The sequence below is a fragment of the Rhodococcus sp. NPDC127527 genome (genome assembly GCF_042672245.1).
GTDB lineage: Bacteria > Actinomycetota > Actinomycetes > Mycobacteriales > Mycobacteriaceae > Rhodococcus_G.
Genome location: NZ_JBHXVP010000021.1, coordinates 1 through 44,229 on the forward strand (window position 1 = coordinate 1; position 44,229 = coordinate 44,229).

48 protein-coding genes are annotated in these 44,229 nt (G+C 70.9%); 28 read left to right on the top strand and 20 right to left on the bottom strand.

Annotated elements, in window-relative coordinates:
- Positions 1-296, bottom strand: a 296-nt coding sequence (locus ACFVH2_RS23510) for an MspA family porin (protein WP_378475730.1), incomplete at its 3' end; no start/stop codon positions are given.
- A gap of 314 nt (positions 297-610) precedes the next feature.
- Here ACFVH2_RS23510 and ACFVH2_RS23515 point away from each other — a divergent pair.
- From ACFVH2_RS23515 to galK, 7 genes are all read left to right on the top strand, one after another.
- Complete coding sequence (locus tag ACFVH2_RS23515) at positions 611-1,315, top strand: FadR/GntR family transcriptional regulator (RefSeq protein WP_378427716.1); 705 nt, start codon at positions 611-613, stop codon at positions 1,313-1,315.
- Positions 1,316-1,454: 139 nt separating this feature from the next.
- Entirely contained in the window at positions 1,455-2,492 is a 1,038-nt protein-coding gene (locus tag ACFVH2_RS23520) for a hypothetical protein (protein ID WP_378427714.1), read from the top strand.
- Between the two features lie 94 nt (positions 2,493-2,586).
- The gene (locus tag ACFVH2_RS23525; RefSeq protein WP_378427712.1) at positions 2,587-3,288 is read left to right on the top strand and encodes a hypothetical protein; all 702 of its coding nucleotides are present in this window, start codon (positions 2,587-2,589) and stop codon (positions 3,286-3,288) included.
- A 174-nt stretch (positions 3,289-3,462) separates the two neighbouring features.
- Positions 3,463-4,014: a LemA family protein gene (locus ACFVH2_RS23530; RefSeq protein WP_378475731.1), complete on the top strand. Its 552-nt coding sequence runs from the start codon at positions 3,463-3,465 to the stop codon at positions 4,012-4,014.
- 71 nt (positions 4,015-4,085) lie between these two features.
- Complete coding sequence (gene pyrE, locus ACFVH2_RS23535) at positions 4,086-4,616, top strand: orotate phosphoribosyltransferase (protein WP_378427708.1); 531 nt, start codon at positions 4,086-4,088, stop codon at positions 4,614-4,616.
- An 81-nt stretch (positions 4,617-4,697) separates the two neighbouring features.
- Entirely contained in the window at positions 4,698-5,816 is a 1,119-nt protein-coding gene (gene galT, locus ACFVH2_RS23540; protein ID WP_378427706.1) for a galactose-1-phosphate uridylyltransferase, read from the top strand.
- Positions 5,813-7,003: a galactokinase gene (galK, locus tag ACFVH2_RS23545; protein WP_378427704.1), complete on the top strand. Its 1,191-nt coding sequence runs from the start codon at positions 5,813-5,815 to the stop codon at positions 7,001-7,003. The genes galT and galK overlap by 4 nt, the downstream gene beginning before the upstream one ends.
- Positions 7,004-7,102: 99 nt before the next feature.
- On the opposite strand, the gene ACFVH2_RS23550 is transcribed toward galK, so the two are convergent.
- On the bottom strand, positions 7,103-8,356 hold the full coding sequence (locus ACFVH2_RS23550; RefSeq protein ID WP_378427702.1) for an MFS transporter: 1,254 nt from the start codon (positions 8,354-8,356) through the stop codon (positions 7,103-7,105).
- Positions 8,357-8,383: 27 nt separating this feature from the next.
- On the bottom strand, positions 8,384-8,848 hold the full coding sequence (locus tag ACFVH2_RS23555; RefSeq protein ID WP_378427699.1) for a MarR family winged helix-turn-helix transcriptional regulator: 465 nt from the start codon (positions 8,846-8,848) through the stop codon (positions 8,384-8,386).
- Between the two features lie 90 nt (positions 8,849-8,938).
- Between ACFVH2_RS23555 and ACFVH2_RS23560 the strand changes: the two genes are divergently transcribed.
- On the top strand, positions 8,939-10,510 hold the full coding sequence (locus ACFVH2_RS23560; RefSeq protein WP_378427697.1) for an alpha/beta hydrolase: 1,572 nt from the start codon (positions 8,939-8,941) through the stop codon (positions 10,508-10,510).
- Positions 10,511-10,521: 11 nt separating this feature from the next.
- Here the strand turns inward: ACFVH2_RS23560 and ACFVH2_RS23565 are convergent, their stop codons facing one another.
- The gene (locus tag ACFVH2_RS23565; protein WP_378427695.1) at positions 10,522-11,124 is read right to left on the bottom strand and encodes a phosphoribosylanthranilate isomerase; all 603 of its coding nucleotides are present in this window, start codon (positions 11,122-11,124) and stop codon (positions 10,522-10,524) included.
- Positions 11,121-12,059 (bottom strand): LLM class F420-dependent oxidoreductase, encoded by a 939-nt coding sequence (locus ACFVH2_RS23570; RefSeq protein WP_378427693.1) that lies wholly within the window; start codon positions 12,057-12,059, stop codon positions 11,121-11,123. The genes ACFVH2_RS23565 and ACFVH2_RS23570 overlap by 4 nt, the downstream gene beginning before the upstream one ends.
- 69 nt (positions 12,060-12,128) lie before the next feature.
- Between ACFVH2_RS23570 and ACFVH2_RS23575 the strand changes: the two genes are divergently transcribed.
- Positions 12,129-12,815 carry a lysoplasmalogenase family protein gene (locus ACFVH2_RS23575; RefSeq protein ID WP_378427691.1) on the top strand — a complete coding sequence of 229 codons (687 nt, stop codon included), beginning with the start codon at positions 12,129-12,131 and terminating at the stop codon, positions 12,813-12,815.
- On the opposite strand, the gene ACFVH2_RS23580 is transcribed toward ACFVH2_RS23575, so the two are convergent.
- Positions 12,812-13,258 carry a hypothetical protein gene (locus ACFVH2_RS23580; RefSeq protein WP_378427689.1) on the bottom strand — a complete coding sequence of 149 codons (447 nt, stop codon included), beginning with the start codon at positions 13,256-13,258 and terminating at the stop codon, positions 12,812-12,814. The two genes, ACFVH2_RS23575 and ACFVH2_RS23580, sit on opposite strands and share 4 nt — an antisense overlap.
- Positions 13,259-13,311: 53 nt before the next feature.
- Between ACFVH2_RS23580 and ACFVH2_RS23585 the strand changes: the two genes are divergently transcribed.
- The 5 genes from ACFVH2_RS23585 to ACFVH2_RS23605 all read left to right on the top strand — a co-directional run bounded on the left by ACFVH2_RS23585 (position 13,312) and on the right by ACFVH2_RS23605 (position 18,898).
- The gene (locus tag ACFVH2_RS23585; RefSeq protein ID WP_378427687.1) at positions 13,312-14,100 is read left to right on the top strand and encodes an SDR family oxidoreductase; all 789 of its coding nucleotides are present in this window, start codon (positions 13,312-13,314) and stop codon (positions 14,098-14,100) included.
- 112 nt (positions 14,101-14,212) lie between these two features.
- Entirely contained in the window at positions 14,213-14,788 is a 576-nt protein-coding gene (locus tag ACFVH2_RS23590; protein WP_378427685.1) for a DUF6636 domain-containing protein, read from the top strand.
- 14 nt (positions 14,789-14,802) lie between these two features.
- On the top strand, positions 14,803-15,492 hold the full coding sequence (locus tag ACFVH2_RS23595) for a TrmH family RNA methyltransferase (RefSeq protein WP_378427683.1): 690 nt from the start codon (positions 14,803-14,805) through the stop codon (positions 15,490-15,492).
- 34 nt (positions 15,493-15,526) lie between these two features.
- The gene (locus ACFVH2_RS23600) at positions 15,527-16,669 is read left to right on the top strand and encodes a glycoside hydrolase family 76 protein (protein WP_378427681.1); all 1,143 of its coding nucleotides are present in this window, start codon (positions 15,527-15,529) and stop codon (positions 16,667-16,669) included.
- An 84-nt stretch (positions 16,670-16,753) separates the two neighbouring features.
- Positions 16,754-18,898 (top strand): MMPL family transporter, encoded by a 2,145-nt coding sequence (locus tag ACFVH2_RS23605; RefSeq protein WP_378427679.1) that lies wholly within the window; start codon positions 16,754-16,756, stop codon positions 18,896-18,898.
- Here ACFVH2_RS23605 and ACFVH2_RS23610 read toward each other — a convergent pair.
- The 3 genes from ACFVH2_RS23610 to ACFVH2_RS23620 all read right to left on the bottom strand — a co-directional run bounded on the left by ACFVH2_RS23610 (position 18,858) and on the right by ACFVH2_RS23620 (position 22,158).
- Positions 18,858-20,708 carry a glycoside hydrolase family 15 protein gene (locus ACFVH2_RS23610; protein WP_378427677.1) on the bottom strand — a complete coding sequence of 617 codons (1,851 nt, stop codon included), beginning with the start codon at positions 20,706-20,708 and terminating at the stop codon, positions 18,858-18,860. The genes ACFVH2_RS23605 and ACFVH2_RS23610 overlap by 41 nt on opposite strands.
- Before the next feature lie 130 nt (positions 20,709-20,838).
- A complete protein-coding gene (locus tag ACFVH2_RS23615) occupies positions 20,839-21,486 on the bottom strand; it encodes a DedA family protein (protein WP_378427675.1) in 648 nt (215 codons plus the stop codon).
- 3 nt (positions 21,487-21,489) lie between these two features.
- A complete protein-coding gene (locus ACFVH2_RS23620) occupies positions 21,490-22,158 on the bottom strand; it encodes a VTT domain-containing protein (protein WP_378427727.1) in 669 nt (222 codons plus the stop codon).
- 235 nt (positions 22,159-22,393) lie between these two features.
- Between ACFVH2_RS23620 and fbaA the strand changes: the two genes are divergently transcribed.
- Both fbaA and ACFVH2_RS23630 read left to right on the top strand, forming a co-directional pair.
- Entirely contained in the window at positions 22,394-23,431 is a 1,038-nt protein-coding gene (fbaA, locus tag ACFVH2_RS23625; protein WP_378427673.1) for a class II fructose-bisphosphate aldolase, read from the top strand.
- Between the two features lie 103 nt (positions 23,432-23,534).
- Complete coding sequence (locus ACFVH2_RS23630; RefSeq protein ID WP_378427671.1) at positions 23,535-24,371, top strand: NAD(P)H-binding protein; 837 nt, start codon at positions 23,535-23,537, stop codon at positions 24,369-24,371.
- 13 nt (positions 24,372-24,384) lie between these two features.
- Here ACFVH2_RS23630 and ACFVH2_RS23635 read toward each other — a convergent pair whose 3' ends face one another.
- Positions 24,385-24,969 (bottom strand): hypothetical protein, encoded by a 585-nt coding sequence (locus ACFVH2_RS23635; protein ID WP_378427669.1) that lies wholly within the window; start codon positions 24,967-24,969, stop codon positions 24,385-24,387.
- 99 nt (positions 24,970-25,068) lie between these two features.
- On the opposite strand from ACFVH2_RS23635, the gene ACFVH2_RS23640 reads away from it, so the two are divergent.
- The 3 genes from ACFVH2_RS23640 to ACFVH2_RS23650 all read left to right on the top strand — a co-directional run bounded on the left by ACFVH2_RS23640 (position 25,069) and on the right by ACFVH2_RS23650 (position 27,622).
- Positions 25,069-25,485, top strand: coding sequence for a DUF3151 domain-containing protein (locus ACFVH2_RS23640; RefSeq protein WP_378427667.1), 417 nt, complete (start codon positions 25,069-25,071; stop codon positions 25,483-25,485).
- A gap of 58 nt (positions 25,486-25,543) precedes the next feature.
- Positions 25,544-26,617, top strand: a complete 1,074-nt coding sequence (locus ACFVH2_RS23645) for an aromatic acid exporter family protein (protein WP_378427725.1) — start codon at positions 25,544-25,546, stop codon at positions 26,615-26,617.
- Positions 26,618-26,704: 87 nt separating this feature from the next.
- Entirely contained in the window at positions 26,705-27,622 is a 918-nt protein-coding gene (locus ACFVH2_RS23650) for a cation diffusion facilitator family transporter (RefSeq protein WP_378427665.1), read from the top strand.
- Between the two features lie 7 nt (positions 27,623-27,629).
- Here ACFVH2_RS23650 and ACFVH2_RS23655 read toward each other — a convergent pair whose 3' ends face one another.
- Both ACFVH2_RS23655 and ACFVH2_RS23660 read right to left on the bottom strand, forming a co-directional pair.
- Positions 27,630-28,553, bottom strand: coding sequence for an SDR family oxidoreductase (locus tag ACFVH2_RS23655; protein WP_378427663.1), 924 nt, complete (start codon positions 28,551-28,553; stop codon positions 27,630-27,632).
- Positions 28,550-29,014, bottom strand: a complete 465-nt coding sequence (locus ACFVH2_RS23660; protein WP_378427661.1) for a pyridoxamine 5'-phosphate oxidase family protein — start codon at positions 29,012-29,014, stop codon at positions 28,550-28,552. Before ACFVH2_RS23660 ends, ACFVH2_RS23655 begins: the two co-directional genes overlap by 4 nt.
- 63 nt (positions 29,015-29,077) lie before the next feature.
- On the opposite strand from ACFVH2_RS23660, the gene ACFVH2_RS23665 reads away from it, so the two are divergent.
- Positions 29,078-30,049: a helix-turn-helix transcriptional regulator gene (locus ACFVH2_RS23665; protein ID WP_378427659.1), complete on the top strand. Its 972-nt coding sequence runs from the start codon at positions 29,078-29,080 to the stop codon at positions 30,047-30,049.
- A gap of 36 nt (positions 30,050-30,085) precedes the next feature.
- Here ACFVH2_RS23665 and ACFVH2_RS23670 read toward each other — a convergent pair whose 3' ends face one another.
- Positions 30,086-30,754, bottom strand: a complete 669-nt coding sequence (locus tag ACFVH2_RS23670) for a TetR/AcrR family transcriptional regulator (RefSeq protein ID WP_378427657.1) — start codon at positions 30,752-30,754, stop codon at positions 30,086-30,088.
- Positions 30,755-30,821: 67 nt separating this feature from the next.
- Here ACFVH2_RS23670 and ACFVH2_RS23675 point away from each other — a divergent pair, with 67 nt between their 5' ends.
- Entirely contained in the window at positions 30,822-32,312 is a 1,491-nt protein-coding gene (locus ACFVH2_RS23675; protein ID WP_378427655.1) for an MFS transporter, read from the top strand.
- A gap of 2 nt (positions 32,313-32,314) precedes the next feature.
- Positions 32,315-32,899 carry an NADPH-dependent FMN reductase gene (locus tag ACFVH2_RS23680; RefSeq protein WP_378427653.1) on the top strand — a complete coding sequence of 195 codons (585 nt, stop codon included), beginning with the start codon at positions 32,315-32,317 and terminating at the stop codon, positions 32,897-32,899.
- Between the two features lie 55 nt (positions 32,900-32,954).
- On the opposite strand, the gene ACFVH2_RS23685 is transcribed toward ACFVH2_RS23680, so the two are convergent.
- Positions 32,955-33,917: a DUF389 domain-containing protein gene (locus ACFVH2_RS23685; protein WP_378427651.1), complete on the bottom strand. Its 963-nt coding sequence runs from the start codon at positions 33,915-33,917 to the stop codon at positions 32,955-32,957.
- A 96-nt stretch (positions 33,918-34,013) separates the two neighbouring features.
- On the opposite strand from ACFVH2_RS23685, the gene ACFVH2_RS23690 reads away from it, so the two are divergent.
- Positions 34,014-34,928: an aminotransferase class IV gene (locus ACFVH2_RS23690; RefSeq protein ID WP_378427649.1), complete on the top strand. Its 915-nt coding sequence runs from the start codon at positions 34,014-34,016 to the stop codon at positions 34,926-34,928.
- Between the two features lie 75 nt (positions 34,929-35,003).
- On the opposite strand, the gene ACFVH2_RS23695 is transcribed toward ACFVH2_RS23690, so the two are convergent.
- From ACFVH2_RS23695 to ACFVH2_RS23705, 3 genes are all read right to left on the bottom strand, one after another.
- Entirely contained in the window at positions 35,004-35,432 is a 429-nt protein-coding gene (locus ACFVH2_RS23695) for an ester cyclase (RefSeq protein WP_378427647.1), read from the bottom strand.
- 98 nt (positions 35,433-35,530) lie between these two features.
- Complete coding sequence (locus ACFVH2_RS23700; protein ID WP_378427645.1) at positions 35,531-36,313, bottom strand: site-2 protease family protein; 783 nt, start codon at positions 36,311-36,313, stop codon at positions 35,531-35,533.
- A 37-nt stretch (positions 36,314-36,350) separates the two neighbouring features.
- Complete coding sequence (locus ACFVH2_RS23705; protein WP_378427723.1) at positions 36,351-37,013, bottom strand: hypothetical protein; 663 nt, start codon at positions 37,011-37,013, stop codon at positions 36,351-36,353.
- A gap of 221 nt (positions 37,014-37,234) precedes the next feature.
- Here ACFVH2_RS23705 and ACFVH2_RS23710 point away from each other — a divergent pair, with 221 nt between their 5' ends.
- The 3 genes from ACFVH2_RS23710 to ACFVH2_RS23720 all read left to right on the top strand — a co-directional run bounded on the left by ACFVH2_RS23710 (position 37,235) and on the right by ACFVH2_RS23720 (position 39,678).
- Entirely contained in the window at positions 37,235-37,669 is a 435-nt protein-coding gene (locus tag ACFVH2_RS23710) for a hypothetical protein (RefSeq protein WP_378427643.1), read from the top strand.
- Between the two features lie 250 nt (positions 37,670-37,919).
- Entirely contained in the window at positions 37,920-38,231 is a 312-nt protein-coding gene (locus ACFVH2_RS23715) for a hypothetical protein (RefSeq protein ID WP_378427641.1), read from the top strand.
- Positions 38,232-38,388: 157 nt separating this feature from the next.
- Entirely contained in the window at positions 38,389-39,678 is a 1,290-nt protein-coding gene (locus ACFVH2_RS23720; protein ID WP_378427639.1) for an adenylosuccinate synthase, read from the top strand.
- An 82-nt stretch (positions 39,679-39,760) separates the two neighbouring features.
- On the opposite strand, the gene ACFVH2_RS23725 is transcribed toward ACFVH2_RS23720, so the two are convergent.
- Both ACFVH2_RS23725 and ACFVH2_RS23730 read right to left on the bottom strand, forming a co-directional pair.
- Positions 39,761-40,300 carry a methylated-DNA--[protein]-cysteine S-methyltransferase gene (locus tag ACFVH2_RS23725; protein ID WP_378427637.1) on the bottom strand — a complete coding sequence of 180 codons (540 nt, stop codon included), beginning with the start codon at positions 40,298-40,300 and terminating at the stop codon, positions 39,761-39,763.
- A gap of 19 nt (positions 40,301-40,319) precedes the next feature.
- Positions 40,320-41,918 carry a Na+/H+ antiporter gene (locus ACFVH2_RS23730; protein ID WP_378427635.1) on the bottom strand — a complete coding sequence of 533 codons (1,599 nt, stop codon included), beginning with the start codon at positions 41,916-41,918 and terminating at the stop codon, positions 40,320-40,322.
- A gap of 65 nt (positions 41,919-41,983) precedes the next feature.
- Here ACFVH2_RS23730 and ACFVH2_RS23735 point away from each other — a divergent pair, with 65 nt between their 5' ends.
- Positions 41,984-42,313 (top strand): UBP-type zinc finger domain-containing protein, encoded by a 330-nt coding sequence (locus ACFVH2_RS23735; protein WP_378427633.1) that lies wholly within the window; start codon positions 41,984-41,986, stop codon positions 42,311-42,313.
- 61 nt (positions 42,314-42,374) lie between these two features.
- On the opposite strand, the gene ACFVH2_RS23740 is transcribed toward ACFVH2_RS23735, so the two are convergent.
- Positions 42,375-42,608, bottom strand: a complete 234-nt coding sequence (locus ACFVH2_RS23740) for a hypothetical protein (RefSeq protein WP_378427631.1) — start codon at positions 42,606-42,608, stop codon at positions 42,375-42,377.
- 61 nt (positions 42,609-42,669) lie between these two features.
- Here ACFVH2_RS23740 and ACFVH2_RS23745 point away from each other — a divergent pair, with 61 nt between their 5' ends.
- Positions 42,670-44,157, top strand: coding sequence for a PLP-dependent aminotransferase family protein (locus ACFVH2_RS23745; protein ID WP_378427629.1), 1,488 nt, complete (start codon positions 42,670-42,672; stop codon positions 44,155-44,157).
- The last annotated feature ends 72 nt before the right edge of the window (positions 44,158-44,229 follow it).

The window sequence follows — 44,229 nt, forward strand, 5'->3', positions numbered from 1 at the left end:
TTGTAGGGGCCGACCTCGCCGTCCTTGGTGATGGACGAGACGTCGGCGGTGACGGTGCCCGAGACCCAGGCGGTGCGTCCGGCGCCGTTGGCGGCCAGGGACGGGGAGATCAGGGCGCTCTCGCCGGTGCGGGACACGACGACGCCGGGGGTGGCCTTGGATCCGTCCGGCAGTGGCACGAAGGTGTCGGCGTTGGCCGCGCCCGTCGACATCAGGCCGATCGTGACGGCGGCTGCTGCGCCGAGGCCTGCGATGCGGGCGCCACGGTGCAGTCCGGACGTGCGGTTCTGGCTCATTCGTTCCCCTCGGGAGGTGGTCTGGTGAAGTCGATCGCCGGCGCAGCGCACCGGCAGGCGGTCGAGATCGTGACCCCGAGCCTCTCGACGCAGCCCAGAAACTATCCGCATCATTAGATTGAATGCAATGGACCACAGCGTCGCGGTGAAGTGACTCGCATCACACTCGAGGCGTGAAGGTCCAGAAGGTCCTGTTCACGCCGATGATCTAACGAATTGACCGGTATCCTCCCTACTGCTCAGTAGGGTGTCGGGGTGGCAACGCAGGGGGCAGCGCAATGGTGATCAGGTCGGATCGGCCGCAGAAGACGGCAATGATCATTGCGCGGCGAATAATCGCGGACATCGACCAACAGGGCCTCGGGCCGGGTGACCACCTGCCCTCCGAGAAGGTGATGCTCGAGCAGTACAAGGTCGGGCGCGGCACACTGCGCGAGTCGCTTCGATTCCTCGAGTTGTCGGGCGCCATCTCGCTCAAGCCGGGCCCGGGCGGCGGGCCGATCGTCGAGAAGCCCGAGGCCTCGCACCTCATGAACAGCCTCGGACTGCTGCTGCAGTTCGAGGGCGCCCGGTTCGCCACCATCGTGGAGGCCAGGGTCGGACTCGAGCCGGTGATGGCGAGGTTGGCGGCGGACCGGATCACCGACGAGCTGCGCGGGCGACTCGCCGCCGCGGTGGACACCATGCGTGAGCACACCGCCGACCTCGCGGTGTTCCTCGAGGCGAATCGGGAGTTCCACAACACGATCGCGTGGGCGTCGGGCAACCCGCTGTTCGGCTTTCTCATCGATGCGATGGACGGGGTCTTCGCGGGATCCTCGCTCGGCGTCGACTACCCGGAACAGCAGCGGATCAAGGTGCTCGAGGCCGACCAGGCGATCTTCGACGCCATCGTGGCGGGCGATCCGGCCGAGGCCGAGTCCGTCATGCGGCTGCACGTCTCGGAGTGGACGAGATACCTGCACGCAAAGTTCCCGGCCGCGCTCGCCAAGCCGATCACCTGGGACGGGGTCCAGTAGCCGACCTCGATCGCACTGCCTCAGAACCGTCTCAGGATTCCGCTCTACCCTGAAGGGTCGGTCCGAAGTCGCCGACTCGGTGCGTCGAGACTGGACAGGCGCGATGCGTCGAATCTGCACAGGAAAGCAGGCCCGAGACATGAGCAAGCCGGACGATCAGCGGACGCCCGAGAACACCCCGGACGGCACCGAGGCCCTGCCGGTCGGACCCGACCCCACCGCGGGATGGGGTCCGGGTCCGGGGCAGTCCGAGTACCCCTCCCCGGACCAGCCGACCGAGCAGTTCCCAGGCCCGCAGTACACCTCGGATCCGCGGCAGGCGTACGGCGACGCGACGCAGGCCTTCCCGACGTATCCGGGGTACGACGCGAACCAGCCGCCGGCGAACGCGACGCAGGCGTACCCGACGTATCCGGGGTACGACGCGAACCAGCCGCCGGCGAACGCGACGCAGGCGTACCCGACGTATCCGGGGTACGACCCGAACCAGCCGCCGCCGAACGCGACGCAGGCGTACCCGACGTATCCGGGGTACGACCCGAACCAGCCGCCGCCGAACGCGACGCAGGCGTACCCGACCTATCTCGACGGCAACCCGCCGCCGATCGGTCCCACGGCCGGTGGGCCCGAACCCACGGGCGACGGCGGGAAGAAGGGACCGGGCAAGGTCGTGCTCGTCGCCGCCGTCACGGTCGCGGTGCTGCTGCTGACCGCGGTCGTCGGATTCGGGGTGCTGCTCGTCAACTCCGGGGGCTCCGACAACACGACCGCCTCCGGCCCGGTCACCCGGTCGCAGGCCCCGACCTCGATCCCGACCCGTCCCACGACGACGCCGCGCAGCACCCCGACGCCCGGCACCACGCCGCCCGATCTCTCGAAGATTCCGGGCGGGCTCGGCGAGGCGATCGGCGCCGCCGGTGCGGCCGTCGGAACGGTCAAGACGAACGACGGCTCCACCCTGACCCTCGACGGCATCGGCGGCTCGGCGGTGACCGTCACCACGACCCCGTCGACCAGGGTGATCTCGTTGAACGGCACCAGGGTCGCGGATCTTCGGGTCGGTGACACCGTGCTCGTCCAGGGCGACAAGACCTCGGACGGCGCGGTGGCCGCCCGGCTCATCGTGAACACCGCCATCCCCGACTTCGGGGACCTCGGCAACGGCGGCGGCAACTGAGGAGTCCGGTGATGACGATATTTCCGGTGGAACTTTGCTCCGGGTGCGAGCCGAGTGCCACGAACGGGCCGTGCTGTCGATATTGTGACTGGCGATGACGCTTATCTGGTTCGGACTCTCCGCGATCGCGCTCGCCGGTGCGATCGTGCTGTTGTACGTCGATCGCAGCCGCCGCGAGCAGTTCGGCCGGGTTCGGCAGATCTGGGCGAAGGCGCAGGGCTACACGTACACCGAGTCCGACGACCAGTTGCCGTCGCGATGGCACCGGGCTGCGATGGCCCGCCAGGAGTACCTCGGAGCGGTCGACGTCGTGCACGGTGTCCGGCGCGGTGAGAACTTCGTGCTGTTCGACCTGCCGGAGGCTGCGACGATCGTCGCCGTCCAGCGCTCGGTGGGCTCCGACGTGGACGTCGATCTGCGGCTGAAGTCGACGCCGCCGCCGAAGGACAACGACCTGAACCTGCTCGGCGCGATCGGGCCCCGAGTCGTCTTCTCCACGGACCTCGAGATCGCCCGCCGCGTCTGCGACCAGCGGATGGTGCACTTCACCGAGTCGGTTCCGCCGCAGGTCCAGATGCTCTGGAGCGAGGGCGAGTGGACGCTGGGGTCGTTGCCGGTGACCAGCAACGGTCGGGACTGGGACGCGGCGATCGACGCGGTCGCTCGCCTGTCCGGGCTGTTGCACGTGCTGCCGCCGGTCTCCGAACCCGCTGAGTTGAGCGATCTCGGCCACGACCCGAGTCGGCCCTACCCGCACCCGCTCGACGTGCGTTCCGACGGCGACGTCTCGCGCTGACGCCGGTCGGCTCTCCCGGCGTCCGACGCCTTTCGAATCCCCCGTTTGCTCCCTTTGCCCGGTTGTCCCGTCCGGTGTGCGCGTGCCCGGGCGGTGTGAGTAGATTTCACTCCTGTGACTCTTGTGGCGGTAGTGGCTGTTGTTGCTGTTGTCCTTTTTGCCCGGGTGTACGCGGTGGTCCGGAAGTTGCGCCGAGCCGAGGCCAACCTCACCGCGAGCCGGCGCCTGCTCGAGGTGGAGCTGGGGCGACGCTACGAGCAGGTGAACGACCTCATCGTCGCGGCGCGGGCCGCGAATATGGACTCCGGCGTGCTGGCCCCGCTGGCCGGCGCCCGTTCGCTCGCGCTGGGGTTCCGAGAGCAGGGCATGACCCTCGGTGACCAGGCCGGATCGGAGAACGCCCTCTCGGTCGCGCTGCACCGGGTGGTTCTGGAGTCGGGCAACGATCCGAAGGTCCGGAACGACTGGGCGATTCAGCGTCCGGTGCTCGAGCTGCAACGGACCGAGCAGCGGCTGGTCGGTGCCGCGCGCGTCTACAACACCAGCGCAACCGCGATGAACTCGCTGGTCGGTGGGATCGGGACGGCCCCGGTGGTGCGGGTCCTCGGCGCCCGGAAGGCCCCGCTGTTCGAGGCCACTCTCGCCGAACTGCCGGCGGAGCTGCCCGCCGAACTCCGGGGCGGCGAACTGACCGGCGGCGAGGTCGCGGAGTCCGCGAGCGTCTGAGCCGCCTGCTTTCGGGTGACGCGTGGCCGACTAGGCTCGACCTCGACATGGCAGGCGAAAGGGAGCGGTCGATGACGGAGAAGGCGGAGCTCGCGGAGCTCGTGCGCGAGCTGGCGGTTGTGCACGGGAAGGTCACCCTGTCGTCCGGCAAGGAAGCCGACTACTACGTGGACCTGCGCCGCGCCACGCTGCATCATCGCGCCGGACCCCTGATCGGCAAGCTGCTGCGCGAGCTCGTCGCGGACTGGGACTTCGCCTCCGTCGGCGGCCTGACGATGGGCGCCGACCCGGTGGCGATGGCCGTCATGCACGCCGAGGGCAGGCCGATCGACGCGTTCGTGGTGCGCAAGGCCGCCAAGGCGCACGGCATGCAGCGGCAGATCGAGGGCCCCGACGTGGTCGGCAAGCGGGTCCTGGTCGTCGAGGACACGACGACCACCGGCAACTCCCCGCTGACGGCGGTCCGCGCGCTGCGTGAGGCGGGCGCCGTCGTGGTCGGCGTCGCGACGGTGGTGGACCGCGCCACGGGCGCGGATCAGGTCATCGCCGCCGAGGGGCTCGAGTACCGTTCCCTGCTCGGACTCGGTGATCTGGGCCTGTAGATGCGCTCGCGCGCAGTGGTGCGCTTCCGGAGTCATGGGACTCCGCAACCGCACCACTGCGCATAGCGCATGATCGTGGGCATGACGATCCGGAGGACGGCGACGACGCTCGCCGACGGCCGCGAACTGCTGTACTTCGACGACACCGAGCCCTACCTCAGCGGCGGCACCACGCGCGAACTCCGCGACGGCCGCGACCTTTCCGCGGTCGCCGCCCTGTCGACGATGCGCTACGACGTGCTCTCCGGCGAGTGGGTGACGCTGGCCTCGCACCGCAACAGCCGCACCTTCCTGCCCGCGGCGCACGAGTGTCCGCTGTGTCCGACCCGTCCCGGCCGGGCGGCCACCGAGATCCCCGCCGACGACTACGACGTCGCGGTGTTCGAGAACCGCTTCCCGTCGCTTGCACTGCAGGCGCCTGCGCCCGCGTCGAGCCTGGTCGACGGAGAAGCGCTGTGGCCCCAACGAGCGGCGGCGGGACGCTGCGAGGTCGTGTGCTTCACCAGCGAGCACGACCGCAGCTTCGCGCAGCTGCCGGTGTCGCGGGTGCGCACCGTGCTCGCCGCGCTGGTCGACCGGACCCGTGCGCTGTCCGCGCTGCCGGGCATCGAGCAGGTGTACTGCTTCGAGAACCGGGGTGAGGAGATCGGCGTCACCCTCGCGCACCCGCACGGCCAGATCTACGCGTACCCGATGCTGCCCGCACACACCGAGGCACTGCTGCGGCAGTCGGCGCGGCACCGTGCCGACACCGGACGGTCCCTGCTGCGGGAGGTCCTCGACGCCGAACGGCGATCGGGCACAAGGATTGTCGCGACCGCGGAGCACTGGACCGCATACGTCCCGGCGGCCGCGCGGTGGCCGGTGGAGGTGCACGTCGCGCCGCACCGGGACGTCGCGGACCTGACCGAGCTGACCGGCGCGGAACTCGACGAACTGGCGACGGTGTACCTCGACGTCCTGGCACGGCTGGACCGGTTCTTCGACGGGGTCGACAAGCTGCCCTACATCGCGGGCTGGCACCAGGCGCCGGTCGGGGAGGGGCGGGAGCTGGGAAGGCTGTACCTGCAGGTCTTCTCGCTGATGCGGGCACCGCACCGGATGAAGTTCCTGGCCGGATCCGAGTCGGGGATGGGGGCGTGGGTCAGCGACACCACGCCCGAGCGGATCGCCGCCAGGTTCCGGGAGGTCGCGCAGTGAGCTGGGTACCCGCGGTGGCCGACGCCGAGGCTGCCGCCGCGGCGACCGCACTGCTGCGTCACGAGTTCGGCGGCGAACCGGAGGGGGTGTGGGCGGCGCCGGGACGGGTCAACCTGATCGGTGAGCACGTCGACTACGCGCGGGGGCTGTCGCTGCCGATCGCGTTGCCGCACAGCACCGCCGTCGCCGTGCGTCGTCGTGCGGACGGGGTGCTGCGGTGCGTGTCGAGTCTCGGCGGGCCGCCGTGGACCGGGCGGCTCGACGACATCGGTCCGGGGAATCCGACGGGCTGGTCGTCGTACCTCGCCGGGGTCGTGTGGGCGATGCGCCGGAACGGTTTGCTCGGCAGTGACTTCGGGGGCGCCGAGGTGGCCGTCGAGTCGTGCGTGCCGGTCGGTGCCGGGCTGTCGAGTTCGGCCGCGCTCGAGTGCGCGCTCGCCCTGGCCCTGGCGGAGCTGGAGGGCCTGCCGACCGACGACCCCGGGCGCGCGGCGCTGGCGTCGTGCTGTGTCGCGGCGGAGAACGAGATTGCGCTCGCCCCGACCGGCGGCATGGACCAGGCGATCTCGCTGCGGGCGCAGGCCGGTCACGCGTTGCTGGTCGACTCCGCGGACGGATCGGCCGCCGCCGTCGCATTCGACCCTGCCGCGACGGGACTGGCGCTCCTGGTGGTCGACACCCGGGCGCCGCACCGGCTGGTGGACGGCCAGTACGCGCAGCGGCGCAGGTCCGTGGAGGACGCGGCCGCAGCGCTCGGCGTCGGCTCGCTGCGTGAGGTGGACGACCTTGTCGGGCTGGACGATCCGCTGCTGCGCCGCCGGGCGGGGCACGTGGTCACCGAGATCGCGCGGGTGCGAGAGGTGCTGGCGCTGCTCGCGTCCGGTCGCTATCGGGAGGTCGGTCCGCTGCTGACCGCGTCGCACGTCTCCCTGCGCGACGACTACGAGGTCTCGTGCCCGGAGCTGGATTGCGCCGTCGACGCGGCCCTCGCGGCGGGTGCCCACGGGGCACGGATGACGGGCGGCGGGTTCGGTGGCTCGGCGATCGCACTGGTGGACGAGGCCGCGGTGGACGCGGTGGCGACCGCGGTCCGCGAGGCGGCCGACTCGCGCGGCCTGGCCGCTCCGCGTTTTCTGCGGGCGGTCGCCTCGCAGTCCGCCCGCCGCGTGCACTGCCCCAAGCGCTGAACGGGGGTTCAGTGGCCGGATTCGTGTGAAACCTGGCCACTGAACCCCCATTCAATCCATCCGGATGGGAACCGCGGGCGGGTCGGTGGGCGGGAGGGGTCAGTCGGAGCCGGCGGTGACGGCGGCGGCCTCCTCGACGCTGTGCGGTGCGGGGTCGTGCTCGTCGACGTGGGCGAGCACCTTGCGTCCGGTGGCCAGCACCACGATCGCGACCGCGGTGCAGAGCGCGCCGACCCAGAACGGCATGTGCGCGTTGCCCTCACCCAGCTTGCCGGCCAGCCAGGGGGCCGCGGCGCCGCCGACGAAGCGGACGAAGCTGTACGCGGCGGAGGCGGTGGACCGCTCGACCGGGGCGGAGATCATGACGGTCTCGGTGATCAGGGTGTTGTTCACGCCGAGGAACAGGCCCGCCAGCACGACGCAGACGATGAGCACGGTCTTGTTGTCGGTGAACACGGCCATCGTGGCGAGGTCGACGGCGAACAGGGCCAGCGCCAGCATCATCATCGGCAGCGTGCCGAAGCGGCGTTGCAGGCGCGGTGCGAGGAACACCGACGAGATCGCCAGTGCCAGGCCCCAGCCGAAGAAGATGAAACCGATTGCGTACGTGCCCATGTCGAGCGGGAACGGGGTGTACGCCAGCAGGGTGAAGAAGCCGTAGTTGTACAGCAGCGCGGTGATCGCGACGGTCAGCAGGCCGCGGTGCCGCAGCGCGAGGAAGGGCGCGGCCAGCGACGTCCGGTTCGCCTTGGGTGCGGGGGTGGCCGGCAGCATCACCACGATCAGGATGAACGCCACCGCCATCAGGACCGCGACGCCGAAGAACGGGGCGCGCCAGCTGACGCTGCCGAGCACGCCGCCGACCAGGGGCCCGACCGCGATACCGATGCCGAGGGCGGCCTCGTACAGGATGATCGCCTTCGCCACACCGCCGCTGGCCGCGCCGACGATGGTCGCCAGTGCGGTCGCGATGAACAGCGCGTTGCCCAGGCCCCAGCCGGCGCGGAAGCCGACGATCTGTCCGACACTGCTCGACATGCCGGCCAGCGCGGCGAACACCACGATGATCGCCAGGCCCCACAGCAGGGTCCTCTTGGGTCCGATGCGGCTGGACACGACGCCGGTGATCAGCATCGCGACGCCGGTGACCAGCATGTACGAGGTGAACAGCAGCGACACCTGAGACGGCGTCGCGTGCAGCTGCTCGCCGATCGGCTTGAGGATGGGGTCGACGAGGCCGATGCCCATGAAGGCGATGACGCTGGCGAAGGCCACCGCCCACACCGCCTTCGGCTGGTGCAGGATGCTGCTGCTCGCTGGTTCGGCGCTGGTGGCCGTGTCTGTGATACTCACGGGCACTTCCTTTGTGTCACTAGATGATTAGCGGGTTGCGGTCGACGACTTGATGGCCGCGCGGAGATCGGCCAGGCTGCGCGAGAGTCGTTCGACCTGTTCGGTGTCCAGGCCCGGCAGGTGCTCGGCGAGGGCCTCGCCGATCTCCTGCCGCGCCTCCACGAGCCACCGGTGACCGGCCTCGGTCATCTCGACCACGACGGCCCGGGAATCCGCGGGGTCGCGTCGACGGTCGGCCAGTCCGGCGTCGGTGAGCTGCTTGAGCAATGCCGTCGCCGTGGGCTGCGAGCACCGGTCGACGCGGGCGAACTCGCTGATCCGCAGACCGCCGTACTCGTCGAGATGCGACAGTGCCCGCATCCAGGTGCGGGGCCGGTCGTCGGTGGCGATAGACGAGGCGAGCCGGGTGAAACGCGAGGTGTTGGTGACCAGCTCCGCGAGAACCTCGCGGAGCCGAGCCTGTGCGCTTTCCGGATCGTCCGTCGCAGCCATGAACAATATTATTGCATAGGGAAACTATGTAAGTAAAGGGAGGTCCTGTTCCGCCCCGTGGCGTCCCGGCGTCCCCGTATCGTCGGGCGCATGATCTCCACCGGCTCGGGAAGGATCATCCGGTCAAGGCGCGGGCGCCTCACCGCGCTCGCGATTGCGGCAGGGCTGACCGTCGCGGCATGCGGCGGGGGAGACCCGACCGGCGAGACGGCAGCGACGACCGCGCCTGCCACCTATGCCGGCGCGCCCTGTCCGGTGCCGAATGTGCCTGGCGCTCCTCGACTGGACCTCGGCCCGGACTTCAGTTGCGGATACCTGACGGTCCCGGAGAACCGCGCGCACCCGCAGGGGCGCACCATCACGATCGCCGTCGCTCGCGCCAAGGCGGCGTCACCGAATCCGCAACCGGATCCGTTGGTGTACCTGACCGGTGGCCCCGGCGGGACCGGTCTGGCCGTGGCGCCGACCCTGGTCGAACACGGAATCAACCGCGACCGCGACGTCGTCTTCGTCGATCAGCGCGGCACACTGCACGCCGACCCGTTCCTCTCCTGCCGCGAGATCGACGACTTCGCGGTCGCGGCCACCGGGCAGTCCGTCCAGGCCTCCTCGACGCGGGACGCGGACCTCGCGGCGGTCGGGTCCTGCCGGGTCCGGTTGGCCGGCACCGGTGCCGACCTGAGCGCGTACGACACCACACAGAACGCCGCCGATGTCGCCGACCTGCGCCGGGCGCTGGGGATCGATCGGTGGGACGTCTACGGCGTCTCCGCCGGCAGCAGCCTGGCGCTGCAACTGTTGCGCGATCACCCGGAGGGCATCCGCAGCGTGGTGCTCGACTCGCTCGTGCCGCCGCAGACCGTCCTGATGAATCAGTTCTGGCCCAGCGCGGCCGAGGGCTACCGGGCGTTGTTCGACGCCTGCGCCGCCCAGTCCGCCTGCGCGACGGCCTACCCCCGCCTGGCCGAGGAGTTCACCGCCACCGTCAATCGGCTCGCTCGGCAGCCGATGTCGGTCGACCTGCCCGCCGGCCAGGGTCAGCCCTCGCACCACGTGGTGATCGACGGCTACACATTGGCGAACCTGGTTGTCGCGCTGAGCCTGTCGCCCGGCACCTACGCCGACCTGCCCGCGACGATCCACGCCATCGCGGGCGGCGACGGCACCGCGGCAGCGACCGTACTGCTCGGCAGCCTCACACCGCCCGGCCTGGTCGGATACGGACTCACCTACGGCTCCTTCTGCCGCGAGAACGCCGCGTTCACCGACACCGCCACCGTGCTCGCCGCGGCGAAGCGGGCGCTGCCGGACTTCCCCGACGAGGTGCTGTCGCTGCCGCCCCAGGTGCCGCGAATATTCGACGAGTGCTCGATCTGGGACGTCGGGACGGCCCCCGCGTCGGTGCACGACCCCACGCACTCGGACGTCCCGGCGTTGCTGATGGCCGGGACGTTCGACGCGGTCACCCCGCCGAGCCAGGCCGACGAGGCCGCGCGAACCCTGACCAAGTCCGCGGTGGTCCGCTTCCCCGGCCTCGGCCACGACGTCCTCGGCGTGTCCGACTGCGCCAGAACGGTGATGCTGAACTTCCTCGATCACCCGGACGGCTACGACACCGGTTGCGTCGACTCGGTCGTCGTCCCGACCTTCGCGACGCCGTAGCCGACCGCGGTTCAGGCCTCGACGGCCCGGACCGCCTCGGCGAACGCGACCATCAGCTCGGGATCCTTGACGCCGCGGCTGGACTCGATGCCGCTCGAGACGTCCACCCCCCACGCCCCGGAGGACGCGACGGCCCGACCGACGTTCTCGCGAGTCAGCCCGCCCGCGAGGATCCACCGCCCGGTCGGCAGCGCGCTGCGGTCCTGCCAGTCCCAGGTGACGCCGGCACCTGCGACCGCACCGTCCACCAGCAGCAGGTCCTCGCCGAGGCTCGTCGAGTGGTCGGACCCGCCGCCGGTGTTGATCGCGCGGATCACGGTCAGTCCCGCCTCGTGCAGCGCGGTGACCTCGGCCGCGGACCGCAGGTCGTGCACCTGCACCGTGTCGATGCCGGCGGTGGTCGCCGCGTCGACGATCTCCTCGATGCTCTGCCCGACGAACACCCCGACGGCCGTCACCCCGTCGGGGATGCGGGCCCGCAGCAGGGCGGCCTGCTCCGGCGTCACGCGGCGGGGGCTCGCGGCGAACACGAAGCCGATCGCGTCCACGCCCAGGCGCACCGCCTGGTCGACCGTCGCCTCGTCGCGCAGGCCGCACATCTTGACGAATGTCATTCACGATCCTTCAGCTCGATGCTCGCTTCGCTGGCTCCGCTCCTGCGGTGTCCCGTCGAGGATATTCGCAGGGCGGGCAGCCACCGGCGGGCGAGCTCGCCGACCCAGTCGGCCACCGCTCCCGGATCCTCCGGCGGCGACTCGACCAGGACCAGCTCGTCGACGCCCGCCGCGGCCAGCGCCGCGACGTCGCCGACGTCCGGTTCGGCCAGCGCGACCGCCACCGTCGGCTCGTCGGGCGCCCGGCCCGCCGCCCGGCAGAGATCGTGCAGCATGCCGGTGCGTTCGGCGACGGCGTCGGTCCCGGCGAGGTTGAACCCGTACCAGCCGTCCCCGACGGTCGCGACGCGTCGCAGCGCGGCGTCGCTGTTGCCGCCGAACACCACCGGAATGCTTTTCCCGCGAAAGGGTTTCGGGTTGACTCGCACCCCGTCGAATGCGACGAACTCGCCGTCGAACGATGCGACGTCCTCGCGCCACAGCGCCCGCATCGCCGCGAGGTACTCCACGGACCGGGCGGCGCGCCGCTCGAACGGGATGCCGAGGGCCGCGAACTCCTCCCGAGACCAGCCGATGCCCACGCCCAGTGTCAGCCTGCCCCCGCTGAGCCGGTCCAGCGACGCGGCCTGCTTGGCGAGGAGCACGGGGTTGTGCTCGGGGAGCAGCAGCACGCCGGTGGCGACCCGGACGGTGGCGGTGGCGGCGGCGGCGAAACTCAGCGCGACCATCGGATCGAGCCAGTCGGCGGCCGCGGGCACCGCGATGACGCCGTCCTCCGCGTACGGGTAGCGGGACGTCGGCCGGTCCACCATCACCACGTGCTCGCCGGCCCACAGGGTGGCGAAGCCGTGCGCGTCCGCGGCGACCGCGACCGCGTCGATCACCGCACGATGGGCACCGGCGCCGATTCCCAGTGCATGCAACCCGAGGCGCACAGTCCGATCGTCGCACGCCGCACGGGGTGACCGATACGCTCGCCTGACATTTCGGAATCGGAGGTTGGGATGAAGGTCGAGCACGCGGTGTTTCTCGGGGCCAGCGCGGCGACGGTGGTCGGTGCGGTCATCGGCAACGAGCGACTTCAACAGGTCGCCAAGCCGCTGATCGCGCCGGCTCTGGCCGTCCGGGTGCTCCGCGGTCGGGACAACATCGACGCGGTCGACACCGGACTGCTGGTCGCCGGGCTCGCGGCGGCGACCGTCGGAGACGTGTTCATGATCGACCCCGACGACGACCAGCGACTGATCCGCGGCGCGTCCTCGTTCGCCGTGATGCAGGCCGGCTACTCCACCGTGCTGGCCCGCCGCGGCGCCCGCCCGACCGCCGCCGCGCTGGTGCCGCGCGTGCTCGGCTGGCTCGGCGCCGCGGGGCTGCTGCGTGCCCGGGCGGCGTCGGTGGCGCCGACCCTGACCGGGTACGGCGCGGTGCTCGGCACCACGTCCACCCTGTCGGCGGACCCGGCACTCGCGCCCGGCGCGCGGGTCGTCGCGGGCCTGGCGGTGCCGAACCGGGACCGGCGCAGCTGGCTCGGTCTCGGCGGTCTGCTGTTCACCAGCTCGGACGCGCTGATCGTGGTGCGGCGACTGTTCATTCGCGGCGAGACCGGACGGCGTGCGTCGGAGGGCGTGATCCTCGGCAGCTACGCCGCCGCGCAGCTACTACTCGTCGAGGGCATGCTCTCGAAGCGCTAGGGGCACAGGATGATTCGGTCGCGGTCCTTCGGGTCCACCCGGATCGAGACGGTGGACCCGGGGGCGAACCGGTCGCCCTGGCCCTCGGGAACCTCGTAGAGCACCCGGCCCGTGTAGGTCGCCGACCCGGGCACGGTCAGTCGCAGCCGCAGCGCGGTGATCTGGCCGTGGTCGGCGGTCTCGGCGAGCCGCCGCGCGCTCTCGATGGTCGCCCAGCCCTCGAGCCCGCGCTTGCCGAGCTTGCGGTCGGCGTGCGTCGGGCGGTCGGCCCAGATCATGCCGAGACCGAGCGCCGAGCCGAACGCGGACAGCAGTCCGACGATCTGGTACGGCACGGTCTCCGGCGGGGTGTGTTGCACCAGCCAGCCGAGCCACAGCGCGAGCACCAACACGTACCCGGCGGTGACGGCGAGGACGGTGCGGACAATGCGCTCGTGGAACATCGAACCCTCCACCTCCAGGGTAGTAGCCGTCGCGACGACCTACGCTGGCCGTCATGACGAGGCGGACGGTGGTCATCACGGGCGCGGCGGCGGGGATCGGCCGTGCCACCGCACTGCGCTTCGCGCGGGACGGCTACCTGGTCGGCGGGTTCGACATCGACGCGACCGGCCTCGCCGGCCTCGCCGACGAGATCCGCGCGAACGGCGGCCGGGCGCACACCGGCGTCCTCGACGTCACCGACGCCGACCAGTGGCGGGCCCGGCTCGCGGAGTTCGCCGAGGTCGCGGGCGGTCGGCTCGACGTCCTGGTCAACAACGCCGGCGTGCTGTCCTCGGGACCGTTCGAGCAGACGTCGATCGGCGCGCACCGGGCGATGGTCGACGTCAACGTGGCCGGCGTCGTCAACGGCTGCGCGGCCGGTTTCGAGTACCTCGCGCGGACGCCGGCGTCGGTGCTGGTGAACCTGTGCTCCGCGTCGGCGATCTACGGGCAGCCGGAGCTGGCCACCTACAGCGCCACCAAGTTCGCCATCCGCGGACTCACCGAGGCACTCGAGTTGGAGTGGCGCCGCCACGACGTCCGGGTCCTCGCGATCTGGCCGCTGTTCGTGCGCACCGCCATGACCGACGACATGGACACCGGGTCGGTGGGGTCGCTGGGGATCCGGCTCACCGCCGACGACGTCGCCGAGACCATCGTCCGCGCGGTGACTCGGCGGCCGCGGCTGCTGCCCAAGGTGCACTACCCGGTCGGGCGGCAGGCCCGCGCGATGATGCTCGGGTCCCGGTTCTCGCCGGGATGGCTGGCCCGGGAGATCAACCGGCGGATCAGCCACACCTAGCCTCACCTGCGCGAGTTTCACCGCCGCGGACGCAGGCCCTAGGGTCTTTCGCGACAGTCAACGTCCTTCACGACCGTCGAGGAGAGGTGCGCGAGTGGGTTCACGTCGAGCAGTGTCGGTTCTGATCGGAGCCGCGGCGGCCACCGCGCTGGTCGCGGCCTGCGGCACGTCCGGAGCGGACGAGGCGGCGCCCGCCACCACGGTCGCCGCGACCACCACGACCGCCGCGCCGACCACCACTGCGGCCCCGACCACCACCACCGCGGTCACCACCACCGCCGCGCCGTCGACCACCACGCCGGCTCCGACGGTCGAGTACCACCGCAACGAGGCCGTCTACTTCACCTCCCCGTCGGGCGACTTCCAGTGCGGGATCATCGAACTGCCCACCCGGACCGAGGCGGGCTGCCAGGGGCCGACCACACCGATCCCGCCGCGGCCGGAGAACTGCATCGTGGACTGGGGCAGCGGTATCCGCGTGACCGGCGCGGGGCGCGGGGAGTTCCTTTGTGCGGGAGGATTGGTCTACACCTCCGGCGGCGCCACCGCGGACAAGGTGCTGCCGGTCGGGCAGAAGGTCAACTCGTTCGGCTTCACCTGTCAGTCCCGGGCCGACGGGGTGACCTGCACGAAGGACGAGACGGGGCACGGCTTCAGGATCGCCGCCGGGTCCAACGACCTCTTCTGAGAGCGAGTACCACCATGTCCGACCGCGAATCCGAACCTGCCACCGCGGGGGACGAGCCGGGGCCCACCGAGTGGGGCGAACACCCGCACGGGGTCGGTCCGTGGCACACCGAGCACGACACCCCGCCGCCCGACGACCCACGCTACGACCCGGAACTCCTGGCGACGGGGGACCGGCGCAACGTGGTCGACGCCTACCGGTACTGGACCCGCGAGGCGATCGTCGCGGACATCGACAGTCGCAGGCACCCCTTCCACGTGGCGATCGAGAACTTCGGGCACGACGCGAACATCGGCACGGTGGTCCGCACGGCCAACGCGTTCGCGGCCGCCGCGGTGCACATCGTCGGTCGCCGCCGGTGGAATCGGCGCGGGGCCATGGTCACCGACCGCTACCAGCACATCGTGCACCACCCCGACGCGGCCGAGTTGTTCGAGTTCGCGGCCCGCGAGAACCTCGCCGTCGTTGCCGTGGACAACACGCCCGGATCGGTGCCGATCGAGACCGCGAGCCTGCCGCGTGAGTGCATCCTGCTGTTCGGGCAGGAGGGACCGGGCGTCACCGAGCACGCGAAACGCTCGGCCGCGATGACCGTGTCCATCGCCCAGTTCGGCTCGACACGCAGCATCAACGCGGGTGTCGCGGCGGGCATCGCGATGCACGCCTGGATCCGGCAACACGCCGATCTGAGACATTCTTGGTAGCGAATCGTCACACAAATAGGCAAGATCATTTGTTATGCAGCACCAGTGGGCGGGGAGAGCGGACGCAGCCGAGGGCGCGATGGTGTCCCGGCATGTGCGCCGACTGTGGGCGCTGCCAGGGACCGCGCTCGGAGTGGTGGCCTGGCCGCCGGTGCGGAGGGAACGACTCTTCTTCAGCTGGCACTACTGGTGGCAGGCGCATCTGCTCGACTGCGTCGTCGACGCCGCCGAGCGGGCGCCCAGCCCCAAACGGCGCCGCCGGATCACGAAAATAGCTCGAGCCCACCGGATTCGGAACATCACCGGCTGGACCAACAGCTACTACGACGACATGGCCTGGCTCGGTGTCGCGCTGGAACGAGCCCAGCGACTGCAGCACGTCGACTACCGAAACGCCATCGGCGACTTGGAGTTCGAACTGTTCGACGCCTGGGCGCCTCAACACGGCGGCGGCATCCCGTGGTGCAAGAAGTCGAACTTCTACAACACTCCCGCGAACGGTCCGGCCGCCATCCTGTTGGCCCGCACGGGCCGGCTCTGGCGGGCCCAGGCCATGGCCGACTGGATGGACGAGACCCTGCGTGACCCGGCGAGCGGGCTGATGCTCGACGGCGTCCGCACCGAGGGCACCGCCGGCGACAACCCGGGGATCACCCGCGAACTCGACCGGGAGATCTACAGCTACTGCCAGGGTGTGGTGCTCGGGGTGGAGACGGAGTTGGCCGTGCGACTCGGGGCGGCCCGTCACCGGGAACGAGTGCACGCGCTGGTCGACGCCGTCGACAAGCAGCTGACCGAGGGTGGGGTGATCGCCGGCGGCGGGGGCGGCGACGGCGGCCTGTTCCACGGCATCCTCGCCCGGTACCTGGCGCTGGTGGCCGCGGACCTGCCCGGTGACACCGAGGCGGACGAGCGGACCCGCCGGCTGGCCGCCCAGATCGTGCTGGACTCGGCGGAGGCGGCCTGGGAGAACCGGCTCCAGGTCGAGGGCCTGCCGCTGTTCGGCTCCGACTGGTCCGAGCCGGCGCGACTGCCCGGCCTCGGTGAGGGGATCGCGACGTTCACCGGCGGGACCGTCCGGTCCTCGGACATCGCCGAGCGCGACTTCTCCGTGCAACTCGGCGGTTGGATGCTGATGGAGGCCGCGTACGTGGCGGCGGGAGCGCTCGGCCGCTAGCTGTCTCGCGCCTTGTCACGGCTGGGCCCGAGTGCGAGGCTGGGAACGGCGCTCGTCAGCAACGACATTCATCGAGGCGATCCGATGTTCGGCTACCTCGCTCGCACGGTCGTGGCCCACCCGTGGCGCGTGATCGCGCTGTGGGTGATCGCGGCGGTCGCGGTGCTGGTGTTCGCCCCCAGCCTCGGCACCTACACGACCGGCAACCAGCAGGCCTTCCTGCCGCAGTCCTTCGAGTCGGTGCAGGCGCAGGCCGTTGGCACCGAGTACTTCCCGGCGCAGTCCGGCGCAACCGGTTCCCTGGTCGTGGTCCGCGCCGACGGCGCTCCGCTCTCGCCCACCGACCAGGCCACGGCGACGGGTCTCGCCGCGACGCTGCAGAACGCCGGGATCGCGGGCGTGCTGGCCGTGCAGGCCACCCCGCAGTCGCTCTCGCCCGACGGTCGGGTGGTCGCGATCCAGGTGGCGTTCGCCGGGCAGCCGGGCGACGACCGGGTCGACGCGGCGGTGCCGGTGCTGCGCCAGGACGCCACCGCGGCGCTGCAGGGCAGCGGTCTGGTCAGTGGCCTCACCGGGAACGCGGCCATCCAGGTCGACACCACCTCGGCGTACGACCACGCGGACCGGATCATCACGGTCGCCACCGTGATCTTGATCCTGGCGCTGCTGGGGGCGATCTTCCGCAGCGCGGTCGTCGCGGTGATCCCCGTCCTGGTGATCGGCGTGGTGCTCGGGGTGGTCAGTGGCCTCACGGCGCTGCTGGCGGACCTGTTCGACTTCCAGGTGAGCACCACGCTGCAGTCGATCCTGGTGGTCGTGCTGTTCGGGATCGGGACCGACTACATCGTCTTCCTCCTGTTCCGGTACCGGGAGCTGCTGCGGGTCGGGGCCGAGCCGCGTGCGGCCCTGGTCACGGCCACCGCCGTGGTCGGGCGGGTGGTCGCGTCCTCGGCGCTGACGGTGATCGGCGCGTTCGCGGCGCTGCTGCTGGCCGAGCTCGAGTCGCTGAGCACGCTGGCCCCCGGACTGATCGTCGCCGTCGCGGTCATGCTGGTCACGGCGCTCACGCTGGTGCCCGCGGTGTTCGCACTGCTCGGGCCGCGCCTGTTCTGGCCGAGCGGGCCCGGGCGGGACAGTGCGCACAGCCCGTTCGCGGCGGTGGGTGCGTTCACCGCCCGGCGCCCGGCCGCGGTGGCCTCCGCGGTCGGGGTGGCGCTGATCGTGGCCTCCCTGTTCGCGGCAGGCTACCGGTCCACCTACAACACGCTCGGCGAGCTGCCGTCGAGCACCTCCTCGCAGCAGGCGTTCGACACCCTCGGCCGGTCGTTCCCCGCGGGAGCGCTCAGCCCCACCCAGGTCTACGTGGTCGGTGCGGGCCCGCTCGACCCGAACTCGCTGACCGCGCTCGGCGCCGACCTGTCCCGGGTACCCGGCGTCGCGTCGGTCGCACCACCGAAGCCGAGCCAGGACGGGACGGCCGCGCTGATCAGCGTCGTCCTCCAGGACGATCCCTACGGCAACGCCGCCCTCGACCTGGTCGAGGGTCCGCTGCGCGCGGCCGCGCACGGGTCGGTGCCGGGCGCGCAGGTCTACGTCGGCGGGCAGACGTCCACCTACGTCGACGTCCGGTCGCAGCTGCACGCGGACACCCGCAGGGTGTTCCCGGTCGCCGCGATCGTCATCTTCGTCATCCTCGCCGTCCTGCTGACCGCGATCCTCGCGCCGTTGAATCTTCTTGTCTGCGTGGCACTGACGTTCACCGCCACCCTCGGTACGGTGGTGCTGCTGTTCCTGCACGCGCGCGGCTACTCCGGGATCGACTTCTCGATCCCGATCGTGCTGTACCTGTTCGTCGTGGCGATCGGCACCGACTACAACATCCTGATCGCCGCCCGCATCCACGAGGAGTTCCGGTCCGGTCACAGCCCGCGCTCGGCGGTCCGGATCGCCATCGCCAACGACGCGGCGACCGTCGCCGCCGCGGGGGTGATCCTCGCGTGTACCTTCGCCTCGCTGATGCTGACCGGGCTCGCCAACCTGTCCGAACTGGGTTTCGGTGTGGCCGTTGGCATTCTCATCGCGGCGTTCGCGATGGCGCCGCTGCTGGTGCCGAGCCTGGCGGCACTGGAGGGCCGCCCGTTCTGGTGGCCGACGCGCGCGGCCGCAGAGCTCCCGGAGTCCGCGGCGGTCAGCCCCGAGGCGCTCGACCCCGATCCTCCTCGGCCTTGATCACCCGGGTCACCGCGTCGATGAGCGCGAGGTGCGTGAACGCCTGCGGAAAGTTGCCCAGATGGGTACCGGTGGTCGCATCGATCTCCTCCGCGTACAGCCCGAGTGGGCTGGCAAGCGAGAGCAGGCGATCGCACAGCGCGGCGGCGCGCTCGGTCTCGCCGATCATGGTCAGCGCCGTCACGAGCCAGAACGAGCAGATCACGAACGTGCCCTCGGCCCCGCTGAGGCCGTCGTCGGTCTCGCCGGTGCGGTAGCGCAGCACCAGACCGTTCTCGGTCAGTTCCCGCTCGATCGCGAGGACCGTCGCCCGGACCCGCTCGTCCTCGGGCGGCAGGAAACCCATCAGCGGCAGGAGCAACGTCGCGGCGTCCAGTGTGGTGGATCCGTAGTGCTGCACGAAGACTCCGCGCTCGTCGACCCCGTTGGCGCACACGTCCGCGTGGATCTCCTCGGCGGTCTCGCGCCAGCGCCGTGCGTGTTCGGCGTCCCCGCGATCGTCGGCCAGCTTGGCGCCGCGGTCGAGCGCGACCCAGCACTGCACCTTCGAGGCGGTGAAATGCTGTGGCTCACCGCGAATCTCCCAGATCCCGCAGTCGGGTTCACGCCAGGCCTCGGCGGCGCCCTCGACGAGCTGGGTGACCAGGGCCCAGGCCGGCGGCCCGATCTGGCTGGCATGTTTCACGTGGGTGGCGATCGACTCGAGCGCCATGCCCCACATGTCGTGCTGCTGCTGGTTCCATGCGCCGTTGCCGACCCGCACCGGGCGCGCGCCGTCGTAGCCGGACAGGTGGTCGAGGGTGCGCTCGGTCAGGTCCCGTTCCGTGTCGATCCCGTACATGATCTGCAGCGGCCCGCCCGCGAGTGCGTCGATCAGGAAGGCGAAGTACTCGAACGCCTCCCAGTCGTGGCCGAGCTCGAACAGGGCGTGCAGGATGAACGAGGAGTCGCGGAGCCACGAGTACCGGTAGTCCCAGTTCCGTTCGCCGCCGGGCGTTTCCGGCAGCGAGGTGGTGGCCGCGGCCATGATCGCGCCGGACGGGGCGAAGGTCAGCCCCTTCAGCGTCAACGCGCTGCGCTCGAGATACGGGCGCCACCGGTGATCGGGCAGGCTGGCGTGGCGGAGCCAGGCTCGCGAGAGCCGCTCGGTGGTGTCGATCTGCTCCACCGCCTCCTCGACGGTCGCGGGCGCGGACGGTCCCCAGGACAGCGCGACGAACGCGCTCTCGCCGGCGTCGAGGTCGGTCCGCGAGCCCGCGCGGGCGCCGCCGAGGCCCAGCCGCATGTTGCTGGTGAGCGTCAGGTCCGGATGGTGTCCGTCGCCTCGGCATCGCGCCGAGCCGTAGTCCTCGCCGGTGTACTCCCACTTCCCGACCGCGCGGCCGTAGTCGAACAGCGGCAGGCAGTTGGTCGTCGTCTCCACGCGGCCCTCGACGCACACCGCGGTGCGCACCAGGGTGGCGAGCCCGACGAAGTCGCCGGGCGGTCGTCGGTGCCCGGCCACCCGCGGCCCGCCCGGCCACGGCGCCATCACCAGTGCGTCCCGCACCACCAAGCAGCCGGTCGGGGTGCACCAGGTGGTCTCGAGCACCAGCGACCCGGGCAGGTAGCGGCGTTGGGATGGGGTGGTCATGTTGGCCGGCGCCAGCCGGAAGAAGCCGGCGGACCGGTCGAGCATCGCGCCGAACACGCTCGGCGAGTCGGGCCGCGGCACGCACATCCACTCGACGCTGCCGTTGGGGGCGACCAGGGCGTTGGTGTGGCAGTCGGACAGGAAGGCGTAGTCGGCGATCGCGGGGAAGTCGGACATGGGCTGGGCCGTCCTTCGCAGTCGCCGGATGAGCTTCGCGCTGTGACAGAAACCGCTGCTGTCCAGGGAGTTTACCGGGGATTGCCGGGCACGAGGCCGGATTCGGGAGGGGCGTCGGCAGGATGTGCCGTCACTCCACCTCGTAGGCCTCCACCGGTCGCGCGAGTTCCTGCCGGTACTGCCGGACCCCGATCCCGGTGCCGACGACCAGCAGCAGGATCATCACGCCGAGCACCGCGGGCAGCAGCCACGACACCCGCTCGAGGAAGCCACCCGCGTAGAACCCGAGCAACAGCAGCACCGGCGCCCAGGCCACCGCGCCGATGCTGCTCGCGATCGTGTAGCTGCGGTGGTTCATCCGGGCGGCACCGGCGACCAGTGGGCAGAGGGTGCGGACCCACGGGATCCACCGTGCGATCAGCACCGACCAGAAGCCGTGCCGGTCGAGCAGGGCGTTGACCTTGTGCAGATTCGAGGTGTTGAGGTACTTGCCGCCCCGCCGGGCGACCAGGCTGTGACCGGTCCGATGGCCGATCACGTAGCCGGCCTGATTGCCCGCGATCGCGGCGAGCGCCGCCCCCGCCGACAGCAGCCACACCTGGGTGCTGCCGGAGTAGTGGCCGGCGAGCACGATGCCCGCGGTGACGAGCAGGGAGTCGCCGGGCAGGAACAGTCCGATGATGAACGCGCACTCGAGGAAGACGAAGGTCAGGACGACGACCCACACGACCACCGGACCGACGGTTTCGAGCGGGCCGAAACTGCCGGCGAGCACCATGAACTACGGCGTGGGCTCGTCTTGCGGGGTGACGACGGCTGCCGCGGCCTTCGCCTCGCGCGCGGCGAGCGTCTTCTTGACGACCGCGACGACGCCGGGCAGCACGGAGATGAAGACGATCAGCAGGAAGATCGCCTCGACGTTGTCACGGATGAAGGAGACGTTGCCGAGGAAGTAGCCGAGCACGGTGACGCCGCCGCCCCACAGGATGCCGCCGACGATGTCGTAGGACAGGAACGTGCGGTAGTTCATCTTGGACACACCGGCGATGACCGGGGTGAACGTACGGACGATCGGCACGAATCGCGCCAGGATGATGGTCTTGGGTCCGTGCTTCTCGAAGAAGGCGTGCGACTCGGTGACGTACTCCTTCTTGAAGAAGCGCGAGTCCTCCTTGTTGAACAGTGCCGGGCCGACCCGTCGGCCGATCCAGTAGGCGCACTGGTCGCCGAGGATCGCGGTGACCGACACGGCGATCACCAGCACCCAGATGTTGACCGGCGGGGTCGGTTGCGCGGCGAGCAGGCCGCCGGTGAACAGCAGCGAGTCGCCAGGCAGGAGCGGGAACAGCAGACCCGTCTCGATGAAGACGATCACGAGGATGGCCGGCAGCACCGCGCTCTTGAGCCAAGACTCGGTCAGCAGGTACATCGGGTCCATCCACTGCGGCATCAGCGCCAAGTTGGTCACGGACGCATGGCCATTGGTCGCGAGCTCCGAGGCTGCCTGCACAATCACGCGGACCAGAGTACCGGCGGCCGCTGAGAGTCCGCTGAGTCCCGTCCGTCCGATCGCCGGACGCAGAGGAGACGTCGCGCGCGCGGGTTGCCATACTGCATGGAGCACCCGCGCGCGAGCCGACACGATCGGCAGCGCCCACACCACTCGTCTATGGAGGACAGCCGCCGTGCCTATCGCAACTCCCGAGGTCTACGCCGAGATGCTCGGCCGGGCCAAGGAGCACTCCTTCGCCTTCCCCGCCATCAACTGCACCTCCTCGGAGACCATCAACGCGGCGATCAAGGGCTTCGCCGACGCCGGCAGTGACGGCATCATCCAGTTCTCGACCGGTGGCGCGGAGTTCGGCTCCGGTCTCGGCGTCAAGGACATGGTCACGGGTGCGGTCGCGCTCGCCGAGTTCGCGCACGTCATCGCCGCCAAGTACGACGTGACCATCGCGCTGCACACCGACCACTGCCCGAAGGACAAGCTGGACGGCTTCGTCCGCCCGCTGCTGGCCATCTCCCAGGAGCGGGTCAACGCCGGCCGGAACCCGCTGTTCCAGTCGCACATGTGGGACGGCTCGGCCATCCCGATCGACGAGAACCTGGAGATCGCCAAGGAGCTGCTCAAGCTCTCGGCGGCCGCGAACATCATCCTCGAGGTGGAGATCGGCGTCGTCGGCGGCGAGGAGGACGGCGTCGAGGCCGAGATCAACGACAAGCTCTACACCTCGTCCGAGGACTTCGAGAAGACCGTCGACGCGCTCGGCGTCGGCGAGAACGGCAAGTACCTGCTGGCCGCGACCTTCGGCAACGTGCACGGCGTCTACAAGCCGGGCAACGTCAAGCTCAAGCCCGCCGTGCTCGAGGAGGGCCAGCGGGTCGCCGCCGCGAAGCTCGGCCTCGCCGCCGGCTCGCAGCCGTTCGATTTCGTCTTCCACGGCGGGTCGGGCTCGCTCAAGTCGGAGATCGAGGACTCGCTGAACTTCGGCGTCGTCAAGATGAACGTCGACACCGACACCCAGTACGCGTTCTCCCGTCCGATCGCCGGGCACATGTTCGCCAACTACGACGGCGTCCTCAAGATCGACGGCGAGGTCGGCAACAAGAAGGTCTACGACCCGCGCAGCTACCTGAAGAAGGCCGAGGCCGGCATGACCGCCCGCGTCATCGAGGCCTGCAACGACCTCAAGTCCGCCGGACGCTCGGTCTCCGGCAGCTAGGTTCTCCCGCCGAAAGCGCAGTTGCCGTCGCGGTCACTCGACCGATGCGACGGCAGCTGCGCTTTCGCGTTCCGCCCGAGTGACGGCGCCTAGGCTCGGTCGCATGAGCGAGCTGATTGCGGTGTCCGGAGCCAGCGGCCACCTGGGCGGGGGCGTCGCGCGAACCCTGTCGGCGGCGGGTACCCCGACGGTGCTGATCGGACGCGATCCGGCGCGGCTGCCCGAGCTGCCCGGTGCCACCGCACGACGCGGCAGCTTCGGGGACCCGGTGCTGGGCGAGGCCCTCGACGGGGTCGACACCTTCGTCATGGTCTCGGCCACCGAGACCCGCGACCGCGCCGATCTGCAGCGCGCCGCGGTGGACTGTGCGGCCGCGGCGGGGGTGCGCCGCATCGTCTACGTCTCGTTCGTCGGCGCCGCACCGGACTGCACGTTCACCTTCGGTCGCGATCACTGGCACACCGAGCAGCGCATCCGCGAGTCCGGGCTGGCCTTCACCTTCCTGCGCGACAACCTCTACCTGGACCTGATGCCGGGGATGGTCGGGCGCGACGGCGTGATCCGCGGGCCTGCCGGCGAGGGCCGCGCCGCGATGGTCGCGCGCGCGGACGTCGTCGCCGTCGCCGCGGCGGTCGTGGGCTCGCCGGACCACGACGGCGAAACCCTGGAACTGACCGGCCCGGCCGCCCTGTCGTTGCACGAGGTCGCCGCGGCGCTCACGTCCGCATCGGGCCGGACGGTCACCTATCGGCCCGAGACACTGGACGAGGCCTACGCCTCGCGGGCGTCGTACGGCGCGCCGCAGTGGGAGGTCGACGGGTGGGTGAGCTCGTACCGGGCGATCGCGGCCGGGGACCTCGGCCGGGTCAGCGGCGACGTCGACCGGGTGCTGGGCCGGCCGCCGGTGGGCATCACCGACGTGCTGCGACCGCCAAGCTGAAGTCCGCTCGAGCTCAGCTGCAGACCTTCCAGACGCCGTCCTGACGCTGCAGGGCGAACGTCCGGGCCGAGCTGTCTGCGGGGGCGGCGGCGGTGTGGACGGTGACCTGGGCGATCGCGTTGTCGTCGTCGGTGATCGAGACCGCGTCGATCTTCTCGACCGCCGGAATCGACTGCGCTGCCACCGCGGAGCGGTACACGTCGGTGAACCCGGCGTCCGGGACCTGCCGGTAGTAGTCGCCGAGCTGCCCGCACGACGTGGCGCGCAGAGTCGCGAGGTCGCCGGAGGTCATGGCGCCGACGAACGTCGTGATCGCGGACTCGACCTGTGCCTGCGGGCCGTCCGATCCGTCGCCGCGTCCTGTCGCGTAATACGTCACACCCGCCGCGACGAGCGCCAGCACGATCACCGCGGTCGCGGCCAGCGGCCAGCGGCTGCGCCGGGTGGGCTCCGTCGCGGGGATCCTGGCGGGGGCCGGGGCGGGCGTGGCCAGGCCGGGCCCGACCTTGGCGGGCGTGGCGCGGGAGACGTGCGGGACGACGGCTGTGACGGCATCCTCCGCCGTGGGGTCGGTGGTGGGGTCCTGCGAGTCCGGCACGTGCGCCCCCTCGTTGCTCGATCGGTGTCCCGGCGACACCGGACGTCGTGGCTGTGGGCAGCCTATCGAGCCGGGGGCCCGCGGGGCACAATGGTGGCCATGACTTCTTTCGGTGACCTGCTCGGACCACAGCCCACCCTGCTGCCCGGAGACGAGGACGCCGAGTCCGACCTCCTCAACCACGCGGACCCCAAGGAGGTCGCGGCCGCGCACCCGACCGCGTCGATCGCGTGGGCGTACCTGGCCGAGGCCGCGCTCGCCGACGGCGAGACCATCACCGCGTACGCGTACGCCCGCACCGGCTACCACCGCGGCCTGGACCAGTTGCGCCGCAACGGCTGGAAGGGCTTCGGCCCGGTGCCCTACAGCCACGAACCGAACCGCGGGTTCCTGCGTTGCGTCGCCGCACTGGCGACGGCGGCCAAGGAGATCGGCGAGTCCGACGAGCACGCCCGCTGCCTGGACCTGCTGGAGGACTGCGATCCCCGAGCCGCCGAAGCACTTGGCGTCGAGTAGATTCCGCAATCTCGATCTCAGTCGAGGCCGGGATCGTCTCCGGGCCTCGGTAACCCGGCTGCGTGCGTCCGCGCTCCCGGTGCTGCAGTGCGCGCTCGCAGCCGGGCTGGCCTGGTGGATCGCCAACGACCTGATCCACCACCCGGACCCGTTCTTCGCACCGATCGCGGCGGTGGTGTCGCTCGGTCTCTCGCTCGGCGCGCGGGTGCGCAGGTCCGTCGAGCTGATCGTCGGCGTCACGGTCGGTATCGGCGTTGGGGACCTGCTGATCTCCTTCATCGGCACCGGGGCCTGGCAGATCGTGCTCGTGGTGGCGCTGGCGATGTCCACCGCGATATTCCTCGACGGCGGCCCGATCATCGCGATGCAGGCCGGCACCTCCGGGGTGCTGGTGTCGACCCTGATCCCGCCGAGCGCGGCCGGCGGGCCCCACCGCATGGTCGACGCGCTGATCGGCGGTCTGGTCGGCGTGGTCGTGGTGGCCTTCGTGCCCTCTCATCCGGTGCTGCGGGCGCGCAAGAGCGCCGCGGGCATCCTCGGCACCGCCTCTGAGGTGCTGCAGCTGGTGGCGGACGGCCTCGTCGCAAACGACCCGAAGCCGATCGAGGCGGCGTTGCACAAGGCCCGCACCACCCAGGCCGCGATCGACGGGCTGCGGTCGAGCCTGACCGGCGGCCGGGAGATCAGCCGGCTCTCGCCGCTGTACTGGAACTCGCGGCCCCGGTTCGAGCGGCTCGAACGTGCCGCCGATCCGATCGACAACGCGATGCGCAACATTCGCGTCTTGGCCCGACGGTCGCTGTCGCTGGTGCGGGACGACGAGATCCTCGACCCCCGCCTGGTGGACGAGGTGGAGAAGCTCTCGCACGCGGTGGACGTGCTGCGCCGGATGGTGCTGGCGGACCCGGGGCAGCAGCCGGACCGGGCGGAGGCCGCGCGGGTGCTGCGGTCGGTGGCGGTCGGTGCCAAGGCGGAGCTCGTGCAGAACGCGGGGATCTCCGCGACCGTGGTGTTCGCCCAGATCCGGTCGCTGATCGTGGACTTGCTGCAGGTCGCGGGGCTGTCGCGGATCTCGGCGGTCGCGACCCTGCCGCCGACGGTTCCGAAGCCCGCCTACCCGCCTGACGTGTAGGAGCGGCGCATCCGCCTTTCGATATATGCGAATGTATGCATATGATGGCCTCGGGTCGGCACGGGGCCGACCCGAGGAGGGTGTGTCATGGGAGTCGGTCACGGTCACGGCACTGCGGACGCGGGCGCAGCGGGACCGTCGTCGGCCCGGATCCGGCGGATGGTGATCGCGCTCGCGATCCTGCTGGGTTTCCTCGCGCTCGAGGTGATCGTCGGTCTGACGATCAATTCGTTGTCGCTGCTCGCCGACGCCGGCCACATGCTCACCGACGTGGTCGGGATGTCGATGGGGCTGGTCGCGCTGATGCTCGCCCGGCAGGGGTCGAAGGCCGCCGCCCGAACCTTCGGCTGGCACCGCGCCGAGGTGCTCACCGCGATGGCCAACGCGGTGCTGCTGCTCGCGGTGGCCGCCTGGGTGATGTACGAGGCGATCGGGCGCATCGGCGACGCCCCCGAGATCCCCGGCCTGCCCCTGATGCTGACCGCAGCGGCCGGCCTCGCGGCGAACCTCGTGGTGATGCTGCTGTTGCGCGCGGACGCGAAGGACTCCATCGCCGTGCGCGGCGCCTACCTCGAGGTCCTCGCCGACGCCGTCGGCAGCGTCGGAGTGCTCATTGCCGGTGCGGTCGTGCTGCTGTTCAACTGGCAGTACGCGGACATCGTTGTCGGCGTGGCGATCTCGCTGTGGGTCGTGCCGCGCGCACTCAAGCTGGCGGGGGCGGCGCTGCGCATCCTCACCCAGGCCTCGCCGGCGAACGTCGACGTCGACACCGTCCGGGCCGACCTGCGGGCGCTGCCCGGGGTGTCCGACGTGCACGACCTGCACGTGTGGACGCTGACCACCGGCATGGACGTGGCGACCGTCCACCTGACCACCGAGGTGGACGGCCAGACGGTGCTCGCCGCGGCCAAGGCGGTGCTGGACGGCCACGGGCTGAGCCACGCGACCGTCCAGGTCGAGTCGGGGGCGGAGGGCTCCCACTGCCAGGAGAACCTCACCTGGTGACGCCGGCTCAGCGGTAGCCGGCGGTGTCGGCGGGCAGCCCGCGGTCCTGCACCTCGACGAGGTAACGCCAGCAGTCCGGCCGCGAGCCGTCCACGTCGGTGAAGCCGTACCGCCGGGCCAGCTGCCCGCTCGAGACCACCGTGCCACTGAACTGCGCGACATCGGGGTCGGCCGCCAACGCCGCCACCGCCCGGCCGACGAAGGTCGGCGACTCGGAGATCGCGAAATGCGGTTCCCGATCGAGCGCGTCGCGCCAGTTGTCCTCGGTCACCCCGAAGATCTCCAGCATCGTCTCCGAGCGAAGCCAGCCCGGGGTGACGGCGACCGCCGCGCCGCCCCTCGAGCCCAGTTCGTGGGCCTGCGCGGTGGTCATCCGCTGCACCGCGGCTTTGACAAGGTCGTAGTAGAAGCCGACCTGGTGCCGATAGGCGACGTTGTATTCCGCTGTGCCGTCGGTCATCTCGACGACCAGGCCGCCGGGTCGGCGGATCAGCAGGGGCAACGCGAAATGGCTGGTGATCGCGTGGGTGTCGATGCCCATCCGCAGCATGCGCAGCCCGCCGTCGAGGTCGTGCTCCCAGAGCCTGGTGCCGAACTGCGCGTATCTGTCCCCACCGAAGATGTCGTTGACCAGGACGTCGAGCCGACCGTGCTCGGCGTCGATGCGGGCGATCAGGGCGCGCACCTGGTCCGGTTCGAGGTGGTCCACCCGCAGGGCGACGCCGTCACCGCCGGCCGCCGCGATGAGATCACCGGTCTCCTCGATGGTCTCGGGCCGGTCGATCTCCGACCGGCCGGCGTCCCGGCTGCTGCGTCCGGTCGCGTAGACGGTCGCCCCGGCGCGGGCCAGCTCGACCGCGATGGCCCGGCCCGCGCCGCGGGTCGCACCCGCGACCAGAGCCACCTTTCCGGTCAGGTCCGGCGCGCTCACCGGCTGCGCCTGGTGACGCCCGCGCCGGGCCGCCACAGGTCGACGTGCAGCCGGTCCTCCGAGACGGTCGTCAGGACCGCCTCCTCGACACCGAGTTCGAAGATCTGCGCCTCGTCGCCGGGGTTCTCGTCGTAGCTCTCGAGGATGGCCTTCTTCTCGTCTCCGAACAGCTCGCGGGCCCGGCCGGAGATCTTCGCGTCGCCGCCCTCCATGGTGTGGTGGCCCGGGTTGGTGTGCAGCGAGTAGCGCCCGTCGCGGTGCAGGTCACGCACCTTCATGGCGCCCGGCATCGACCCGAGGACCAGCAGTCCACGGAAGGTCTCCACCTCGGTGCCGCTGACCCGCGGGGATCCGTCGGCCCGCAGCGTCGCGAGGACGTGGTGCTTGTGCGCACGCAGCCGTGCGGCGATCGATTCGGACAAGGCCGGTGCCTCGTCGGAGAACTGCTGCCAGGTTGTCATGCCGACCAGTGTGCGCCCGAATCCCTGACATCTTCTGTCAGTGATTCCGCCTAGACTCCTCCGGTGCGCTCCAGTCGACTGCTCGACCTCATGCTGCGGCTGCAGGGCGGCCCCGGTGCCACCGCCGAGCGGCTGGCCGACCAGCTCGAGGTGTCCGTGCGCACCGTGTACCGCGACGTCGCGGCACTGCAGGCCGCGGGTGTCCCGCTGTGGACCGAGTCCGGGCCGGGCGGCGGCATCCGGCTCCTCGACGGCTGGCAGTCCAAGCTCAGCGGCATGACCGGAGTCGAGACCTCCGCGCTCATGCTGCTCGGCGTCCCCGGGCTCGCCGGGCAGTTGGGCCTCGGCGACCAGACCGCGGCCGCGGAGGCCAAACTCCTCGGTGCCATGCCGCTGCCGCTGCGCGCCGGCGCCCAGCTGTGGCGCAGTCGGCTGCACGTGGACGCGCCGGGCTGGTTCGCTCGACCCGCACAGCACCCGCACCTGCCGGCGGTGGCACGGGCGGTGCTCGGGGACCGGCGGCTGCGGATGGGCTACCGGCGCGGCGCCCGCGAGGCCACTCGCACGCTCGACCCGCTCGGCCTGGTGGCCAAGGCGGGTGTCTGGTATCTCGTTGCGGCACACAGAGGTTTGATCCTGTCGTTTCGTGTCTCCCGGATCCGACGGGTCGAGGTCCTCGGCGAGCCCACCCAGCGACCCGAGGGTTTCGACCTCGCCGCCTGGTGGGCGGAATCGGCGGCCGCGTTCGACCGGTCGCTGCTGCGGTACCCGTGCCGGGTCCGGCTCTCGCCCGCGGCCTGGCGGGCGTTGCCCGCGGTGGTCGGCGCGGAGGCGGCGCGGGTCACCCCCGGCCCCGCCGACGCCGACGGCTGGGTCGAGCTGGACCTGATGCTCGAGGCCGAAGACGTTGCGCTGCACCAGCTGACGGCACTCGGTGGGGGAGTCGAAGTGCTGGCACCGAAGTCCTTGCGTGCCGGACTGCGCGCGGTGGGGCGGGAGATGGCTCGCCGTCACTCCGGGAACGCCGGGGCATGACTCCCAATGCCTTTTCGCCGATCTGGCGCCGCGGCGCTACTGGTCGAGCTGGTAGCCGATGAGAAACGCGCGGACGCCGTCCGCCACGATCTCGCGCAGATCGGCGTCGTCGAGAGGCACAACCCCGCCGAACGTGCGCTCCTGAACCTCTGAGTTGATCAGCACCAGGTAGTGATGCGCCGAGCGCTCGGCGTTGGCGACGCGTAGTCGCCCCTGCGCCTGGAACCGCTCGAACCGCATCGCCAACTCGCGGTGTACCTTTCGTGGGCCGGCCTCCCGCCACGCCTCCAACGAGGCCGCCGGGAAGTGCGCCGCTTCCGAAGTGATCTGCCGGACCATCGCGAAGTGGTCCGCGAACTGTTCGCGCACAGTGCTGGTGACCCAGTCGTACCCGAGCGCGACGAGTGCGGCTTCCAGATCGGTGACCTCGTCGAGATGCCTACCGACCATTGCGATCTGGGCCGCCGCGACCTCGGAGGCGCTGCCGATCACGGTTTCGGTGAACAGTGCTTCCTTGCCGCCGAAGTGGTTGTACAGCGTGCGGGTGGACGCGCCCGCCTCGGCGGCGATCACGTCGATGCTGGCGCGCGCGTAGCCGTCGCGCCCGAACACCTTGCGGGCCGCCCGGAGGATTGCGTTGTGCTTCTCGGCGGACCCGCCGCGCGGCCGGGAGCCGGTGTTGTCTGGTGTGTCCGTGCTGGTCATGGGTGAAACTCTAGCTGATTTACAACGACCGTTTTACAAAGTGCAACGGTCGTTGTACTTTCGTGTCATGACCGCAACAACCGCTCGGATCGGGCATGGCGACGCCACGGCGTCCGCGGCCGGGTACGTCACCCTCGGGGCCGTACTCCTGGGTTCGCTGATCGGGCCGATGCTGATGTCGGGGACCGCGGTCGCCCTGCCGGCCATGGGTGCTGACCTGGACGCATCCGGTGGCGCCCTGCAATGGGTTGTCACGGGCTACTTCCTGGCGGCCGCATGTTGCATGCTCACCGCCGGTTCGCTGGCGGACCAGCTCGGCCGCCGCCGGGTACTGCGGATCGGCGCCGCGGTGTACGTCGTCGGTACCGCCGCGGTCGCGGCGGCCCCGGACATCTGGGTCGTCGACGTGGCGAGGACGGTGTCCGGGATCGGGGCCGCCGGCATCATGGCGGCGGGCGGGGCGCTGCTCGCCGCAACATTCGACGGGCCGGCCAGGACTCGGGCGTTCGCGGCCGTGGGCACGGTAGCGGGAGTCGGTCTCGCGATCGGACCGACGGCTGCGGGTCTGCTGGTCGGCGGTATCGGTTGGCGGGCAACCTTCCTGGTGTTCGCCGTGCTGGGTTCGGTGATCCTCCTCGGCACGGCCTTCGCACAGGAATCCCGCTCGGACGTGCCGGTCCGCGTCGACCGGCTGGGGGCGATCACCCTCGTTGCTGGGCTCGGGCTTGTCCTGCTCGCCGTCACCCAACTGTCCGGTGCGAGGCTGACGGACCCGGCCGTGCTCGGGCAGCTCGCCGCCGGCGCGGGCCTTCTCGTGGCGTTCGTTCGGATCGAGAAGCGCGTGGCGAACCCGTTGTTCGACCTGGACCTGTTGCGGGACAGGCGGTTCACCGGTTGGTGCCTGTCCGCCGCCACCCTCGCGCTCGGATCCACCCCCGTCCTCGTCACCCTGCCGACCTACCTGCAGGGCGTCAACGGACTCTCGCCGGGCCGCGCCGGTGCCGTCATGCTGATGCTCACCGTGCCGATCGTCGCCTTCCCGTCGCTCGGCGCCCGGCTGGTCAACCGGGGAGTGTCGCCCCGCCTCGTGATCACCGTCGCGCTCGCCGCAATGTCCCTGGGCAACGCTTGGCTGTCGGTGCTTCACCCGGGGATTTCCGCGGTGGGTCTCCTCGGTCCCTTCGTCGCGATCGGCGCGGGAAACGGCCTGGCCCTCGGCATCATCGACGCGCGGGCCATGGCGCTCGTGCCGCCGAACCGGATCGGTATGGCATCGGGCCTGCTCAACACCGTGCGCGGTGGATCGAACGCCGTGCTGCTGGCTCTGTTCGGTGCCGTCATGGTGACGCTGCTCCGACTGGAGGTCGGTGACAACGCGGTGGCGCAACGAGTTTCGTCCGGCGAGGTCGACGGACCCGACGCCGCGTTCCTCGCCGACTCCCTCACCGACGTGTGGCGAGCCATGCTCTTCGCCGTCGCGACACTCTGTGCCGCCTCTGCGGCCGCCGTCGCGGTCCTGCTTCGCCCGAATCCTTCCACCTCACCCAAGGAGAACTGATCATGACCAACCGCCGCCTGCGTCTCGTCGTCATCACCGGCAGTACCCGTGACGGGCGCTTCGGCCCTACCGTCACGACCTGGTTCGCCGGCCTCGTACGGTCGGTCGCCGAGATGGATCTCGACGTCGTCGACCTCGTCGATATCGAACTTCCGGCGGTGCACCCGAATTGGGGAACCGAGCCCACCCCGGCGCTCGCTCGCCTTGGTGCGCGGCTCGACGCGGCGGACGCGTTCGTCGTGGTCACCCCCGAGTACAACCACAGTTTCCCTGCCGCGCTGAAGAACGCGATCGACCTCTACCGCGACGAATGGCGCGCCAAGCCGGTCGGATTCGTCTCGTACGGCGGACTGGGCGGCGGACTGCGTGCCGTCGAGCAGTTGCGCCTGGTCTTCGCCGAACTGCACGCGGTGACCGTGCGCGACAGCGTCAGCTTTCACGGCGCCAGATCGGTGTTCGAGGAGGGCAACCCGATCGACCCGACCGTGTGCAACTCGGCGGGAGCGAACATGCTCGACCAGCTCGAATGGTGGGGCTCGGCCCTACGTTCGGCACGCCAGGCGCGCCCGTACGCCGAGGCGGCCTGAGCGTCGGATGGCGTCGGGTGGTGGCGCCGTTCCGCGCGGCGCGACGCCCGACGCGTCAGAGCATCCGGCGCACCTTGTCGAGCGCGCGGGATCGGCGCACCGACACCCTCGACCACACCGCCTGCTGGAACGCCAGCGTCGCCCAGCCGGCCAGGGCCATTCCGGACAGGTTCAGCAGCAACTGCAGGGTGCTGCCCCAGATCACGTCACCGACGCCGAACACGATCCCCAACGCGATGTTGCCCGCGGCGGGCACCGTGGTCACGGAGATGAAGACCCCGGACAGGCCACCGAGTTTCGACGAGGTCAGTGACAGGACCCCGGCCGCCGCGGCGATCATCGCCACGATGAACGACCACTTGTCGGGGGTGTAGATGAACTCGGTCCCCGGACGCGAGCCGGTGATGTCGTCGATCGTGACCCAGCCCAGCATCCGACCGGCCACCGCGGCCGCCGCCGTGATCGCGATCGCGACCACGAACCCGACCACCAGCGTGCGTATCGCAAGTGCGAGCAACACGAACCGGCGTCGGACCAGTGCGACGCCCAGCGCGGCGATGGCTCCGAACTCGGGGCCGAGCACCATCGCGCCGATGGTGAGGATCTGCGAGTCGATAACGATGGCGATCCCGGCCAGCAGCGTGGCCATGCTCATGAAACTCAGGTAGGTCCAGTTGAGTTCGGTGTCCTCGTAGGAGCGCTGGGCGACCTCCGCCCACACCACGGTGTCCGCGCTGCTGCCCGGGGTGTGCAGTTCCGCGTCGAACCCGCTGCGCGAGAGCCACGCGTGCACCGGGTCGATCTCGATGCTGCCCCGGTGGTGCAGGCCGGTGGCGCGCAGCTGCTCGACGACGTCGTTCGCCGCTTCGCGCGCGATGTCGGCGACCACGAGGTCGCCGGGCGGGCGCACCGCCGACCCCCGCAGCACCACCAGACCGCTCACCCCCGGTTCGTCGTCGAGGATGCGCACCGCCTCGTCGGTGAGGTCGGCGGGCGCCAGGATTCGCAGATGCAGCATGCGCACAGTCTGCCGCGAGCGAGGGCGAACGGGCGGGACCCACCGCGTTCGAAATCGTTTCCCGTGCCGGAGGGTGTGTCGATAGCATCTCCGGCCATGGCAAACCCACATCCCCACGTGTACTTCGGTGACCGGATCGTCGACGCCGAGGCGGCGACCCTCGGGGTCGCGACCTCGGCGGTGCTGTACGGACTGAGCGTGTACACGGTGTTCCCGGTGCACGTCGGCGGCGGTGATCGCACCGCGTTCCGGCTCGCGGACCACTTCCAGCGAATGGTCGAGTCCTGCAAGATCATCGGGATGGACCGGTTCGCCGACGAGTGGGACTACGACCGATTCGTCTCGGTGGCAACCGAACTCGTCGCCGCGAACGACCCGACCGAGGACGTGTTCGTCCGGGCGACCGTGCACGTGGACGAGTCGATCGCGGGCACCCGGGTGCGCGGCTGCCACACCACCGTGAGCATGTTCGTCTACGACGCGGTGCCGATCGTCCCCCAGGATGGCATGCGGCTCAAGGCCAGCACGTGGCGCCGCATCCCCGACAATGCGATCCCGTCCAGGGCCAAGGTGAACGGTGCCTACGTGAACTCGGTGCTCGCCAAGCAGGACGCGATCGATGCCGGCTACGACGACGCGATCTTCCTCGACGGCAACGGGCACGTGTGCGAGCTCAGCGCCGCCAACATCTTCCTGGTCCGCGGCGGCACCCTGATCACACCGGACGTCTCCTGCGACATCCTGGACGGCATCAACCGTCGGACGTTGCTCACGCTCGCGGCCGAGGACGGCATCCCGGTGGTCGAGCGCACCGTGGACCTCACCGAGCTGTACATCGCCGACGAGGTGTTCGTCACCGGCACCTCTGCGGGAGTCGCGCCGGTCACCGAGGTCGACGGGCGGGTCGTCGGGGCAGGGGTGCCCGGCCCGATCTGCGAGGCGCTGCGCAAGCGGCACGCCGCCGCGCTGCGCGGCGACGAACTGCACGGCTGGGTCACCCGGCTCGGCTGAACTCGGGAAGGATCGGCCCCGGTTTCCGGGGCTCGTCCTTCCCGAAGCGGCGTCGCCGGTCGCGAGCGGGCGTCGTCACGGGTGCGCGACCGGCACGACGCCCAGCTGCTGCAGCATGGCGAGAACGTCCTTGTCCGACCACTTCTCGACGATCCGGCCGTCCCGGATGCGGTGCACGACGGTGGCGGTCATCTCCATGGCGTTGCCGGTCGCCGGAATCCCGGGGAGGTCGCCGGTGTGGGTTCCGCTGCAGAGCAGTCGGGTGACCACCTTGTCGCCCTCGGCCACCTGATCCTGCACGGCGTGGTGCCCGGGGGTGGCGGCCCAGAACAGCCGGAACGCCTGCTTCAGCCCCTGCCGGCCGGGTGCGTCGAGCCCCGGGAACGGCGGCGGCGAATGATCGAGGTAGTTCTCGTCGACGAGTTCGTCGAGGGCGTCGATGTCGCCGGCGTCGATCGCGCCGTAGAAGCGCCGGACGAGGGCCTTGTTGGATTCCAGTGACATGACCGTCACCTCGTCTGTTCGGGGAAGTCGCGTCCTGTCCCATTGTCCGCCGGGCGGTCGGTCCGGCAAACCCCGGCGTCAGACGTGCGCGGTCGGGATCAGAGCCAGAAACGCATCAGGTAGTTGCCGTACATCGGCCACACCTCGGGCACCCCGGACAGTCCGAACAGTGCGTAGACCGCGTCGAAGAAGACGCGGTTGATCGAGGGCACGAACAGCAGGGCGATCAGGAACAGCATCCCGAGGCCCTTGTACTGGTCGAGGGCGCGGCGGGTCTTCGCCGACAGCGACGGCTCGAGCGCGGCGTAACCGTCCAGTCCGGGCAACGGGATGAGGTTCAGGACCGTCGCCATCACCTGGAGGAAGGCCAGGAAGCTCAGGCCGTACCAGAACACCGGGTGCGAGGCGGAGTCGCCGAACACCCGGATCGTCACCAGCAGCGCCACCGCGGCGATCGCGTTCACCGTGGGACCGGCCAGCGAGATCCGGCGCACGGCCCGCGCGGGCAGCAGGTCGGTCCGCAGGTACACCGCGCCGCCGGGGAGGCCGATGCCGCCGAGCGCGATGAACAGCACCGGCAGGCCGATCGACAGCAGCGGGTGGCTGTACTTGAGGGGGTTGAGGGTGAGGTATCCGCGCGCGGCCACCTCGTCGTCGCCGTACCGCCAGGCAGTGAAGGCGTGCCCGAACTCGTGCAGGCACACCGTGACGATCCAGCCCGCGACGACGAGCAGGAACACCCCGACCGTCGCCGCCGTCGACCGGGGCGCGGCCTGCCAGGCCAGCGCGCCACCCGCGATCGCGACGGCGAGCACGCCGAAGAACACCGGGCTCGGCCGGATCGCGGCCCGGCTGGTCCGGGCGCGGGGGAGGAAGGTCATGAATCCAGTATCACCGAGGTGTGCGCGGTCCCGGCGGTCACCGAACCAGCAGCCACGACCGGGTGTCCCGGTAGAAGCTCGACCGCTTGACCTCGCGCGCGGTCGTGACCCCGTCCCGGGTGACCACCGCGCCGACCGAGCCGAGCTGGATGGCCCGGCCCGCCGTCCACCGGGCCGGGAGCAGACCCCGGCCGCGGTTCGCGGTCGCGCGTAGACCCGGCTGCTCGTGGGTCGGGGCGATCCGCAGCGACCGGACGGTGCCGGAGAACAACCGCACGGAGTCGACGTACGCCTCGCCGACCAGCTCACTGCCACCGGGACCGGTGACGGTGGCCTCGGCGACCAGCGCGGTGCCGGCGTCGTCGCGGATCAGTGGCAGCTCGACGGGACTCCCGCGCAGTGCGCGCTCGGCCGCACGGTCGCCGACGGCCAGTCCGTGCAGCCGGGTCGCGGCGGTTCGCGTGGCCGCGACGTACGCGAGCTCGACGTGCAGGCGCTCGGATCGCATCAGCCGGGTCAACACCGCGGCGAGGGCGCCGTCGTCGCCGAGGACCACCAGTCGAGGCGTCTCGGTGGCCTCGTCGAGTCGGGGCCGCAGCACGTCGAGGTCCGGCTTGGCGGGCACCGCGGGTGCGGTCACGACGGGCAGCGACGCCAGCCGTGCGGGCACCGCAGCGCCGCCGCAGGCGAGCACGATCATGGTCAAGGGTTTCGCTCCCCGGTGGTGTCGATGGGATGGTCGGTCGCTCCGGGCCGACGATACGGTCGAATACGGGTGTGCCGTCGACCGGACGGTCGTAATCTGGGTAGGCACACCGCAGCTACCGGCCGGAGGCCACCATGCTGACAACGGAACGTCCAGGGACGGTGTCACCCACGTCCAGACGTATCACTCGCTTCTGTCGGTCGGGCCTGACCTCGGTGGTGTCCGAGTTGCGGCGCGAAGGGGTCGTCGAGGGATCGACGGATCTGCGTGCCGCCCAGGACCTGCTCGAGGCCGGGATCGGGCACATGTCCACGCCGTCGGCTCGGCACGTGCACCCGTTCCAAGTGCCGCCCGCGTTCGGCGAGCAGGCCCTGCACGCGGACGTCGGGAGATCGGCGGCGCACCCCGACCTGGTGACCTTCACCGCAGACCTGCCCGCGGACGCGCCACACGGACCGGTCCGGTTGGTGTGGTTCAACATGCTCTCGCTCGTCGGCGGGTCCGAGACCGTGCAGCCGCACCGGGTGGACGACGGTTCGTATCGCGCGGAGGGCCAGGTGCGGCCCGGGGTCGGTGTGGTGGTCGCGGGATTCGTGCCCGCGGAACCGGGCGGCGAGATCCGGCCCGGCTTCGCGCTGGTCGCGGAATAGCCGGTCCGGGAACATGTTCGGCGTTCGGTCGGATGCGGGGGCGGGAGGGGATTCGGCCCCGGAACGGACCCGGCGATCGGGGCCGTCACGAACTAGAATGAAGGTAGCCGCAGCGGCCGTGCACTGGCCGCGCGGTGGGCGCAGCGAACGCGGGCCGTGCTTGTCGGGGAAGGCGCGACGGGTGAACCGGGCTCGGAACGCGTTCGTGTTACGGGTTAGTTGAGCCGATCGACAGGCTGGGGTGAATCCGATGACAACCGTGACGGTCACCGTGGTCAACGCAACCAACGAGGAACTGCTGCTGGACCCGGCGGAGTCGGACGCACGGGCAGGGTCGGACGACCTTCCTCGGCGGATCGGCGCGCACGCGATGAGCCAGTTCCGGATGAGCCGAGGTCTCAGCTACCTGCTCGGCGGAGACCCCGACCGGCCGATCTACCTGCAGGTGGACGGCGCCGTGTGGGGCCCGCCGACCTGTGTGATTCGCTCGGCGGCGGACCGGGCCGGACTCGAGGTCCAGGTGAGCCCGGCACCGTGGGCGCATGCGCATCGCGCGGCGTAGCGGTGGCACGGCGCGGCGGGTTTCGACGCGCTCGGTGATGCGAGGTCCGGCGCCGCGGCGGCACTGGACTAAACTGTCCTTTCGGCCACTGTCTGCGGACGGCTGGCCTCTGCGCTGAGACATGCACAGATGCCCGTCAACCGTAGGAGTCAACGTCATGCCGGCAATCGTCCTGATCGGAGCCCAGTGGGGCGACGAGGGCAAGGGCAAAGCTACCGATCTACTGGGCGGAAGCCTGCAGTGGGTGGTGCGATACCAGGGCGGCAACAACGCGGGTCACACCGTCGTCCTGCCGAACGGCGACAAGTTCGCGCTGCACCTGATCCCGTCGGGCATCCTCACACCGGGCGTCACCAACGTCATCGGCAACGGCGTCGTCGTCGATCCGGGTGTGCTGCTCACCGAGCTCGCCGGCCTCGAGGACCGCGGAGTCGACACCAGTCGGCTGCTGCTCTCGGCCGACGCGCACCTGATCATGCCGTACCACGTGGCCATCGACAAGGTCACCGAACGGTTCCTCGGTGCCCGGAAGATCGGCACCACCGGCCGCGGAATCGGCCCCTGCTACCAGGACAAGATCGCCCGGGTGGGCGTGCGCGTCGCCGACGTGCTCGACGAGAAGATCCTCACCCAGAAGGTGGAGGCGGCACTCGAGTTCAAGAACCAGGTGCTGGTCAAGATCTACAACCGCAAGGCGCTCGACGTCGCACAGGTCGTCGACGAGGTGCTCGTGCAGGCGGAGGGTTTCAAGCACCGGATCGCCGACACCCGGCTCGAACTCAACCGGGCGCTCGAGCGCGGCGAGACGGTGCTGCTCGAGGGCTCGCAGGGCACCCTGCTCGACGTCGACCACGGCACCTACCCGTACGTGACCTCGTCGAACCCCACCTCCGGTGGCGCGTCGGTCGGTTCGGGTATCGGTCCCACCAAGATCACCACCGTGCTCGGCATCCTCAAGGCCTACACCACCCGCGTCGGCTCGGGCCCGTTCCCGACCGAGCTGTTCGACAACCACGGCGAGTACCTGGCCAAGCAGGGCGGCGAGGTCGGAGTCACCACCGGTCGCGCGCGCCGCACCGGCTGGTTCGACGCCGTGATCGCCCGCTACGCAACGCGAGTCAACGGCATCACCGACTACTTCCTCACCAAGCTCGACGTGCTCAGCAGTCTCGACACCGTGCCGATCTGTGTCGCGTACGAGGTCGACGGGGTGCGCTACGAGGAAATGCCCATGTCGCAGACCGAGATTCACCACGCGAAGCCGATCTACGAGGAGATGCCGGGTTGGTGGGAGGACATCTCGCACTGCCGTACCTTCGAGGAGTTGCCGGTCAACGCGCAGAACTACGTGCTGCGGCTCGAGGAACTCTCCGGCGCGTTCATCTCCTGCATCGGTGTCGGACCGGGTCGCGACGAGACCATCGTCCGCCGGGACGTGTTGCGCTGAACCAAGGTTGACCCGAACCCCCGCCCGGCGATCCCGCCGGGCGGGGGTTCGTCGTCTCGGCGGTGCGGCGAGTTCTGCCGCGTCAGAACAGGGTCGGGTCGTCGAAGCCGGGTGTGTGCTCGAGCGCCAGCAGAGCACGTTTGGTGACGGTGCCGCCGTGCGCGGAGAAGCCGCCCACGCCGCCGTCGGCCGCCAGCACGCGGTGGCACGGCACGAGGAGCGGAACCGGGTTGCGACCCAACGCCTGCCCGACCGCCTGCGCCGCGTCGGGGCTGCCGATCCTGGCCGCGACCTCGCCGTAGGTCAGGGTCGAGCCCGGCGTGATCGCACGGGTCACCGCGTAGACCCGGCGGTCGAAGTCGGGGACCGCAGCCAGGTCCAGCTCGACGTCGGCGAGGGGATCGGGCTCACCGGTCAGGACGGCGACGACGCCGTCGATCGCCCGCCGCGCGGCCGGATCGGGCTCCCTCTCGGTAGCGGCGGGGAACCACAGCGAGACCCGTTCCGTCGTGAGCGCGTCCGAGCCCTCCGGCAGCGCGACTCCGACGATCCCGCGCTCGCCCCAGACCACCGCGCACCGGCCGATCGGCGTGGCGAAGAGGGTGTATCCCAACGAGGTCACGGGTCCAGTATGCGTCAGCTCACTCGCGGTTCAGGGTCGCCTCCTCGAGGTCGAGTTCGCGCAGCACCTGCCGCAACACCTCGTCGTCGATCCGCCCGCTGTCCCGCTCCGCGATGAAGACGCCCCGCTCCGTCGCGAGCATCTGCAGGCGCAGTGCACGGAACGCGGCGGACGGGCTCTCGCCCAGCTCGTCCTCGCTGCGCCCGAGCCGCTCCCACGCCGCGTGGGCGCGGTGCTCGCTCCAGGTGCGCAGGATCTCCGCCGCCCGCTGACGGACGGCAGCGGGGTCCCCGGTGCCGCTGTCGACCAGACTGTCGAGCAGTTCCGTCGCGGCCCGCGCGGCCTTGTCCTGCGCGGCGGCCAGCGCGATCGCGTCCCCGCGGCGTTCCTCCTCGTCGCCGACGCCGAGCCGGGTGATCAGCCAGGGCAGGGTCAGTCCGTGCAGGAGCAGGGTGCCGACCACGACGACGAAGGTGACGAACAGGATCATCTCCCGCTGGGGGAAGGGGCCGCCCGAGTTGACGGTCAACGGGATCGCGAACGCGGCGGCCAGCGAGACCACCCCGCGCATGCCGGACCACGCGACGATGAACACCGCCCGGACGCTCGGCGCCGGCTCCCGCTCGCGGATCCGCGCCGACAGCAGCCGAGGGAGGAAGGTCGCCGGGTAGACCCACAGCAGCCGGACCGCGATCACGACGACGAGCACGGCGGCCGAGGCGCCGACGACACCGGCCACACTGCGGCCGTGGAGACCCTGCACGACACCCGGCAGCTGCAGCCCGATCAGCAGGAAGACGAACGATTCGAGGACCACGTCGACGGCCTTCCACACCGCGGTGTCCTGCAGGCGGGTCGCGTATCCGGCGCGGGTCGCGCGCTGGCCGAGATACAGGCCGGCGACCACGACCGCGATCACCCCGGAACTGTGCACCTCCTCGGCCACCAGGTAGGCGACGAAGGGGACGAGGAGCCCGATCCCGCTCTCCATCACCGGATCCGAGAGCCGCGACCGAATCGCGGCGACGACGATCCCGACCCCGATGCCGATCAGGGCGCCGCCGATGGCGGCACCGAGGAAGGTGCGCACCCCCTCGATCAGGGTCACGCCGGTGCCGACCGCGGCCGCGAGCGCGACCCGGTACGCCGTCAGTGCGGTCGCGTCGTTGAGCAGGCTCTCGCCGCCGAGCAGCGTCATGATCCGACGGGGCAGGCCGAGGCGTCGCCCGATCGCGCTGGCGGACACCGCGTCCGGCGGCGCGACGACCGCGCCGAGGACCAGGGCGGCGGCGAGGGGGAGTTCGGGAATGGTCAGGTACGCGACCGCGCCGACGACGGCGGTGGTGGCCAGCGGCAGTCCGACCGCGAGCAGTCCGATCGGGCGCGCATTGCGGCGCAGCGCCAGCGAGGAACTGTCGAGCGCGGCCGAGTAGAGCAGCGGTGGCAGCACCGCGAACAGCACGAGATCGGGATCGAGTGCGGTGTCGGGGACCCCGGGGAGCTGCGATCCGACCAGTCCGACCAGGACCAGCAGCAGCGGGGCCGACCAGTTGAAGCGGCGCGCGACGGCGGCGGTGAGCAGCGCCGCCACCGCGACAGCGAGCAGGGCCACGTTCACGGCGTTCTCCGTCCGGCGGTCGGGGGCGTGGATATCGCACCCAGCAGCATGCAGGATGGATGGCGATGAAGAGAATTTTCCGCCGCGCCACCGACCGCGTCCGAAACGGATCCACGGGTGCGGCCCCGGACGTGCCCTGCGACGAGCTGGCGTCCGCGACCGGACCGGATCCCGAGCCGCGCACGCCGGGCCTCTGCGAGGAGTGCACGGCGCTCGGCGAAGACAACTGGGCGCACCTGCGGATCTGCCTCACGTGCGGGCACGTCGGATGCTGCGACTCGAGTCCGCACCGGCACGCGACCGCGCATTTCGAACAGACCGGACACCCCGTCATGCGATCGCACGAGCCGGGCGAGGTGTGGCGCTGGTGCTACCGCCACGCGGAGCTGGGCTGACCCGGGCGGCTGCCGACCTAACCAGTCCAGTTCGGTTCAACTGGACTGGTTTCGTGCTCGGTCAGTGGTGCGGTGACGGGTTGGCGAGTGTCGCGAACTCGTGGTGGGACAGCACGGCCTGCAGGTCGCGGTAGGCGCGGGCGGCGTCGTGATCCTCCGGTAGCGCCCCGGCCAGCGGCGCGGCCGGGCGAAACTGCTCGATCCGGAACAGTCCGGTGCCGCGTGTGCGGCGGACGAGCAGGTGCGCCGTCACGGGGACGGCGAGGACGGCGAGGAAGACCAGGGCGGGGAGCATGCGACCATCCTGCGGCCAATTGGCATTGCAATAAATATCCAGTTGAAGGACACTGGCCTGTATGGCTGTGCGAGTGATAGGCGCGACGACCCTGGCCCGCGACCTCGGGAAGTGGCAGGACGACGGCCCCGCCGGCAGGCGCCGGGCCGCGCTGCCCGCGTACCGTGCGCTCGCCGACAGCGTGCGGCTGCTGATCCTCGACGGCCGGATCCCGCTCGGTGTCGCGCTGCCGAGCGAGCGCGACCTCGCCGCGGTGCTCGAACTGAGCCGCACCACGATCACCTCCGCCTACGCGGTGCTCCGCGAGGAGGGCTACCTCGTCAGCAGGCAGGGCTCGCGCAGCACCGTCGCGCTGCCCGACCTGGTCGCGGGCCGGGCCCCGGTGCCGCCGCGGGCCGGGTTCGGCGAGCCGGCCGTGGGCCCGCCGGTCGACCTGACCTGCGCGGCGATGTCGGCGCACGTGCCGGAGGTCCGGGCCGCGTACGCGGCCGCGCTCGAGGCGTTGCCCGCGTACCTCGGCGGGCACGGACTCGAGCCGACCGGACTGCCGGTGCTGCGGGAGGCCGTCGCCGAGCGGTACCGGCGCCGGGGGCTGCCGACCGACCCGGAGCAGATCATGATCACCTCCGGCGCCCAGCACGCGCTGGTGCTGCTGCTCGACGTGCTCGCCGGGCCCGGCGAGCGCGTGTTGATCGACCACCCGACCTACACCAACGCGATCGAGGCGATCAAGAGAGCCGGCGCCCGTCCGGTGCCGGTGCCGCTCCGGCTCGCCGAACGGGACTGGGACCTCGACGGACTGCGTAGCAGCGCAAGGCAGACCGCCGCGAAGCTGGCCTATCTTGTGCCGGACTTCCACAACCCGACCGGGTACTGCCTCGACGAGCCGGGGCGCGCGCGGCTGGTGGAGATCGCCCGCGAGACGTCGATGACGCTGATCATCGACGAGACGATGTCCGACCTGGCGCTCGACATCGAGCCGCCGGCGCCGGTCGCGGCCTTCGCCCGGGGCGCGGGCCGGGCCGAGGTGATCAGCGTCGGGTCGGCGTCCAAGTCGTACTGGTCGGGACTGCGGATCGGCTGGATCCGCGCGGAGCCGGCGATGATCAGCGCGCTGGTCGCGGTGCGCTCGGCGCTCGACCTCGGTACCGCGGTGCTCGAGCAGTTGGCGGCGGTGTCGCTGCTCGGCGCGGCCGACCGACTGCTGCCGGAACGCCGTGCGCAACTGCGGCGTCAGCGCGGCGCCCTGCTCGACGCGGTCGCCGCGGAGCTGCCCGACTGGCGGTGCACGCCGGGCAGCGGCGGGCTGGCGTTGTGGATGCAGTTGCCGACGCCGATGTCCACGGCCCTCGCCGCGACCTCCCCGTACCACGGCGTACTGCTGGCCGCCGGCCCGCGTTTCGGTCTCGAGGGCGCGTTCGAGCGGTACGTCCGACTGCCGTACGCCCGCAGCGAGGAGGAACTGCGGACCGCGGTGACGGGTGTCGCCGCGGCCTACCGCGCGCTCGGCGGGGTGGTCGAGCGCGACCTCCCGGCAATGGTCGTGTGATGCGGCTCCGCCGCAGTGGTGGGGGGGGGGGGGGGGGGGGGGCGGGAAAGGCCCCACACAGCCGAGCGCGAA

What these genes read in the sequence shown, in the direction of transcription:
- ACFVH2_RS23515 (WP_378427716.1), top strand. Translation starts at nt 611, where the DNA reads ATGATCATTGCGCGGCGAATAATCGCGGACATCGACCAACAGGGCCTC.
- ACFVH2_RS23520 (WP_378427714.1), top strand. Translation starts at nt 1,455, where the DNA reads ATGAGCAAGCCGGACGATCAGCGGACGCCCGAGAACACCCCGGACGGC.
- ACFVH2_RS23525 (WP_378427712.1), top strand. Translation starts at nt 2,587, where the DNA reads ATGACGCTTATCTGGTTCGGACTCTCCGCGATCGCGCTCGCCGGTGCG.
- pyrE (WP_378427708.1), top strand. Translation starts at nt 4,086, where the DNA reads ATGACGGAGAAGGCGGAGCTCGCGGAGCTCGTGCGCGAGCTGGCGGTT.
- galT (WP_378427706.1), top strand. Translation starts at nt 4,698, where the DNA reads ATGACGATCCGGAGGACGGCGACGACGCTCGCCGACGGCCGCGAACTG.
- ACFVH2_RS23555 (WP_378427699.1), bottom strand. Translation starts at nt 8,848, where the DNA reads ATGGCTGCGACGGACGATCCGGAAAGCGCACAGGCTCGGCTCCGCGAG.
- ACFVH2_RS23560 (WP_378427697.1), top strand. Translation starts at nt 8,939, where the DNA reads ATGATCTCCACCGGCTCGGGAAGGATCATCCGGTCAAGGCGCGGGCGC.
- ACFVH2_RS23565 (WP_378427695.1), bottom strand. Translation starts at nt 11,124, where the DNA reads ATGACATTCGTCAAGATGTGCGGCCTGCGCGACGAGGCGACGGTCGAC.
- ACFVH2_RS23575 (WP_378427691.1), top strand. Translation starts at nt 12,129, where the DNA reads ATGAAGGTCGAGCACGCGGTGTTTCTCGGGGCCAGCGCGGCGACGGTG.
- ACFVH2_RS23580 (WP_378427689.1), bottom strand. Translation starts at nt 13,258, where the DNA reads ATGTTCCACGAGCGCATTGTCCGCACCGTCCTCGCCGTCACCGCCGGG.
- ACFVH2_RS23585 (WP_378427687.1), top strand. Translation starts at nt 13,312, where the DNA reads ATGACGAGGCGGACGGTGGTCATCACGGGCGCGGCGGCGGGGATCGGC.
- ACFVH2_RS23595 (WP_378427683.1), top strand. Translation starts at nt 14,803, where the DNA reads ATGTCCGACCGCGAATCCGAACCTGCCACCGCGGGGGACGAGCCGGGG.
- ACFVH2_RS23600 (WP_378427681.1), top strand. Translation starts at nt 15,527, where the DNA reads ATGCAGCACCAGTGGGCGGGGAGAGCGGACGCAGCCGAGGGCGCGATG.
- ACFVH2_RS23605 (WP_378427679.1), top strand. Translation starts at nt 16,754, where the DNA reads ATGTTCGGCTACCTCGCTCGCACGGTCGTGGCCCACCCGTGGCGCGTG.
- ACFVH2_RS23610 (WP_378427677.1), bottom strand. Translation starts at nt 20,708, where the DNA reads ATGTCCGACTTCCCCGCGATCGCCGACTACGCCTTCCTGTCCGACTGC.
- ACFVH2_RS23615 (WP_378427675.1), bottom strand. Translation starts at nt 21,486, where the DNA reads ATGGTGCTCGCCGGCAGTTTCGGCCCGCTCGAAACCGTCGGTCCGGTG.
- ACFVH2_RS23620 (WP_378427727.1), bottom strand. Translation starts at nt 22,158, where the DNA reads ATGCCGCAGTGGATGGACCCGATGTACCTGCTGACCGAGTCTTGGCTC.
- ACFVH2_RS23630 (WP_378427671.1), top strand. Translation starts at nt 23,535, where the DNA reads ATGAGCGAGCTGATTGCGGTGTCCGGAGCCAGCGGCCACCTGGGCGGG.
- ACFVH2_RS23640 (WP_378427667.1), top strand. Translation starts at nt 25,069, where the DNA reads ATGACTTCTTTCGGTGACCTGCTCGGACCACAGCCCACCCTGCTGCCC.
- ACFVH2_RS23650 (WP_378427665.1), top strand. Translation starts at nt 26,705, where the DNA reads ATGGGAGTCGGTCACGGTCACGGCACTGCGGACGCGGGCGCAGCGGGA.
- ACFVH2_RS23660 (WP_378427661.1), bottom strand. Translation starts at nt 29,014, where the DNA reads ATGACAACCTGGCAGCAGTTCTCCGACGAGGCACCGGCCTTGTCCGAA.
- ACFVH2_RS23670 (WP_378427657.1), bottom strand. Translation starts at nt 30,754, where the DNA reads ATGACCAGCACGGACACACCAGACAACACCGGCTCCCGGCCGCGCGGC.
- ACFVH2_RS23675 (WP_378427655.1), top strand. Translation starts at nt 30,822, where the DNA reads ATGACCGCAACAACCGCTCGGATCGGGCATGGCGACGCCACGGCGTCC.
- ACFVH2_RS23680 (WP_378427653.1), top strand. Translation starts at nt 32,315, where the DNA reads ATGACCAACCGCCGCCTGCGTCTCGTCGTCATCACCGGCAGTACCCGT.
- ACFVH2_RS23685 (WP_378427651.1), bottom strand. Translation starts at nt 33,917, where the DNA reads ATGCTGCATCTGCGAATCCTGGCGCCCGCCGACCTCACCGACGAGGCG.
- ACFVH2_RS23690 (WP_378427649.1), top strand. Translation starts at nt 34,014, where the DNA reads ATGGCAAACCCACATCCCCACGTGTACTTCGGTGACCGGATCGTCGAC.
- ACFVH2_RS23695 (WP_378427647.1), bottom strand. Translation starts at nt 35,432, where the DNA reads ATGTCACTGGAATCCAACAAGGCCCTCGTCCGGCGCTTCTACGGCGCG.
- ACFVH2_RS23700 (WP_378427645.1), bottom strand. Translation starts at nt 36,313, where the DNA reads ATGACCTTCCTCCCCCGCGCCCGGACCAGCCGGGCCGCGATCCGGCCG.
- ACFVH2_RS23705 (WP_378427723.1), bottom strand. Translation starts at nt 37,013, where the DNA reads ATGATCGTGCTCGCCTGCGGCGGCGCTGCGGTGCCCGCACGGCTGGCG.
- ACFVH2_RS23715 (WP_378427641.1), top strand. Translation starts at nt 37,920, where the DNA reads ATGACAACCGTGACGGTCACCGTGGTCAACGCAACCAACGAGGAACTG.
- ACFVH2_RS23720 (WP_378427639.1), top strand. Translation starts at nt 38,389, where the DNA reads ATGCCGGCAATCGTCCTGATCGGAGCCCAGTGGGGCGACGAGGGCAAG.
- ACFVH2_RS23735 (WP_378427633.1), top strand. Translation starts at nt 41,984, where the DNA reads ATGAAGAGAATTTTCCGCCGCGCCACCGACCGCGTCCGAAACGGATCC.
- ACFVH2_RS23740 (WP_378427631.1), bottom strand. Translation starts at nt 42,608, where the DNA reads ATGCTCCCCGCCCTGGTCTTCCTCGCCGTCCTCGCCGTCCCCGTGACG.
- ACFVH2_RS23745 (WP_378427629.1), top strand. Translation starts at nt 42,670, where the DNA reads ATGGCTGTGCGAGTGATAGGCGCGACGACCCTGGCCCGCGACCTCGGG.